This is a genomic window from Silvibacterium bohemicum, from assembly GCF_001006305.1.
In the GTDB taxonomy this organism is placed as follows: domain Bacteria; phylum Acidobacteriota; class Terriglobia; order Terriglobales; family Acidobacteriaceae; genus Silvibacterium; species Silvibacterium bohemicum.
In genome coordinates this window covers 115344-173014 of record NZ_LBHJ01000019.1, presented here as the reverse complement: position 1 = coordinate 173014, position 57671 = coordinate 115344, and the positions used below count along the sequence as shown (strand labels likewise).

Genomic DNA, 57671 nt, shown 5'->3' with positions numbered 1-57671 from the left:
GTTGAACCGCATTGGTGACCGCTTCCTGGCCGATACGAAACAGCGCATCCGTGACCGCCAGCGGCAGATTCGCATTCTTGCCCTCCACCTGCGTCTTGATGCGCAGGTCACCTCCGTCGCTCAGCCTCTCTGCCAGCTCTTTGAGCGCTGCAACAATGTCGGAGGCCTGCCGGTATTGGGGCCGCAGTGCGCTGATGGTGCGGCTCGCATCTCTGTGGCTCGCGTGAACCATATCGAGCGCGTTCTGAATATGCGTCCGTATGGCCCGTTCTCCGCGCTGCTCGATCTTCGCCGCCTGCAGCTGATAAGCGATTCCCGTAAAGCTCTGGGCGAGGGTGTCGTGCATCTCGAATGCAAGCTCTTCGCGCTCGCGCAGCAAAGATCGCGTGTGCCACGCCTGAATGCGATGCAGAATCCACTGGAAGCAGACGAACAGCGGGATGCAGCCGAGCACCAGCCACGCGATGCGATCGAGAGACCACCACGGCGGTCCGCTGACTACATCGACACGATCGGTGATCACGGTGAAGGGGTAGATGCCGTGCGTAAATTGATCCAGTGAAGTGGCTGTCCCTCGCAAGCGCAAGCGGCTGCCGGGTTCCAGGCGGGCGGGGTCGAGTCGGAAATCGAGCGAGCCAAGCGCGCGAAAGGTCTGGTCGCCATCCTGCAAAGTGAGTTCGTATCCGCCGGGCTGGGACTCGGTCGAGATGAGCGTGCCTTCGACTTCGACGAAGCGTCCGCGATAGGTGCCGCCGGTCAGTTGCGCAGCCGTTACCGCCAAAGGAGGAACCGGTGTATCGGACCAGAGCACGCGGATCTTCGCATCTTCAAGCTGGCTGCGGAAGCGCTCCGAAATGACCGTCCCTTGCGCCTCGACAACGTCGCCCAGCTTGAGCGATACGCGAGGATCGACGTTGAGGGCAATAAGCGATCCAGAATCGTCCTGGATATCGGCGAGTGGTGGAGTGGAGATGATCACGCCCTGAATCGTGACGTTCGAATGTCGTCCCGGCGACAACCGGAAATCGCCGATTGGCGTTACCCCCGGCTGTGTCTCATGCCTTCTGGCTTCTGCGCGCATCGATGTGGTGTAGAGCTCCGCGCTGGCCGGATCGGACGGCTCGGTAAGCAAGAGATCGTGCAGATTGATGCCGGCCTTCGACTGCTGCTCCATCTGCGTCAAGTCTTGCTCCGTGGCGCTTGAAACCTGGAGATTCCTCCACTTCGCACTGGTGAGGTAAGAGCGAAGTCCGAAGCTGCCGGATGCAATGCAGTCCGCATCGTCGACCAGCGAGGTCGTCGATGCGCCATCGGGTAAAGTGACTTCGAATCCTATCCTGCATCCGACGGCGACAACGTGCAGATGCAGCCATTGGTGAGGATCCGCGTTGGCAGGGAGCTTCGAATGGGCCATCGAGCGCCATCCGAAATCGGCGCGGCCCAGTTCAATCGACGAATCCATGGTGCGGACGCCGGCAAAATATCCGTGATACGCATCGACACCCTCCTCTTCTCCATGAGACCGGACGATGAGGCCCGCTTCGCCGAATGGCTCCGCGATCTGCAGATCGGCTTGCACCTGAAAGTCCTTCCAGTTGCCTGTGCGCGCGATCAGCTTTGCCCCTCGCTCCTCCGAGTTGTTTTGGATCTGCGCTGCGTTGGACGTCCAGGTGCCTCCCAGCGCGATCCACCTATCCGCGCGAGAAAAATAAGATCCCGCCAGCGTGCGCTGCCACTCCCGGTTGGCGTGCCAGTGCGCGGCCAGAACTCCGGCAAAGATCGATGCAGTCAAAAGAAAGAGACCCGCCGCCAGCCATACTTTCGCCCTGATACTACGAGCTGGTCTTTTCACCTCTGCTTCTTTCACCGTTGATCCCATCATTGTTTGTCGGTTCCCTGCTGCTCCCAGGAATAGTCGGCGAACTGCCACAGATGGCGGATGCCGGGGGAATCGACGGTCTCCCGGGTCATCAGCAGCGGAGCCACCAGTGTGAGCGGCGCAGTTTTTTCGCCGCGCATCTGTGCGTCGAGATTCGCCATGGCAGTCTGCCCGATGGTGCGCGTGTCCTGCACCACCACCGAGTCCACATCTCCCGATCGAAGCGGAAGCAGCGCGTCCTGGTCGAACCCGACAATCGGAACGGAAGAGTGCGGCACGCTGGCGGTTCGGGCATAGTATGCGCCGCGTGTCGCCGTCGCGGTCAACGCGACGATCGCGTCCACACGATCCGGCGCGTGAAGAATCTGCTGCGCAATCTGTTGCTGGTGGGCGACGACGGTGTCGCCAAAGCGCCTGTCGCTGATCTGCACATCAGGTGCGGCCTGGCTCAGCGCTTTCTCAAACGCCTCTTCGCGGGATACTCCGCTTTCGCTGCGTGGACTGATGCCGATGACGGCAATCGAGCCGTGGCCACGAAGGATGGAGGCCACTCTTGCTGCCGCCAGTTCTGCGCCTTTGGTTTCGTCGTTCGAGACATAGGAGAGAAATGGTCCGGCCGGTGGTCCGAGCTCGTCGTCGACCAGGACCACAGGAATGCGGCGGCGGACCAGATCGAGAACGGCACTGCGCGAGTCCAATGTTTCATCCGGCGCAAAAATGATTCCTCGATACTTGCCAGCCGCGCACGATTTCAATATGCCGAGCTGACGTTCGCTGTCACCCTCATCCGCGGGCGCGTTCCAATAAATCTGGATCTCCTTCGCCCGCGCCGTTTCCACTGCGCCCAGGTGCATTGGCTCCCAAAGCAGGGTTGCCGTGGTGCGCGGGATGATGGCGACAGCAGGCGATTGCTTGCGGCATGCGAGTGGAAGGGCCATCAGCACGGCGGCCAGAGACATCAGGATAGACTTCGAAATCTTCATCGGCGATTCTTTTCGGCTGCGGAATATGGTCGCATCCGAATAGGGCAGCGCTAGTTCTCCTTTAATCATTATCCCTGTACCTGCGGATACGTTTTTATTCCATCATCGGCGCCTTCAGACCCAGTACATCTGTACCATGCCAACCGTCCCCTTTTTTGAATAACGTTCGTGAGGCATAAGAAGATGACGCTTCTATGCCTTCACCGGTCTTCCACGAAGAAATCTGTTCGGAATAAGTGGAGTGCCATAGCGGTTGATTTGAGAGGACAGTAATGATGCAACAGAGTGAATCGAAGCGGTCCGAAGTCCGGACCTGGTCAGGAGCGGCTCACCCCAGCCGCAATGCAGCAGTTTCCTCCAGCACGGCTTTGTCGAAATTTTCGCTGCGCCGTGTCGCGTCGGCGTGCGCCGTGTGGGTGGTGCTGATCCTGATGACGGGGATGATCGCGGAGAGCAGCGGCTTTGCGCAGGTTCTTTACGGTACGCTCACCGGCAATGTGACCGACCCATCCGGAGCGGCCATCCCGGGAGCGACGGTAAAGGCTCTGAATGTCGCAACGGGAGTGGAGCGCGAAGCTACGAGCAACGCCGAGGGCATATATCTCTTCAACGATCTGATTCCCGGCACCTACCAGGTCACGGCCAGCGCATCCGGCTTTGCTCCGCTGCAGCAGGGCGGCATCGAACTGTTGCCCAACACGTCGCAGCGCGTGAACGTGCAACTCAAGGTGGGCTCAACCAGCCAGGAGGTAACCGTCACCACGGCTCCGCCGGTGCTGCAGACCCAGACCGCTGATGTGAACTACAACCTCTCCGAGCAGCAGGTCACGGATCTTCCCACGACCTCGTCGACGGGGCGCAACTTCGAGAGCCTCTATCGCCTGGTTCCCGGCTCGACTCCGCCGGCGGAACAGAATTCGGCGGGTTCGAATCCGCAGCGCTCGCAGGCCGTCAACGTCAACGGAATTTCCAACGCCACCAACACCACCAGGATCGATGGCGCTGTCGATGCCTATCCGTGGCTGCCCTATCTGGTCGCCTATCTGCCGCCGACGGACGGCATCTCGAGCATCAACGTCGTCACCGGAAGCTTCAATGCGGAGCAGGGTGCGGCCGGCGGCTCGGCCATCAACGTAACCATCAAAAGCGGCACCAACCAGTTCCACGGCAGCGCCTGGGAGTACAACTCCATCGCGCAGTTTAACGCCCAGGCCTGGCAGAATCGAACGGGCGTTCTCCAGAAGAACATTTACAACGAAATCGGCGGCGCAATCGGCGGCCCGATCCTCAAGAACAAGCTTTTCTTCTTCTTCGATTACGACCGCGTCTCGGTGGATAAATCCGTGAACGGAATCTTCTCGGTTCCGACGGCGGATATGCGAGCCGGCAACTTCGCGAACACCGGATCGCAGATTTTCGATCCTGCCACCGGCACCGCTACCGGCATAGGGAAGACCGCATTCGCCGGGGACATGGTTCCCGCCAACCGGATCGCTCCTGCTGCGGCCATCCTGCTGCAGAATCTGCCCCTGCCGAATACCGGCGGAGCCGGAGCCCTGGTCAACAATTACTTCGGCGCGGGCACCAACGCATTCGTGCGCTCGAACTACGATGCGAAGGTGACGTACGTGCCGACGCAGAACACCAGCTATTTCGGCCATTACAGCATCTCGCCCGATACCATCAGCGATCCCCAGGTCTTCGGACCCAATCCGGGCGGCGGCACATTTGACGGCGGCCAGCCCGGTACTGCGACGGGACGTATCCAGAACGTCGGCCTGGGCGCGACGCATGCGTTCTCCACCAACTTCACTATGGATGCCAATGCGGGCTACACACGGCAGGGACTCGGAGCCCAGGCCGGCGACATCGGGCTCGGCGACTACGGCGTAAATACCCTGAAGATCCCCGGGACCAACAACAACGGCCAGCAGCAGTACGGCGGCATCCCCGCGTTCTTCTTCACAACCTATGCCTCGCTGGGAAATGCCAACTCCGGCAGTCCCTTCACCTTCCGCGACAACCAGTACACCGGCAACGTAAACGCAACCTGGGTGCGTGGCACGCATTCGGTGCGCTTCGGTGGTGAGTATCTTCACGCAGCCATCAATCACTTCCAGCCCGGATCAGGCACGCAGACAACGGGGCGCGGGACCTTCGTATTCTCGGGCGGAGCGACTGCTCCTTCGGGAGGATCGCTGAGCGACGTCAATTCGTTCGCGGACTTCCTGCTCGGCCAGGCCGACAATTACCAGAAGAGCGTGCAGACCTTCGATCCAGAAGCGCTGCGCTACTCCACCTTCGCGTTCTATGGGCAGGACACCTACCAGGTCTCGCCTAAACTGACCCTCAACTACGGCCTTCGTTACGAGTACTACCCCTTGCCTGTGGGAGATCACTTCGGCACGGTGCGCTACGATCCCAGTGTTCTGTCGACCGTGACCGATTCACTCGGAACGCACACTGTAGGAACGGTGCTCATCGGCGGCGAAGGCGGCATCCCGCAACACGCATTTACCTCGAACGGCTGGGGAATGATCGTTCCGCGCCTGGGTCTTTCCTATAGCCTGGACGACAAGACCGTCATCCGCGCCGGCTACGGCATCACCACCGATCCCGATACTCTCAGAAATCTGCTTCAGTCATATCCGGCTGAAGTAGCGACCAACATCAACGGCGCCAACAGCTACATTCCGGCGACCAGCCTGAATGCCGGACTACAGAGCACAACGACCCAGGTCGGTATTCCTGCCCTGGCTCTGCCGAACATCACCCTCGGCGCGCTGCCCCTAGGCACGAATATTTCCACGGCGACGATTCCTAAAGATTTCCGCCGCGGATACATCCACAGCTACAACCTGGCGGTGCAGAGACAGTTCCCGTTCCAACTCGTTGCCAACGTCACCTATGTTGGAACGGAAGCGGTGCGGCAGCAGAGCGACGTCAACATCAACGCTGCTCCTCCGGGCGGTGGGACTGCGGGCCGGCTGTTGAATACGACATTCGGACCGAACACCAACAACACCGATATCAACTCGCTCCAGCCGTTTCGTGGCTCGAACTATAACGGTTTGCAGGCGCAGCTCACTCGCACCAGCGCGAAGCTCGGCTCCACGGGTCTCATTTACACCTTCTCGAAGTCCATGGACGCAGCCGATAACAGCGAAGCCAACGGCCTCGTTTTTGCCTATCCGACTTTCTGGAATCGCAATTGGGCTCTGGCCGGCTACGACCGCAAACACAACCTGGAATGGTGGACCATCTATTCGCTGCCTTTCGGCAAGGGGCAGATGTTTCTATCGAGCGGTCCTCTGGCATACATCGCCGGCGGATGGAAGCTCAGCACCGTCCTCAGCCGTGTGAGCGGTGCGCCGTTCAACGTGACCGCTTCGAGCGGCCTGTTGAATGCGCCCGGCAATACCCAGCTTGCAGATCGCAACTACAACGTCAAGGCGGTGCTTGGCAGCAATGTCAACGGCAACCGCCAGTATATCAACCCGAACGCATTCACCGACGTTTCGACGGCGACTGGAGTCACGACTCCGCGCTTCGGTGATTCCGGCCGTGACAGTGTGAGAGGTCCCGGATTGTTCGACCTCGATCTAAGCCTCAAGCGGACATTCCCGATCCACGACGCTGTGGGCTTCGATTTCGTAGCCGAGACCTTCGATGCGACCAACACGCCGCAGTTCGCCAACCCCTCCGCCAACATTGCTTCCGGCGGCTTCGGAGTCATTACCACCTCCAATGCCGACCGGACTTTGAGACTGAGCGGACGACTCACCTTCTAGCTAGCAAGGCGTACAGTAATCTACGGCGGAGGCGGTTTTCGGACCACTCCGCCATTTTTGTGAAGTGCAAACGTTAGGAGATCGCTCTTTGGCCTATAGGGTATTTCGAGCCATCTGCATTGCCTGTTTCCTGAGTGGCGCGCTGCTCGCCAGCGCGGCGGAGCTGCCCACCATCGCCAAGACCGCCACCGGCGGCCAGCTGCTGGTGCAGGGAAAGCCTTATCTGATCCTCGGTGGAGAGCTGGGCAACTCTTCGGCGGGAACCGCGGAGCAGGCCGACAGCATTCTTCCCAAGCTCGCGAGCATGCACCTGAACACCGTGCTCATGCCGGTGGCATGGGAGCAGATCGAGCCCACGGAAGGAAACTTCGACTTCAGCATTCTCGATCACTGGATCGACGTAGCGCGGGAGCAGCACCTGCACCTGGTCATTCTGTGGTTCGGCAGCTGGAAGAATGCCTTCTCCAACTACGCACCCGCATGGGTGAAGGCGGATAACAGAAGATTTCCGCGTGCGATCTCTGCCGACGGCGCACAGCTCGAAATACTTTCGACGCTGGGATCTGAAACTTTGAAATCCGACAGCCGTGCTTTCACCACTCTCATGAATCACGTCCGTGAGAAGGATCAGGATAAGCAAACGGTGCTGATGGTCCAGGCGGAAAACGAAGTGGGCTACCTCGGCCGGGGCCGTGATCGTTCCGCAGCCGCGAATCGCTTGTTTGAGAGCAATGTTCCCGCGGAGTTGATGCGGAGTCTCGAAGCCAATCGCGATTCATTTTCTCCCGAACTGCGCGCTCATTTCGATCCGCAGGGCCACACCTGGCAGGAGGTCTTCGGCGACTCCGCGGATGAAGTATTTATGGCCTGGAATTATGCCCGATATATTCAGATCGTCGCGACCGCCGGCAAAAAGGCCTATCCGCTGCTCATGTATGCGAACTGTCAGCTGCCCGCTCCCAGCGAGCGCGCCGGGGAGTATCCCAGCGGAGGACCTCATCCTTACTACCTTGAGGTTTACCGCGTCACAGCGCCGGTCCTCGACTTCTATTCTCCCGATATTTACTGGCCGAACTTCGCTTATTGGATCGATCGCTACAGGTTCAAAGGAAATCCCGTCTTCGTTCCCGAGGCTCGCCTCGAAGCTGCTCCCTACAATGCGTTCTATGCCTACGGAGAAGCCAAGGCCTTCGGTTTCTCGCCCTTCGGAGTCGACAGCCTGCAGAGTGGTTCTCAAGGCAAGACCGGGCCGAGTGTTGAGGAGGTCTTCGCAGCGCTGGAGAGCATGAGCGACATGCTCATCCCCGCACAGGCTGCCAACCGCACGCGTGGCCTTGTGCTTCACAGCGATAGCCCACGGCCGACGCAGACAGTCTCGCTCGGCGGTTATCTCTTCGAAGCCGCGCTCTCGCGATCCTGGCCGGCTAAGGCTCTGCTGGAAGACGATGGCGCCATGATGGTTGTAGAGGCGTCTCCGAATGAGTTCTACATCGCCGGTTCCGGGCTCACCGTTAACTTCTTTCGTGATCCCGACGTAGACAACAAGCAAAGCGGCATTGCAAGCATCGAGGAAGTCAATCGAGTGGCAGGGAACTGGACTGTTGCTCGCCGCTTGAATGGCGATCAATCGAACCAGGGGCGGCAGCTTGCCATGGCTCCTCATGAAGTTCATGTGTATCGCGTGAGGTTGTACGCCACAGATCGCGTTGCAGGTGAGCAATGATTGGCAGCGCCAAGCCGATTTCCCTATAGAGATCGGTGCGCTCTGCGGAATACGATGCGGCCGGGAACCGTCAATGTAACTTCGGTTCCCGAGTTCGGGGCGCTCACGATCGTGAGCTTGCCTCCGATGCGGGAGGCACGTTCGCGCATACCCTGCAGCCCGAAATGTCCTTCTTTTCCTACGGACGCGACAGCCGGGTCAATTCCGATGCCGTTGTCGTGGATACGCACAGAGAAATCCTGCGAGTAGCTCAGTTCCACGGTCAACTGGCTGGCCTCAGAATGCTTGCAGGCATTGCGAATAGCTTCATAGCCGATTCTGTAGACCTCATCACGGACGATGGGATGCATTTCCTTCGCAGGCGTAGGCGAGGAAAAAGTCACCGCAATGGATTTCAAGGTGCGACAGTCGTCGAGCGCCCGCCGGAAAGCCTCGGCAAGGTCGTTTCTTTCCGTAGTCGAAGTGCGCAGGGAATTCAGTGCGGCTCGGCTCTCCTGTGTCGCCTGTTCGAGCCAAACCGATAATTGTCCCAGGGCGCGGCGGGTTCGGGCCAGATCGCTCGACTCATCCAGGGCGTCGTCGGCAACCAACTTGCTTCCCTGGACAGTCTGCAGGAAGGTGTCGTGAAGATCTCGCGCGATGCGAGTGCGCTCGGCCAGCCGTTCGTCAAACCGGACGCCGATCGCTCTGGCTATCTGCTCCACCCGCAGGCGATAGAAGATCCAGACGGCACATATCCCAGCGGCAATCGACAAAAGCAAAAAGCATCTGGTCTGGTACCAGGCCGGCAGCACGACGAAATTCAGGTCGGCGCCGACATCGTTCCAGAGGCCGTCGCTGTTGCAGGCGATCACATGGAAGCGATACTTTCCGGGGCGAAGATCGCTGTAAAACGCCTGCCGCCGCGCCCCCGGTTCTTGCCAGTCCGTATCGTAGCCTATTAGTCTGTAGCGAAAACGCACCTTTTTCGGCGCGTCGAAGCTCAGTGCCGTGTAGTCGATCTCGATCTGTCGCGTGCGTGGAGGCAGGCGTAGTCCCTGCTGAACCGGATAGCTCGTTCGATCCGCAATCATCTCCTCCACATGCACCGGCGGCACAATGGTATTCAGCGCGAGATTATTGGGGTCCACCATTTGCACCACGACACTCGTGGCAAACCAGAGGCGCCCGTCGGGTGTAAGGGAGGCGCGTGGATGAAAGGATGCCATCGCCGGCCTCGCCCCGTCCTGGAAATCGTAGAGCCTGGCGTTCACGCGAGCATCCGGTGTTTTTCGCCACCTTTCGAACTCCACGGCGGCAATCTCAACCACTCCACACCGGGTGTAGAGCCATAGAGTTCCATGGGAATCCAGGACGAAGCTGAACACCCCTTCACACGGAAGCCCGTTGCTCGCAGTGAGAGTGTGGAACTTTCCATCCTTCCACATGAGGAGTCCAACTGATGTTGCGGCCAATACCGTGCCGTCCGGCTCGACCGAAACCTGGCGAACGGCGCTATTCGCCGAGGCGCCGGAGCGAAAGATCTCTAATCTGCCATTCCAGTACCGGGCCAGATCTCCACCGGTTATGCCCAGCCAGAAACCTCCTTCGGGATCGGGTGCAAGAGCCCCCGCTCCCACCCCGGGAGGCAGCGTGAATTCCTCGCTTACCTGGCGGTCGCGGATGCGAAGAAGCTGGGTGGGTCTTGTTAACCCCTCCACCCAGATGCTTCCGTCACGGTCTTCGGCCATTGCGAAGACCGCTCCCATCTGAGAGCCGTCGCTGCGTTTTATCGGATGGAAGGCGTGGTCTTCGTACACCTCAAGCTTGTCGTCCACCCCTAACCACAAACGCCCGGCGCGATCTTCAAGGAGCGAAGTCACCCTGACACCTGGCAGGCCCTGGCGTTGCCGGATGGAAGACAGATGATTGTTTCGCAGCAGATCCAGGCCGCCGAAATTTCCGATCCACACGTCTCCCTCGCGCGTAGCCAGCACCGATTCGACGGAATAATCGGTCAGCCCTTCGCGCGGCGAAAAACTGACAACACGCAGATTGCGGAAGCAATCGATCCCTTCCGGAGTTGCCACCCACATGTTGCCTTCTCGATCTTCATAGAAACCACTCACAGTGTTGCCGGAAAGGCCATCGACAGCGCCAAACCGATCTACCTTTCCGTTGTGAAGTCGATAGATGCCGTTGTTCAGCGTCGCGACCCAAAGCGCATTCTCCCGATCCCGGAGCAGGCTCATCACGCTCAGTGTCGAGCTATCCAGTTCCGGGGTGACAAAGGGCTTCCATCTGCCATGGATCAGCTGTTGCAAACCCACCCCCCTGCCGTGCCGGTCGATACCCACCCACATGCTGCCGTCTGCCCCGGTTGCCAGGGATGTAACGCCGCTGAGGCCTTTTGCCGTTTTCAATCCTTTAGGTACATAGAGAGTCGACGATCCAGGTCGCCAGCTGGCCGCGCCTTCGGCCGCGCCGATCCAGAGATTGCCTCCGCCATCTTCCACAAGTGGATTGGAGTAGGGAATTGGGACGCCGTCCGCCTTGCCGTAACAGTGAAGCCTGGGCCCTGTCACCTCACAGATGGGGCCGCCTTCGTCCCTCGATCGCGTGCGGGCTATCCAGATCGCATGCCTGTGATCTTCGATGATGGAATCGATACGGCCCAGGCCATTGGCGTAGTTGGTCAGGTTGCCGTCTTTCAGGCGGGCCAGGTTGCTGCCGGTTCCGATCCATAGGCTTCCGTCGCTTCCTCCCAGAAGAGAGTAGATACTGCTCGAGGGAAACAGATGTTGTCCGTTCGCCGGAGCCCATGGAACGAAGCGTACGCCATCGAAGCGCATCAATCCTGCATCGGTTCCGATCCACAGATATCCATCCGTGGTCTGGGTAATGGCGTTGGGACTGCCGGCAAACACTCCGTCCTGAATCCTCCAGGAAGTATGTCCGTATTGCGAAAGAGGTCTGCCTGGATCGAGGGCTAGAAGAGGATGAAGCGAGAAAAAAACTGAAAAGAAAAAAAGCGAAAGCAGCTTCAGCGTTCTCGTTTTTGCCGGCTCATTTGCGAAATATCTCCGCAGCGATCGTAAAAACAGACCCGCAGTACCTCCGGCGAACGCAGATGCGGGAACTGCCGCTGTCAAGAGACCCCTATCCTCAGGTGATAATGGCGAAAACAAGTATCGTGCCGCAACCCGCTCCAGTGTACGAGTGACGGGTTCACCGCGGTATGCCACTATCTGCAGGTGCGGTGCTGCAGTTCTCTACAGGTCGTCAGCCCGCCTCGGGTCTATCCAGCGGCTTGCATTGCAGAAATGTTAGTCGAGTGTGACGGAGCCGCCGCCCAGCTGCTGGTTGATCAGCTTCGCGATCAGCGGCTTCAGCGCAAGAGAATCCTTCGCCGAGACGAAGTCGCCGGCTGCATCCGACCAGTCCAGCTTGAAGCTGGTCGAGAGCGCCGAGATCCAGATCTGGCGAACAGGCGCGTTGGGAGTGATGACGAACTTCGCCGGAGGCTCCTCGAAGACGACATTCAGCACGCCATTCTGTTCTTCTGCTTCGAAGCCGCCGCCTTCCTCGGCCTCGATGAGGCTCTTCTTGAGGGATTCGATGGCGTGGTCGGCATTGCGGCGAAAGGTAAGTTCATCGAGCATGGCTTCAGTTTAGTGCTTTTCCTGCCGCAGGTCCCGTCGCCGTTCCAGATCGCTTTGTCGCAAGCGAAACTCAAATATGACGGAGATATTTCGGGACTCGACGATAGTGCTCATTCTGTAGTCGAATAAGAGCGTCGTCGAAGCTGCCAAAATTTTATCAATCAGCCATTTTTGCGAGGTTCCCGCGTGCCTGCCCGCTCTTCGAAATTCTTTCGCTCCTCCGCTGCTATTCTGCTTTCGCTTTGTGCCGCGCCGGTGGTGATGGCTCAGTTCTCGCCGGGATCGATGCCCGCATCCCACATCGATGCGCCTCTCAGCGACATTCCCCGCATGCCGGGAGATGGCGATGGCGCCTATAAGACCGGCCATTACCGCGATCTCTTCGCCGAACAGGGACATACCCCAGCGCAGACACAGGCCAAGATCGAGAAAGCCTTTCAGCAACTCTTCCATGGCGATGGCCAGGAGGAGCGGGTTTATTTCGAGACCGGAAGGAATGAGAACGGAACGCTCGCATACATCACCGACTGGGCCAACAACGACGCCCGCACCGAAGGCATGAGCTACGGCATGATGATCGCCGTCCAGATGAACAAGAAGCGAGAGTTCGACGCGCTCTGGAACTGGTCGAAGACCTACATGCTCATCAGTGATCCTAAAAATCCGTCGGTGGGATATTTTGCCTGGTCGATGAGCACCGACGGCTCGCCGCGGTCGACCGGTGCCGCGCCCGATGGTGAAGAGTACTACACCATGGCGCTTTATTTCGCGGCGCACCGCTGGGGCAATGGCACCGGCATCTACAACTATCAGGCGGAGGCGGACAAAATTCTGCGCGGCATGCGCCATCATCCGGTGGTTACAGAAACCGGTCCCTTCCGCATCCATCCCGACGATCCGCCGTTCGTCTATCCGGACCACCCCTGGCCCAGCCCCAATAACCGTGCAGCCGAGGCCAACGGCACCATGCCGCACTTCCCGCGCGGGCCGCGAACGCAGCGCCCCGAGACCATCGGCCCGATGGTTGAAGAAAATTACAACATGATTCGCTTCGTGCCCAATGAGCCCGGCGGTTTTACCGATGCCTCCTATCATCTGCCCGCCTTCTACGAACTCTGGGCGCGCTGGGGACCGCAGGAAGACCGAGAGTTCTGGGCCAAAGCCGCCGACGTCAGCCGCACCATGTTCGCTAAGGTGACCGGCCCAGAGACCGGCTTAACTCCCGAGCGCAATCACTTCGACATGACGCAGATCATCAGCCGCGACGGCACTCCCACATCGTTCGGATATGACTCCTGGCGCAGCGTGAGCAACTGGTCAGTCGATTATTCGTGGTGGAAGAAGGCTCCGCAGGAAACAGTGCTGAGCGATCGCATTCAGAAATTCCTATATGCCCAGGGTATCGGCAAGTTCGTGGACCGCTATACGCTCGACGGCAAGCCGCTCTCGGAGCGCCATTCCGTAGGCATGGTCTCGACCACCGCTGTGGGCAGCTTCGCGGCCACCGAGGGCCCGGTCTCCAAAGCATTCGTCGAGGAGCTATGGAATACCCCGGTGCCATCCGGTGAGCAGCGCTATTTCGACGGCATGCTCTACATGATGAGCATGCTTCATTGCAGCGGAAACTTCCGCATTATCGGGAAGTAGATTTGCCTGCCGATAGTTTCGGCTTGCCCGAGCCGCGCATCTGACCCGTGCTGATCGCCCGTGTCATCTCGGAAAGAATCGCATCCGAAAGCGATTCTTCAGGGACGATGCGGGCGACAGTTAACGCGCCGATCATCGCGCACATCGCCACCATGGCGTTGCGCGCCTTCACTTCCGGCTCCGCATCCGGCATCAGCGGCACGAGTAATCGAGTGAGCTTCAAGAAGCTTCCCGATGCAGCATCCCGTGTTTCCGCTCCCTGGCGGGCGAGTTCGCTTCCCATCATGGCCAGAGGGCAACTGTCGGCGGGTGAGTCCCGTTTGGCGCGAGACAGGTAGCTGCCTACAACGTCTTCGAGCGAGACTTTGCTTTTTGTCCGCCCCGCGATCGCCGACAGGGAGTTGGTCAGGGAGTTGGCAGCCTCAGCACAGGCCTCTGCCACGATCTGTTCCTTCGAGCCGAAGTGCTTGTAGAAGCCGCCGTGAGTGAGGCCGGCTGCCGCCATCAGGTCGGCCAGGCCCGTACCATCGATGCCGTTGCGACGAAATTCTGCCGCAGCACTCTTCAAGATGCGCTCCCGCGTGGCTGCTGCGTCCTGTCGTGATCTTCTCATTCCACTCCTGCTGCTTTCAGTGTTAGGTCATGGGTCCGTTTGAAGAGCACGGGCATCAGCCCGTACGTTGCGCTTCGAAGAGAGGAGGGCTTCAGCCCCAAAGGCAAGCTCGCCCACCACCCAGCGTTTTGGCCTCTTGACAAATTAGATGTTACTCGACATATTATTAGATGTCAATTGACATCTAAAGGAGATCGACAATGGCCGCAACCAAAATTCTTGTTACAGGTGCAACAGGTGCTACCGGTTCCGCAACCGTGAAAGAACTGCAGCAGCGGGGGTATGAAGTCCGGGCGCTGGCCCACCGCCAGGACGAGCGATCGGAGCGCCTGCAACAGGCCGGCGCAGAAGTCGTCTTCGGCGATCTGCTCGATTTCGAAGCAGTACGGTCGGCGCTCAAGGGAATTCAGCGCGCCTATTTCGTTTATCCAATCCGACCGGGACTCGTCCAGGCGACCGCACAATTTGCGCAGGCGGCTAAGGAGGTTGGAGTCGACGCGGTGGTGAATATGTCGCAGAAGTCAGCGCGAGAGGATTCACTGAGCAATTCTGCGCTGCAGCACTGGCTGGCCGAACGGGTCTTCGACTGGAGCGGGCTCAATGTCATTCACATCCGCCCCACCTATTTTGCCGAGTGGCTGCTCTATATGGCGCCGATGCTGAAGCAGGGCGATACCATCTACGGCCCATTCACGACGGGGCGGCACGCGCCCATCGCGGGAGAAGATCAGGGACGAGTCATCGCCGGTATTCTCTCCAACCCTGAGCCGCACCGGGGAAAGATTTATCCCCTCTACGGGCCGGTCGAGCATACTTACGCTGAGATAGCGGAGATCATGGGACGGGTGCTCGGCCGTACCGTCAGGTATCAGAATGTGCCGATCGAGAAGTTCGCCCAAATCACCGCGCAGGCTGCAGCAGACCGGCCGCAGCGGAATGACGCGGCGTCCATGTATGCCGAGACGGATCGGCTTACCAGCCGCGCAGGCAATGAGTATCTGATGCAGCACCTGGGAGAGGTGGCGATCGACCACACCAACGGACTCTTTGCCGGAACCAACAACTATGTCGAAGAGATCGGTGGAAGACCGCCGCTGAGCGTCGAGCAATTTCTGCTCAAACACAGGAGCTTCTTCAACTGAACGCTGGGGCATTCGGCCGGTTGAGGATTCGGTCGGCCGGCTCGGCAGAACATTTATCGAAGGTAAACAGATTGGCCGCCGCGGGGGCAATCTGTCTCGTGGAACGCTTTTTGCTTGAGGAGACCTGCTCGCCATGAATGGGAAATCGACGAGGCAGTTGTCGAGTGACTGTGGATGAGCGCGTTGGTTTCTTATCGCCAGTTGAGTTGTAACGGTTTCAGGGCACTCCTCATACCGTTCTCGAAATCCGCGGGCATATTGCTGTTCATTATCGAACAACCGAGTTCTAAGGATGGTCAGCTCTCTCTTTAGTGGATTCATCGTTTCAACGACTTAACTATCGACGAAGTGGCACCAGGCTTGCCTTTTGGAAGTCGAAGTCTTTTCGGGAGCCCTCAATGCATCTCCGCCAAACCCTGCGCAATCTCGCACGCACGTCCGGTTTTTCACTCACTGTGGTGCTGGTGATGGCCCTTGGCGTCGGCGCCACCGCGGCACTGTTCACGGTGGTGAACTCCGTGCTACTCAAACCGCTGCCATTGCCGGACTCGGATAGGCTGGTGCGCGCCTGGGAGGCAACCTCGGCCCCAGGTCATATCCATGTGCAGGTTGCCGGTGGAACCTGGGGCGTGTGGCGGGAACAGAACCACAGCTTCGAGCAGATGGCCATCGCCAACGAATGGCGGTTCAACATGGCTGGCGAGCGTGGCCAGCTTCCTGAGCATCTGGTTGTCGAATTTTCCACGTGGCAGGCGCTGCCGTTGCTTGGCGTGCAGCCTACGCTCGGGCGGCTCTTTACCAGCGCGGATGATGTCTACGGGGCAAATAAAACTGTCATTCTAAGCTGGAGCTTCTGGAAGCGCCGCTTCGCCGGCTCGCCGGGCATTTTAGGGCAGAAGATACTTCTCGATACGCAGCCCTACACCGTCATTGGTGTGTTGCCACAATGGTTCAGCTATCCCAGCCCGCGGACCCAGCTATGGGTCACACTCAATCCGCTTTTTTCTCCCACGGTACTGGCCTCGCACAGCAGTCATAATTTCGAGGTCATAGGCAAACTCAAGCCCGGCATCACACTGGCTGCGGCGCAGGACGATCTGAGCCGCATCTCCTACCTGCGGGCGCAGAGCCAGCCTCCGAATGACTTTATCGACCAATCTGCGCACGTCTCCGGTCTGCTCGATGCAGATACTTATCGGGTTCGCACGGTCCTGAACATCCTGTTCGCGGCAACCGGCTGCCTGCAACTGATCGCCTGTCTCAATATCGCAAACCTGCTCGTTGCCCGCTCGGCCTCGCGCCGCCGGGAACTGGCGATTCGCAGCGCCCTCGGGGGTTCACGTGGGCGACTATTGTTAGACCGCCTGATGGAAAGTATGGTTCTCTGCGTATTCGGGGGTGTATTCGGAATTCTCTTCGCACAGCTCGCGTTGCAGTGGCTGGTGAGCCGCAGGGATGACCTGCCCCGCGTCGAGAGCATCCATCTTGATGCCACAGCGCTCGGTTTTGCGCTGCTAGTAGCTCTGGCCTGCGGACTGCTCGCCGGGCTCGCGCCGGATTTTGCGGATCGTCATGACCAGCTGCTCTCGGCGCTGCAAGACCAGTCCCGCGCAGTAAGCGGCAGTCGCCGGAGCCTGCGGTTCCGCCGGGCTCTCCTGACCATCGAGGTCGCACTGACAGTGGTGCTGCTGATCGGTGCCGGACTATTCCTGCGAAGCTACCGAAACCTGCGCTCAACGGCGATCGGCGTCTCGAGCGCCCACACGCTTACGCTCAGCCTCAACATGCCTTACGCTCCGGAGTACCAAAAAGAGACAAAGCTGGTTTCCATCTATGAACAGATCCTCACACGGCTCCAGCGTCTGCCGGGTGTCCGCGCCGCAGGCTTCGCTTCCTCACTCCCTGGCCAGGGCGGCGGCTCCGACCAAGGCATGACCGTCGCCGAGATGCCACGCCCGCAAGGCTCCATGATCGATGTCGAGGTTCGCTTTGTCTCGCCGAATTACTTCCGCGATCTCGGCATTCCGCTACTGAGGGGTCGCACCTTTACCGGCGCAGACCGGCTCGCCCACGGGCAGCTCGCTATTGTGAGTCAATCCTTCGCACGTGAGTATCTCGGCTCCCGCGATCCCATCGGCCTGCACCTTCGCGACTCCAATACTGCACCCAACGGTATAACCAACGACAAGAATGAAGTCGTCGGCGTAGTTGGCGATGTTCACCTAACGTCCAGCGATCCCATTGTGCCGATTGTTTATTTCCCACTCTGGACGGGCGTCAGCAGCGATCCTTCGGTCTTCATCCGCACCGCGGGGGATCCGTTCGCGCTGGCGACGACCGTGCAGAAGCTGGTGGCCTCGGTCGATCCCTCGGTGGCGGTGACCGACATCCTTAGCTATGACGATCTGATCGGCAAAAATACCGCCGATGCCAACTTCAATGCGACGCTGCTCTCGGTCTTCGCTGGGCTCTCGCTGGTTTTGGCCTCGGTCGGGCTCTTCGGCGTGCTCTCCTTCCTCGTGACCATGCGCACCTCGGAGATCGGCATCCGCATGGCGCTGGGAGCGCACCGGCAACATGTGCTCCGCCTATTGCTGGCTGATGGCCTGCAGCCAGCGGTCGTTGGACTGATGCTGGGCATTGCTGCCTCAGCCGGGCTCACGCGGGTGCTCGCCTCGTTGCTCTACAGCACACAGCCGCTCGATCCGATAGTCTTCGCGCTGGTCTCGTTGGCGCTGATCATCGTCGCCGCGCTGGCCTGCCTGCTGCCGGCGTGGAAAGCATCGCGAATCGATCCGATGCAGGCATTACGAAATGAATGATCGACTATCCATAGGCAGAAGATCGATATGCCGACATATACCGTCCACAGGCAAGTGAGTTAGAAGCATGACACGACACAAAAGCAAAAGCCGTCCCCAACCGGGACGGCTTTTGTATCAGAGTTACTAACATCCTATTACGCTAGCGCTGGTTCCTTTACATCGATCTTGTCGTACCGGAAGTACGCCGCTTCGAGCGCCTTGTTGACATTGTTGATGTTCTCGACGCCCTGGGTGTTGAGCCACTCCTCAAAGGCCTTCGCTCCCTGCTTGGCATAGATGGCGATGCCGTCCTTCCACATAGCGCGGCCGCAGAGCATGCCGTTGAAGGTGGTGCCGCTTTCTCCGGCAAGCTCCAACGTTTCGACGAAGACCGGCTTGCTCACGCCGGCCGACAGATAGATGTATGGCTTGTGCGTGGACGCAGCCGGCTGCGCTTTGCGACACCTTGACCTTGGATCGCAGCGAGAGCATAGCGAACTCCGGACGCTGGACACGAAGCAAGGTTGGCAGGCTTTCATAACCGCATGCCACGAGGGTCGAGTCGTTCTTTCATTCTCTTCGGGGCAAAGCCGCAAGCGCTGTCCAATGCCAATCGAGTATCTCGCAGCCAGCTCTCCCCATCATCCGGCTCGCTCGGAGCTGAGAGAACGAATCTTTGGAAGCTCCTCACGATAATATGGTTTTGAAATCTCCCTTTTGAAAGGATTGTGCGTGAAGCTTCGTAAAAGTCTTGTCGTTGCCTCTCTTTTTGCTTCTCTGGCGGTCTCTGCCGCATGGTCACAGAACGGCGGCCTGGTCCAGACGGGCAGCGATATTCCGGCCAAATGGCAGAAGCCTGAAGCGGACTATGACTATGTCAAACGCGAGGTGATGATACCGATGCGCGATGGGGTTAAGCTTCACACCATCATCGTCGTTCCCAAGGGAGCGGACCATCTTCCCATGCTGCTTGAGCGCACTCCCTACGACGCGAACTTCTTTACGGAAAAAGACAGTCCACATCTGAGAGACATCGTGTGGGCGGCGAACCGCGAGTGGGTCGACGATGGCTACATCTTCGTGTATCAGGACATCCGCGGGAAGTATGGCTCCGAAGGCGACTATGTGATGACACGTCCCCCGATGGGTCCGATGAATCCAACGAAGACAGATGACACCACGGATGCCTGGGATACTGTCGATTGGCTCGTGAAGAACGTCTCGGAATCGAACCAGCGAGTCGGCATGATCGGCTCCTCATACGATGGGTGGACGGTGACGATGGCACTTCTCGGGCCGCATCCCGCCGTCAAGGTTGCCGCACCAGAAAGCCCGATGATCGACGGCTGGATGGGTGATGACTGGTTTCACTATGGCGCGTTCCGTCAGGTGAACCTCGACTATTTCACCGAACAGACAAGCAAGACTGGCAAGGGAGATTCAGGTCCGCGGTGGAGTGCGGACGATTATCAGAATTTCCTCGATGCCGGTTCAGCGGGTAATTGGGCCATTGAAAATGGCTTTCAGCAACTCAGTTTCTGGAACCGCTTATCAACGCATCCGGCATACGATGCCTTCTGGCAGGGACAAGCGCTCGACAAGATAACAGTTGCTCATCCGTCGACTGTCCCAACCATGTGGCTTCAGGGCCTGTGGGACCAGGAGGATATGTACGGTGCTATCCATACATGGGAGGCACTGAAAGCTAAAGGCATGATCGCCAACAATCATTTGGTGATGGGCCCCTGGTATCACAGCCAGGTCAACGGTGCTGCGGAGAATCTGGGGCCCCTTAAGTGGAAGGGTGACACCGCTGCTGATTTCCGCAGAAATGTTCTGATTCCTTTCTTCGATACTTATCTCAAGGATCGGAAGCCCGCCGAACCAACGCCGCAGGTGCTGATCTATAACCCGGCAGAGAACCATTGGGATAAGTTCTCTGACTGGCCAGGTGCAACGGAACAGCACCTCACTCCGCTCTATCTCCAATCGAATAATGGTCTGGCTTTTCGTGCAGCATCAGCAGGTGAGGATAGCTACGTCTCCGATCCAGCCAAGCCAGTACCGTTCATCGAGGTACCGTTACAGTTCAGCACGCATCCACGCTGGGCCACGTGGCTGGTCCAGGACCAGCGCTTTGTCTCCACTCGCACGGACGTGATCTCGTACCAAACGCCAATACTGACTGAACCCGTGCGCGTTGAGGGAGCGCCCTTTGCGGATATCTTTGCGAAGACGACCGGCACCGATGGGGACTTCATCGTCAAGATCATCGACGTGTACCCGCCGACAGTGGCCGAGCAGCCCGAGATGGGTGGTTATCAGCTACCGGTCAGCATGGATATCTTTCGCGGGAGGTATCGCAAGAGCTTCGCGGAGCCGAGCGCCATTCCTGCCGGAGAGGTCCAGGAATATAAGTTCCGCCTGCCCACGATGAACTACGTCTTCAAGCCTGGGCATCGGATTATGGTCCAGGTCCAATCGACGCTCTTTCCTCTGTACGATCGCAATCCGCAGTCTTACGTACCGAACATCTTCTTTGCACAACCTCAGGATTATCAGAAAGCTACAGTATCCATTGAGCATGGCTCGTCTGGCGCCAGCGCTGTCCTTCTGCCAGTCGTGCCTGCCAGCACGGCGATTCAGTAGCCGGACTGCAACCGATCGGCACGGTCTCGTGTCTCTTACTTGAGCTCAGATGGAAGAACATATCGAGTGAAGAGACACGAGCCCGGGAACTGCCAGGGTCAGAGCGCGTCATCACCTGAAGGCGATCACGAAATCGAGTGAGCGACCTCGCTCACGTCAAGGCCATAGCGAATTTACCAGTGTTATCTGAAATCTCGGCAGCAGCGAATGCGTCGATTTCGGATTCGGCATCGACAGCTCACGCACAGTGACTGCCTTTTCTACATTGAGCATTGATCATGTCGGCCTTCGACGTTAGTGGAGGAATGGAAGATCGCCGATACTGCCAAGTTTCAAAGGAACCGCACTCACGAATGCTTCCCCGTGATGAACGCCGATGAGCGAGCCGAAGAAACGGTCGCGAGATTCCAGCCCGAATAAGTAATCGTTCATCCCAAGCGGCAACACTCCGAAACCCTGGGCGGTTTTTGCAAACTGCGAAGCGTGTATCCGAAGGAGCTCGAGCTTACGAGCATAGATGCCGGAGATGTCGACAACCAGGCCAGGGTGTGTGAAGTTGTGCAGCAGGTAATACAGGTAAGCCGAGGGCTTGTGTGGCAGATTCGGGTCGTCCGACTTTCTTAGCGCGCAATAGACGGCGGCATTTCGGATGAGTTGGCCGGTCGCTGCGTGGTCAGGATGGCGGTCCTCCCAATAAGGCGCCAACACCAACTTCGGGCGCCACTTTCGGATAACACTCGCAATCTGTTTTCTGTTCTCGACGGAATCGACGACTCCGCAATCGGGCATGCCAAGGTTCTGGCGAAACCGGGCTCCCATCCCGGCGGCGGCGGCCTCTGCCTCTTTGTCGCGTTCTTCAGCAGTACCTCGCGATCCCATTTCGCCTCGAGTGAGATCTACAACGCCGAAGGAAATGCCAGCTGCCTTCAGTGTTAAGGCCGTGCCTCCGGCGCCCCATTCCACATCGTCAGGATGCGCACCGAAAAGGAGAATGTCTACCGATTCCTCGCTAGTGTGGAGTTGCTTCTGCTTATCCTCTGTCATCTCGTTTCGATATTACATCCCGGCCTCGGGAGAGCAATGCGCGGACAAATTGAAATGTCCTATCTCCAGCGATGCAGGCCATCGGAAATAACGGGTCAGCGAGTGAACTCCGGCAGTCTCGCGATCGATGTAGAAATATCGATCCGGCGAACCAAGATGTCTGTGTTAGTATTTCTCCCATTCATGCTCAGCGCGTTCGCAAACTCGCGTTATTGTTGTCGCCTCTGACATAACTGAGTCTGCTCCGCCATCTCCGTTGGCGGGGTGCTACCGCTCCCGAGTTAGCTCTTCAATACCAGTATGTAGTCGGACGTGTAGTCATATCCCCAGACACGAGCTGGTCTCAGCCCGCAGGCCAGCCTACATCCATAACCACGACCATGCCCGCCGTCCCCTGTTGTGACCTTCTTGGGTGCGGCGACTTGATGCATTTGTGAGGAGCGTTTATGCAAAGAAATAGAAGCAGGATGTACGCATTTCCGTTGCTTGTTTTGTTTTTGCTTATCGTCGGATCTTCGCTCGCACAGACCTTTCGCGGCAGCATTAACGGAACCATCACCGATCCATCCGGCGCGGTTGTTTCCCGCGTCAAGGTAACTGCCACTGACGTAGCCACCGCAACCGCCCACGACACCGTTTCGTCTGCCGCAGGCGAATTCTCATTCAATGATCTTCCGCTGAGTACCTACACGATCAAGTTGGAGGCCATAGGCTTCCAGGCCGCCGAAATCACCGGAGTACAAGTGCTGGCCGGCAAGATATATACGCTGCCCGTCAAGCTGACCGTTGCGCACCAGGCCTCCACGATAGAAGTTTCGGCCGATGCCATTTCGCTCGACACCACTACCGTGACGCAGACTACGACCCTCGATTCCAAGTCGCTGCAGGATGTGCCTCTCAACGGCCGCGACTTCACGCAGCTTTTCGGCACCTCGGCATCTTTTGCCGGCTACAACAACTCCGGCTCGGTCAACGGTACGCGCGGCAATCAGGTTAACTACACCATCGACGGCACGGACAACAACGATCTTTACCTGAACGTGGACGCGGTGAACCAGGGCGGCATCAGCGGCATTGCCGGCGTTATCTATCCCATCGACGCGCTCGACGAGTACTCGCTGCAGACAACGGGCAACAGCGAATCCGGCCGTAGTCCGGGTGGTAACCTGAATATTACGACCAAGTCCGGCTCCAATCACTTCCACGGCTCGGCTTATTACTTCAACCGCAACGAGGCGCTGGCCGTAACTTCGCCGTTTGTGGCTCCCGGAACTCCGGAGCAGCCGCTTCGCAATCAGAACTGGGGCGGTTCGCTCGGCGGCCCCATCTGGCAGGATCACACCTTCTTCTTTCTTACCTACGAAGAACAGAAGTTCATCATCGGAGAGCCCAATACTGTCACCGAGCCGTCACCGGCCTACCAGGCGCTGGCGCTCACCGAGTTGAACAAATACAACGTCCAGCCCAGCCAGGTTTCGCAGGCCGTCCTGAGAACGCTATGGGATCCCAGCGCCATTGCCAACCTTCCCGCTCAGCCGGGCAATTACTCCAGCACCGCGCCGCAAAGCGGCTACAGCCACAACATCGTAGCCAAGTTGGACCACAATTTCAGCGATAGAAGCCACATATCGGCGCGTTGGTATTTCGGCCAGGGCTATGCTCAGGCTCCCGACTGCGTCTTTGTCTGCTCCTACCTGCCGGAGTATTTCCAAAGTGTCCCCTCGCACATCCAGAACTACGATACGGTCTGGAATTACAGCCTCCACCCCAAGCTGGACAATCAGCTTGCCGCGGGCGTCAGCTACTTCACGCAGGCCTTTGCCGATGCGGAACACGGCCAGAACCCACTGACATTGGCCGGCCTCAACACGGGTGCGAGCTTGTCCGGCTCTCCGCAGATTGCCATCAACGGCTTCGACTCGATCGGCATCACGCCAACGTCGGGCCGCAACGACATCACCGGCCACATTTCGGACACAGTCTCCTGGATCGTAGGCAAGCACGAGTTGCGCTTTGGTCTTGAATATCGCCGCGCCTACATCGATCTTTACTACAACTGGGGCGGCCGGGGTGCTTTCAACTTCGGCACCGGAGGCGTGCTTGGCCCGTGGGCAAACGATACCTCTGTCACCGACTCCAACGTACTCAACCTTGCCGACTATCTCGCCGGTTACTCGTATCAGTCCACCATTACTCTCGGCACGCAGGAACGGTTCATCTACACTCACACCGGCACCGCTTTCACGGAGGACTCCTGGCAGATTACGCCGAAGTTGAACGTCAACCTCGGCCTTCGTTATGACTATCAGCAGCCCTTCTACACCAACGACTCCAACCTCTCCATCTTCGACCCCAGCAATGGCGGTCTCGTGGTAACCAACGCCGGTTCAAAAACTCCGGACTACATTTACCACAGCAACAAGCTTAACTTCTCGCCGCGCGTCGGAATCGCCTACCATGTGCTTAACAACACAGTCGTCCGCGCCAACTACGGCATCTACTTCGACCAGCCTGCAGGCCAAGCCTTCTTTGGCAATATCGGCATCCCCAATGGGGGCGCCGGAGGCGTCAACAACAATCCGGCCGGCATCCAGCCCAACGAGTCCATCGTTCTCGGTGCGCCGAATCCGCTGGCGCCGGTGTGGGCGCCCAACCAGGCAACGCCGATCTTTACGGCCAGCCAGGGTCTGCCTACGGGCAACAATGTGGTTTCCATCTACTCGGTCGACCGCAACTTCAAAACGCCGTATGCGCAGCTTTTTGGCTTGAACATTGAACAGAGCCTGGGTAAGGCGTGGGTGCTGAACGTCGGGTATGCAGGAACAGTCAGCCGCCACAACCTTGTTCTGCAGGACATCAACCAATCGGCATTGATCCCCGGAGAACAACTCGATCAAAGCAGCGCAACGGTGACGACCGGTTCGGGTTCCACCTTCACTGCGCAACAGGCCTCACGCCCATACTTCACGCAGTTTCCCAACTTCGGCATCATCAATCAGATCAACTCCGCCGCGTCGTCGAGTTTCAACGCATTGCAGTTGACCCTGCGCAGTAACACGTGGCATGGGTTTACCAGCCAGTTCGCCTATGCCTGGAGCCACAACCTCGACGACTCCAGCGTCTTCAACACGATCCCTCAAGACTCGGCCAACCTTGCCGGTGACTGGGGCAACGCAAACGCTGACATCCGAAATCACTTCGCCGCATATCTCAACTACGAGGTCCCTGCTCTGTCCTATGGACCGAAGGCTCTGACACACGGCTGGGAGGTCAACGGCATCCTCAAGTTCCAGAACGGCGAGCCAGTTAACGTTCTCACCGGTCAGGACAACAGCGGCACAGGCGAGAATGAGGACCGTGCCAGCATCACCGGACCGGCCCGCAACAGCGATCGCTCGGTGCAGCAGTCCTCTTATGCGCAATACCTTAACCCGAGCAGCTTCGCCGTACCGGCGAACGGCACCTACGGCAACCTGGGTCGCAACGAAGTCATCGGACCCGGCTTCAGAGACGTGGACCTTTCGCTGATCAAGAACATACCCCTCTACAAGGAGCGCGTTCGGGCGCAGTTCCGCGTAGAGATGTTCAATGTATTCAACCGCACCAACCTGGCGCAGCCGCTTGCAAACCTTGGCTACGGTCCGGAGTTTGGCTGGAGCACCTCAACCATCGGCGTCTCCTACGGAGCGCCCGGCATCGGCTCCGGCGAACCATACAACACTCAACTTGCGCTGAAGATACTTTTCTAAGAAAGCTGCGCAACGGAACCACGCAGGCCTGGCCGTCATGCAATCGACCGCAGATGGCCAGGCCGCGGTGGTATTCGGCATTCTCGACATGAATCCGATCGATGTTGCCCGGAATCTATTTACAAGTAGGTCGCGGGTGAGGTAGTCATGCACGCAAGTTCGCAGTATGACGTTCAGTCGGTTAATGTGAGTGGCGCCCTCAGAGATGTCGAGTTCGCTGGACAAACGATCAGGACGGGCTACTTCAAGCAACCAGTAGGCACGAATGTGTCAGTCTACCGGCTCGGCCTGGAGGGAGATGTTCAAGCCGATCGCACGGTACACGGCGGCGCGGACAAAGCCGTTTATTTCTATCCTCACGAGCACTACGCTGGTTGGGAGGTGCTTCTAGGGAGCGGTCCACTACCCGCAGGAAGCTTCGGGGAAAACATCACGACGAATGGCCTCACGGAAGAAGATGTCTGCATTGGCGACGTACTTCGAATCGGCAGCGCATTGTTGCAAGTGACTCAACCGAGGAGTCCTTGCTACAAGCTCCAAATCAAATTTCAACGTCCGGATATTGTCGCTCTCTTTGTCCGGCGTGGCCTTCCGGGCTGGTACGCCTCGGTATTGCGAGAAGGTAGCCTCGGGCCTGGAGATGTAATAGAGGTGGTTTCTCGCGCGCCTGAGAGGATCAGCGTAGCCGACATTTGGAAATACAGTTTCGGGATGGGAACGGACGCGGATATGCAGAGGCAGATGATGGAGTTGACGGCCCTTCCGATGTTCTGGAAACGGCGCATCGCTCAACTTCCAATCAATGAGTTCGCTTGAAGCGGAACATCAGCGATCAAGTATGAATTTCTGGGCGGATCGGCTGCACTCTTTGTAGTCGGCGTGGCCCTCATTATGCTGTCTCCGGCAAGAAAACAGTTCGGGCAAAGGTCGGCGATTGCTGTGGCGGGTGCTTTCTGAGTCATCGGCAGTCTGGAAGCAATTTTGTCGAATGACGATCGCGAGGCAATTCGCGATTGACAACAATCCCTCTCGCATCCAAACTCTCGTTATGCGAATGCCCGTCCTCTCTCTCGTACTACTGAGTGCAATGTTGTGCCCATCGTCCCGGGCGCAAGTGCCTGTTTTCCGGGTTACTCCCATCCAAAGCTCGATCCAATTCAATACGACATCTTCGAAGGCTCTGGCGGGCAATTTTGACAAATGGAACGCGACTCTTACGTTCGCGTCACGCGACCCTACGTCGGCCGTGTTGCAAGTCGAAATACAGACAGCGAGCGTGCATTCCAGGAGCAGCAAGAGCGATGAAGAACTGAAGAGCAAGGACCGGCTGAACACCGCGCAGCAACCGGTCATTTCGTTCAAGTCCAACAAAGTTGTCCAGACCGGGAAATCCACCTATGACCTCGTCGGCACCTTTACGATGCGCGGCGTTTCCAAGCCGGCAACACTGAATCTGACGATCGCCGATCAGGGTAACGGTTCGGGATACATTCAGGGAATCGTACCCTTCGGCCTTAAGGACTACGGGATGGCTAGCAGCACGAAGACCGATGAACGCGGTGAAGTCGATCTCAATCTCAAGGCAGAGCAGGTAAGCGGACCCGGATTGATTCGCAAAAGATTTGAGTAATGCGCGACCGCTTTTTTCTCTCCACCAGTCACACTGAAATCAGAGTCAAAAAGGCCCGGCTTATTGCAGCCGGGCCTTTGGTCAAGAAGATCTTTATCTGCGTAGCTTGATCTTTACCTGGGCACCGGAATCGCGGCGAGCTTGCTCGGTCTCATAATCCACATGATCTGATCGATGCCTTCTGCCGACGCATTCGTCGTCGCGAGCATAACGGGCTTGCCATCACGCCACATAAGAGCCGCTAGCCGCCCATTCGTTTCAACCCAGGCAAGCGTCATGTCGATCCAGAAATGGGACGCGAAAACAGCGATGAACTTCGCAAACCCGCTCGCGACCGGAGACTGGTGCACGCGCCGCCGTGCGTACCACACCGCCGCCGTCTGAATAGGACATCACATCTTCTGCGAAGAGACCTTCCAGGGTAGCCAGATCTCCTTTCCGGGCGGCATCGATAAATTTATTTTTGATAACCCATTTTCTTGTCACATTTCGAGCAGCTGTCTTGTCTTGGAAAACGAGGATAGGCGAGGCGGCATCCTCCCTACACTTATATGGCTGATTCTGATCGGCGTATCGAGAAACGTCTTGCCATGCCGGGGAACAGGTGATTAGATCCGAATGACCGGCCGGTGTCACAATCTTTATAAAGACAAACGAAATGAGGAGCAGAGGGATCATGCATCAATGCGCCGCATCCGTCCGAAATCACTGCCTGTCGCCCGCGCGAGCCCATGTTGCCATCGATGCGCCTCTTGGCCCCGCAATGTATGCTCGAATGTTTCCCGATTTGCCTTCCTTCCGCGCCGATGAGCAATTCCTGCACGCGCTCGGTCGTGCAGGAGGTATATGCGATTGCGGAGACGTCGGTGATACCTCCGAGTCTCTTGGAGATGCCGCAGCCGGTTGGCCTATCTTCGGCCAATTTGTAGCCCACGACATAACAGCTGACCGATCGATCCTGCAGTCGCAAACTCGAACGGAGGCTCTCCTCAACGCACGCAGCCCAAAGCTCAATCTTGAAAACCTTTACGGCGATGGACCGACGGGCCAACCCTTCCTTTACCAGCGTGACGATCCGGCGAAGTTCCTGCTCGGCCCGCAGGGAGCGGATCTTCAGCGGAACGTAGAGGGAACTGCGATTATTGGAGATCCGCGCAACGATTCGCACATGCTGATATCGCAGCTGCATCTCGCTATGCTGAAGGCTCATAATGCATTCGTCGATGAAGCTCGTGTCGCGGGGATGCCGAACGATAGCGCATTCATTGAAGCGGTCCGCCAGTTGCAATGGCATTATCAATGGATTGTTCTTCACGAGTTTTTGCCTTCACTTGTCGGATCAACACTTGCGGCTGAGGTGCTTCGCGATGGTCCGCAATGGTTTCGTCCCGATCATGGTGGATTCATACCACTTGAATTTGCCGATGCAGCTTACCGCTATGGACACTGTCAGATTCGCCATCGGTACCAATTGAATTCACAGACTGATCCTCTGCCGCTGTTTCCTGATCTGCTCGGCTTCCGTGCGGTACCGCATCAGCACATGGTCGACTGGAAGCTGTTTTTCGACGCACCAGAAAGGACGTCGGCCCAGCGCTCAAAGAAGATCGATGGGAAACTTGTGCGCCCGCTCATCGAGTTGCCGATAGCAGTCACCGGCGACGTCGAGATTGAGGATTATCATTCTTTGGCTGTCCGTGATCTGCAACGGGGACAGGGCGTGGGATTACCGTCCGGCGAAACTGTGGCTCGTCATCTTGGAATTGAACCGCTCACCGCGGAACAGGTGGGCATTGCTTCTGCGGGATGGAGTGGCGAAACTCCTCTGTGGTACTACATTCTCCGCGAAGCCGACATCTGCACAGGTGGTAATTATCTTGGTCCGGTAGGTGGCCGGATCGTTGCGGAGGTTTTGGTTGGGCTCATCGATGCGGACTCGACATCGTTTCGCTGCAGTGACCGGAATTGGCAACCTCACAAGACGCTGAGCGAGCTGCTTGCTTCTTAACGGTGACCAAAGACTGGTCGCCTAGCCTGACGAGACACACTCTCGAAAGATTCGTCGGTATTGCGCTGCGAGATCGATCGACGGCGCTCGGCTTTCTGGTCGTTTCGTTCAATCCAACCGTATCCTTCGATCCGCAATTTCCGTCGAGTGCGTCGTGCAAAGACTCATTCCTAGAGATGTCTGCGTGTTTACTGTGCGAAGAGACCATCTGCCCCGTGTTACACGATCATCACCACACTTCAACTTCTTGTGTGCGAATCGCTCATCGAGAATCAACAACTGCGCTTCCATTACACAAACAAAAAATCGCCATCAAAGACCCAAGCTCATCCGCAACACGTTGGCACGGCGATGAGCGGCTCTCTCTCGGCGGCTTCAAATGTCTCGTCCGAGGAAGTTCTGAAGAGCTGACGCTCTCCGGCGTCCCTCGACGCGAGAGTATTTCGCTTCTTCAGGTGAGGGCCGGGATGAGGCAAGTCTGCTGACGTTGGCGTACAGCGAGTACTCCGAAGGGATTCCCGAAGCGTCTTTCGGGCTTTGGCTAGGCGTGACATAACGGTTCCCATCGGGATCGACAATATCTCCGCAATCTCCCGGTAAGACAAATCTTCAACGTCGCACAGCAGAATGATTTCGCGGAACTTGGCGGGCAGCTGCTCGATTGCACATCGCACGGCGTCGATTTCCGAATAGCGGAGGAACAGAGATTCGGGAGTGGCGAAAATTGGAGGTATATCCTCCTCCGAGCTCAGCATCACGGTCATGCGCCGCTCGAGCTTTGTACATGAACCTAAAAACGTGTTCCTCAGGATCTGGAATATCCATGCCCGGAAATTGGTGCCAGGCTCAAACGATTTGAAGCCGCGTAGAGCCTTCAAATAAGTCTCTTGCACGAGATCCTCGGCATCGCTCTGGTTCTGCGCAAGCCAGCGCGCGAAGTGGTAAAGGGAGTCGAACAACGGCAAGGCCAATTCTTCGAATCCGACCGAGGAACAATCGTCCCGCGCGGGTGAAGGTCCAAGATGGACCATGCCCCGCGGGCTAAAGCCAATGAGTGTCAATTGTCTTCTCCCGAATCGCATCTCAACAATGACCGCTTGGACAGCAGGCATCCATTCACCCGACCTTTTCTCCTCATAGCCGGTTCATTGCCCGGCAAGTGCTTGATGGCGAAGGCGGTTATCTCTGCGGATATACTCGGCACAGGTGCGCAAACGCACGGAGGACGAAGATCTCTTCTCCTGCATTCGCGAAGCATGACCGGGCAAAATGCTAGACTTCGGGAAAAAACATCAATATGGAACCACTGCAGCAGACCTCCATCGTGCGATTCGGGACCTTTGAGGTTTCCCTGCAATCGGGCGAGTTGCGCAGAGCGGGTGTGAGAATCAGGGTCCAACAGCAGCCGCTTAAACTGCTGGAGGTTTTGCTGGAGCGCCCCGGGGAAGTCGTCACCAGGGAAGAGCTACGCAGCCGCGTGTGGCCCAACGAAAGTTTTGGCGACTCCGACCAGGCGGTGAACATCGGGATCGCGAAGCTTCGGAGCGCGCTTGGGGATTCCGCGGAGAATCCGCGATATATCGAGACTCTTCCCAAACGCGGTTATCGTTTCATTGCGGAGGTCTCTTTTGTCGACGCGAGCGGCCGCATACGACGGCCGGAACCCGCATCCGCGGGCTTGATGGGGACCGAGCCTGGGCATCCTTTCGAAGGCAACGGGGTCGGCGTTCCGCCTGTAATTGAGGATCTCCCTCAGCTCGAAGGCGCCGGAGTGGCCGTTTCGCCCAGCCCTTCGCCCGGATCTGGGTTGCGGCCAACCAATCGAGCCTTGATGGCGCTGGCGATTGCTTTAGCCTTGACGGTTCCCGCCGTCTCGTTTTTTCTTTCTCGCTATCACAGGCCCGCCGCCATCCGGTCTCTGGTGGTGCTTCCGCTAGAGAATCTTTCTGGCGATGCGGAACAGAATTACTTTTCCGATGGAATGACGGACGAGCTGATTACAGACCTGGCACAGATCAGCGCATTGCGGGTGATCTCCCGTACCTCGGCAATGGTCTACAAGGGTTCGCACAAGTCTCTGCCTGAAATCGCCCGGGAGCTGAATGTGGACGCGGTGGTGGAAGGCACGGTACTCCGTTCCGGCAACCAGGTCCGCATCACGGCCCAGCTGATCGACGCCTCCACGGACAAGCACATCTGGTCCCATAGCTACCGGGGTGAGTTGCGAGATACTCTCTCGTTGCAGGATCAGGTTGCAAGAGCCATTGCAGGGCAGGTTCAAGTCAATCTAACGCCACAAGAACATGCTGCGCTGACAAGCGTGACGGTTGTTGATCCGCAAGCTTACGAGTCTTATCTCAAAGGCAGATATTTTTGGAGCAAGCGAACAGCGGATGATTTAAAGGTTGCCCTTACTTATTTCAACCAGGCGATCGAAGAAGATCCTAACTATGCCAAGGCCTATTCCGGCTTAGCTGATACGTATGCGTTGCTGGGCGACTGGCAATATGCTGTGATGACGCCCAGGGAGGCCTACCCTAAAGCGAAGGCCGCAGCGCTCAATGCAATCAAATTGGACAACGCTCCCGGCGAAGCTCACACCTCGCTTGCATTTGTGCTGGATGGGTTCGACTGGGATTTGGACTCCGGCGGAAAGGAATTTCGGCGAGCTATCGAGCTCAACCCAGGGTACGCAACCGCTCACCATTGGTATGCCTGGCACCTGGCTCTGTTGGGACAATATGACGGGGCGATTGTGGAGATGAAAAAAGCAGAGAGCCTGGATCCGTTGTCTCTCATCATTAACTCAGATCTGGCAGAGCTGCTTGTCCTTGCACACTCTTATGACGCAGCCATAGAGCAAAGCCGAAAAACCATCGCATTGGACCCTAACTTTGCCATGGCACACAATCAACTGGCCCAGGCCTACATGCAGAAGCACATGTTCGACCAGGCGATCACAGAATTGCAAAAGGCGGTCGAACTTTCTGGAGACAGCCCGACATGCATCGCTAATCTTGCCCGGGCTTACAGTTTATCCGGCAGAACGAGCGATGCCATGAAGCTTCTAAACAAGCTGAAGAGTAGTTCAACGGCCACGTATTCCCATGCTTCTGAGATTGCCGCGATCTATGTGTCACTTGGAAATATGGATGAAGCGATGAATTGGCTCGAAAAGGGATACGCGGAACGATTCAACCCCGGCGTGCTGATACGGCCGGCGTTCGATCCTCTCCGCTCCGACCCGCGCTTCCAACATCTTGTGCAGCGCGTTGGTTTACCCAACTAAGCGGCCCAACCAGGTGGCCATCAGACAACTTGCCGGGGATTGAATGAGATGGGCCTGCCGCAATGAAGTCAAATTCGACTTCGGCCAATGTGGCAGGCCCAACGCTTTCTGCGAGTCATTCAGTAGAACCTTCCTAACAGAATGCCTGAAGCCAACTTGTTTCGGTTTCTGAAGGGTGCCCAGATCCAGCGTGCCCGTCTTTCACTGGCACAACTCAACACAAGCGCTCCAAAGTGATGAGATGCGGAGCGCCCGATCCATTTTCATAAGGCTTGCCATGGCATCCATCAGGCGACGAAATCGGTGCTGCAGTTTTTGCGGGCCTTTGCAGTACATCACTCGTATCACGTCGTTGTACTCGGCGGAGATCACAGGTTCGAGTCCGTAGATGGTTTTCAAGCCCAGGCGACACAGCATCAGGTACTGATTATCCTGGCTTCCGGCAGAAAACAATGCTACGGCATTTGTCGACTGCGATTGATTCACGAGCGCGAGAGCGAGCGCTCCGGCACTAGCGGCGAGTTGTAAACCGATGCCCGGCGCAAGTCCATTCTGCGCGCGGAGGACAGGGTCCACCACCCATCTTCCGATCTCGATGACATCGCCACGATTGGAGGCGAGTTTGACTAATGTTTCCTCGAAGGATTTATCTCCCAGCAGGTCTTCCGTTAAACACGGCGGGCTGTTCTCAGCCAGGGGGTAGACACGCACACAACCCGCAAGAGTGTCGCCGGCATATGCCAGTACATGCCATGAATAGAGATCTATCGGGTCAGCGTCTGTATAGCACCCATCGGCAGATTTAAACTTTGGCCGCTTGCCATTATCGAAGAGAGCGGCTCCACGAAGAGCTCTTACCTCGTCCAACCATTCTGCCGGCGAATCTTCCAATTCATTCATCGAACCCCGGATCGGGCAGCGTAATTGCCATGTCAGGAATTCGGAAGGCACTTCCGAGACGGCCTCGAGCGCCTGGCAATGAAGCTGAGCAAGCTCGACACAATCAGTGAGGAATTGCGCGTAGGCATCCAATGCTGCGCCGCCTGCTGCCACCAGGACTGGCATGCTTTCAGGAATCTGGTCGATGACTCTTGCCAGTTCCTGTGCATTGAACTTTGTATGACCGATATCGAGATCGATGTGCTCAGTCACAAAGCTTATGGAGGGAAGAATATCCGGTCCAAAGATTTCCAGACATCGAGCTACAAACAAGCCGCCGTAGCGAAGGGGAAGCTGCTCTATCTCGTACTCAATAGCAATCTGTGCGTAGGGTGTGTTCCCGACAATATTCTCCTCGTGCACCAGGCAGTAGTTTTTCGCTCCGCGGCTGGGTGCGACACGCAGCAGTTCATCGGCATCGACAGGGGGCTTATGCCGTAAGTTCCAGTGAGCTGCCAGAGAGCGAAGGTCGGCAATCATCATCAGGTGATGACCGGCTTCGGCTCGCGCATGTCGAAGCAATGCTTCGGCGAGTGCCGAAAAACCAAGGTCTGCGCAGCGTGCGGCCGCCCGGCGAATCCAGCTCTCTACCGGTTCTGTCATCTGAGCGCCGATTGCGCAGAAGTAGAGGAGAAAGGCTTCCAGCATTCGCGGATCGTTACCGGACCGAATGGCACTGAGGCCGATGCTCGTCTCAAACCGTTCTCGCGCAGGAGCGAGAAGCTGGTTGTACTTATCTAAAGAAAGTTTTGCATTCATATTTTGTTTTATCTCTTCTTGCGGTTTTGCATCTTTCCGCTCTGATATTCCGGATTCTTCAATTACCCGAATAGAGTGGGTAAGTGCTCGGGACATTGTTATTACCTCTGCATCAGAGAACTGGCGTAGTCCGCTTTTATTCTGGGCATTGGCAAAAAAATCTAAGACGAAGCGAAGCATCCACGAGCCTAACGAGGCGATTGTTCCGCTACTAAGGCGGACACGAGGAGGGCGAGATCAGAGGGATTTCCATCGCTCACGACGGTGAGATACAGGTCTTGAGTTTTCGCATACTGGATTGTGAATCCGGAGAGAGTTCTGCGGGCAACGGATGGAGTTCCAGCGAACGATCTCTGCGTGAGAAAGACCGATGCCTGGTGCCTGCCTACCGTGAAGACGAGCAACGCAGCAGGGTGCCCGTCGAGAAAGATGAGATCACCACCTTTGAGAGTAGTCCCGGAAGGAAATGCATCGGGTAGGTTGAAGCTGAATGGAAGCTTGCCGTCGAACCAGGGTTTTACGGTGTGACGATCGCTCGAGATGACTTCAGGCGGGGAGTCGCTAGAGAGCAAAGCCAAGTGTTGATCGAGCAGTTCCGCAGCGAGGCCGCTGGATTGGCGTACCTCTCGCCGGATGAGTAGAGATAATGCAAGGAGCAGGCATGCGGCAAGTGCGCCCCGTATCAATGACCGCGCTGTGTAAACGCGAGCAGGATTCTTCGGCGTTTCCGGGAGAAGTCGAGCTCGAAAGCGAGTGAGAACTTCTGGCGGAGGGGCGAAGCGTTTAAAGGCGCGCTTCGTGGCGCTCTTGAGCTGCATGGCAGAAATAACGCTGAGGGCACAGGAATGACACGACGCCAGATGCTGCTCAAGATCGTGTGCGTCGCGTGGTATCAACTCGCCATCGACTAAGGCGCTTACCTCTTCGTAACTCAGATGTTGATGGTCTTGAATCATAGCAACGACCCAACTTGCTGGCTCAGTTGCGCGTAAAGGGTTCTGCGAGCACGAGAGATTCGCGACATAACGGTGCCAATCGGTATGTCGAGAACGACAGCAATTTCTTTGTATTTGAGCTCCTCTATCTCGCAGAGCAATAGAACTTCGCGAAGCTGCGGGTGCAGGCGCTCCAACGCTTCGGTCAGTGCCGCATGATTGTCGAGTCGGAGGAGGTGGTCTTCCGGAGTCGGACTAGGATCGCTGACGTCGAAAAGATCGACATGGTCTTCCATGAAAACTGTGCGTGAGGTTGCAATGGCAGCGCGCGATGTCAGGAACGTATTGCGCAGGATACGGAAGATCCATGCTCTGAAATTGGTGCCGGATTGGAAGGAGTCGAAAGCGCGCAGTGCTTTGGAGATTGTCTCCTGCACGATGTCTTCAGCATCTTCCTGGTTTCGGCTGAGCCAGAATGCGTGGCTATAAAGCGACGGCAGCAGAGGTAGCGCAAGTTGTTCGAACAGCACGCTACCGTTACGGGCTGGCATTGTACAGATGTCCTCGATGCGACTTAGAGTCGTGAATGGAGATGAAACTTGCGCGGAGAGCAGAACCTTAGTACTTCTTCTCGCCTGCGTTTATCGCTACTGTCAGCCGGTTTTGAGCCGGCGCCAGTGTGCAGTTGACAGAGTGGGTGAAGGCACACGGAGGGTTGTACAGACGGTTCATGTTCAGCACTATCGTTCCTGGATGCCCCAAGCCGTGGCTAGGGTAAGCAGTGTGGAGATAGCGGCCACCTCCATACGTTGAGGCGCCGTTGGTACGATCGGCCAGCGGAAATTGCAGCGAAGTCTCGTCCCTATCCAGTGGCTCTACTCGAAACCTCTTGCCTTCAAGAACAAACTCCGCAACTCCCGGTACCGTGCTTTGATTGGAAATCCCCAGGATCGAGGCGTGCGTCTCCACACGAGGCGGAGTGTAGGGAATCCAACGAGCGTGAATGACATAGTTGGGGTCTGGGGGGAAATACTGCAAGCCGTGAAACTGCAGTTTGGCGGGCGCCTTGGAATCCCAGATGCTGAGTCCAAGCTTGTTGCCAGCCGCCAAGATATAGATCGTCACGGAGTCGTCTTTGATTGTGGATGGGTTGTCCGAGCTGGGAAAGGGGCGGAGGGTTTGCTCGCTCGCTTTCTGACCATCCATCTGCATGCCGCCCGGAAATCCGCTTGCGGAAGCTGTGAGGGTCACTTTCCCATGGTTGAGATGGAAGACACCAAGATGCGGTGAGCAGTGGTCCAAGCGAATCGTGTTATCGCTGGCCGATCCCACTGAGACTGAAGCGCCCTCAGTCAACCAGTCCAAGCCGACTACGGAGAGCCATCCACGGGGAGGGTCGCTTAAAAGACGCGAGGCGCGATGCTCTCGCCAGACCAATTCTTCTTTCGTCCAATTGCTATTCTGCTGGCTCCAGCCGAGGGGATGTAGAAAGAAATAGAAAAGAAGCAAGCAACGTGCTGCTCGCATCGATGATCGATTGCCGAAAATGTAAGCGCCTTGTTGCGGGGGTACTCGATCCGATGCGACGCCGCACACACCGGTGGAATCTTCCTCGGAGGGGATCATAGTTTGGAGAACTAAATTCCGGCAGTTTTATTCTTCGGTCAGATTGCACATTTCGTCGCGAATAAATCCGGCCCTCGCCAGTTATCAACGATGCAGGCAAGTAAATCGATGGGAGCTGGATATGAATCATTTTGAAGAAGACGAAGTAGTGCAGGACAACCAGGCGGAGCCTGCGAGTGACGGGATCGACCGGCGGAATTTTCTGGGATGCATGGCATGGGCGGGCACGGGTCTGCTCTGGACGATGGCCGGCGGCGTGCCAACGTCCAGGCTGCTGGCGCAGGCGGTCAAGTCTGGCGGCGCCGGTAAGGTCTCAGATTTTTCTTTTGTGCAGATCAGCGATAGTCATATTGGATTCAACAAGGGCGCAAACCCGGATGTTACGGGAACACTGCAGACGGCCATCGCCAAGATCGATGCGGCATCCTCAAGCGGGAAGGCTCCGGACTTCATGATTCACACCGGCGACATCACGCAGAACTCGAAGGCCTCGGAGTTCGACACGGCCTCGCAGGTGATCAAGAGCTCCAAGGTCTCGGAGGTGTTCTATGTCCCGGGAGAGCACGACTTCTCGCTCGACGATGGAGCGCTCTACAAGGAACGCTATGGCAAGGGAACGATGGGTAGTGGCTGGTACAGCTTTAACCACAAAGGCGTTCACTTTGTTGGATTGAACAACTGCGTGCAGGTAGATGCAATGGGTAACCTGGGTGCGGACCAGCTGGCCTGGCTGAAATCCGACCTTGCAGGATTGAGCGCCTCTACACCCCTTGTGGTGTTCGCTCATATTCCATTGTGGATGGTTTATGAGAAGTGGGGCTGGGGCACGGCCGATGGCGCGCAGGCGCTCTCACTCATGAAGCGCTTTGGATCGGTCACAGTGTTGAACGGTCATATCCATCAGGTGGTGCAGAAGGTGGAAGGCAACGTTGCGTTTCATACCGCAATGGCTACTGCATTTCCCCAGCCCGCACCCGGCACCGCTCCCAACCCCGGACCTATGGTCGTTCCAGCCGGCAAGCTGCAAAGCGTGATCGGAGTAACCAATGTCCAGGTGGTTCGCGGACACAGTCATCTTGCCGTGGTCGATCACTCGCTGGCGGAGGGCGTGTGAGATATTCAGCTGTAATCATTGTGCTGGCCGTAGCTATTGCTTTAATTGGGGGATTTTTTCATCCCTTTGGAGACCCCCGTGTCGAGCCTGTAAAGGGGCTCGACACGTTGCTGGTACAGGCCAATATGCCGGCAGACGCAAAGAAAATTCTGATCAACCACTGCGCCGACTGCCATTCGAATGAAACACGGTGGCCGGTGTATGCGCGCCTGGCGCCGGGATCGTGGCTTATTGAGCGGGATATCGTAAAGGCACGCGAAAGGATGAACCTTTCAATCTGGGATCAGATGCCTGCCGATATGCAGGAGGAATCGATCGGACAGATCATTCACGAAGCGAAGGCCAATGAGATGCCGCCGCTGCAATACCGGCTTCTTCACCCAAGTTCCGCTCTGACGACTCAAGAGGTGGCCACGCTCTCGAGTATGCAAAAAAGCGATGCAGCATCACAGTCAGGCGCAACCGGCACCGGCGATGCTGAACGGGGCAAGATGGTATTTGAAAAGCGATGCACAGGCTGCCATGCATTGCAGGGCAATCGAGAAGGGCCTCCACTGGGAGGTGTCTTCGGTAGGCGGGCGGGTAGCGTAGCCGGGTTCGACTACTCGACAGCTCTGAAAAGCTTTAACGTTACATGGAGCGAAGCGACGCTGGATAAATGGCTCAGCGATCCGGACACGATGGTGGCAGACAACAAGATGGACTTTCATCTTCCCAAGGCACAGGAGAGATCGGACATCATCGCCTACTTCAAACAACAGAAGTAGCCGAAGCGGCTGGAGCCGCCGCCATTTGCAGCGAACGGCACATTATTCTGTGGAACGATCGCGACGCTGGGTTTCGACGATTCCGGCGAAACCCTCAGGCGTCCTTATCGATAGGAGACTCTCAAAAGCGCGGGGCGATCACTCTGAGCGATCGTGCGTAAGCACAGGCGCCATGGTTTCAAATACCCCGTCGTTTCTGACCAGCTTGTGAAAGAGAATCGCTGCAACGTGCATCAGGATGACAGCGAAGAAGGCAAAGGCCAGGTAATAATGCGCATGCCACAGCAGCGTATGCAGGCCAGGGTTTACAGGCAGGATCGGTGGCAAATGGACACCGCCGAAGAGCACCACCGGGTAGGCAGCGGCGGACAGCATCGCCCAGCCGATGATGGGCATGGCAATCATCAGCGCGTACAAAATGACCTGCGACAGATGGGCCGCCAGCTTGATCGGCTCCGGCAGACCGGCGGGCAGCGCCGGAGCGCCGTAAATCAAGCGCAGCGTCAGGCGGATGAGCACCAGGACGAGAATGGCGATGCCGAGCGGCTTATGAATCTGGACCAGTGTCAAATATTTGGGAGTGACGGTCGAGACCATGCCGACACCGATGAACAGCATGGACAAAATGCAGATGGCCATAAGCCAATGAAGCAATCGCTGCGGCGCTGTAAAGCGTGTGCGGGCTGTTGTCATTGCTTTGCTCCTGCGTCGGTACGCGGATAATACGAGGATTCGGCCGTACGGCTGTTGTAGGACCGGGAATATGCCGCCGAGCGAGCAGCGGGGAATGGGTCATCCGACGTTGTAATTCCGGAAGGCAGAACCGTCGGGTCGAAATTGATGTCGCGGCACGGGCCATCGCGCTCCGGCTCGATCTGTTGCACGATGAGCGTACCGGCGTTGATGGTGCGACGATCCGCAGGCCACGCCTTGTTGGGATCCGCAGTGGGATCGCCAGGGTTTGCGACAGTGATCACGAGAGTCCAGCGTTGAGGGCTGGCGGAAACACGCTGAGTAATCTCCTGCTCAAGATAATCGGGGCCGCGTTTCGCCAGATCCCCAGGCGCGATAGGAACCGGTTGCGCCGCTGGAATCAGCGACCAGCGAATGGGATGCTTCGCGCCGGATTGGTCGACGAACAGAAAGGAGTCGAGGCTGTTGTAACGCTCTTCCGCATAGCTCGAGGTCCACGGCGCACTTTTGGCCCAACCGAGGAAGGTAAGAAACCCCGGATGGCCTGCAATGAACTCCTTCATCGCATCTGGGTCCTTGCTTGCGGAGGCGGTCAGAAGTCCGTAGAAGTCTTTCGGCGTGGAAGCCGGAAAGATCGGCGCATCAATCATGGCGCTGCGCCATTCCTGGCCGTCCGGCGTAGTGATGCTGATGCCGAGACCGCGGACACGCACCATGGCGTCCGCTGCATTGGGATCTGCGGTAGCAAGGTTGAAGCGTCCCACAACCGGATATTGACCGCGGACAAAAACCTGCGCCTTGGAGAGCGTCGAGCCATCCCCATTCGCGTTCAGTGTTCCGGTAAAGCAGATGCCTTTGGCGTGGTTGCGGCGATGGCCGAGCGCCGGTCCGCCGGGCGGCGCCAATCCCGCGACCAGCTTCTTAGGAGTCAGCCTGTGGGGGGAAAGCCATCCGGCAGTGTATGCGAAAGCAACGGCGGCTATGCCAACCACCGCGGCAATAACGACGAACGGCCCGAGCCGAAACGGTTTTGGTATTAGAGGGGACTGGTCCATTCAAACCTCGCTTCCTACAGATATTCGATCTTAAGCCGATGCCGTCACTGTGCGAGCGAAGACTCAGAGCGCACGTGACGATCAGCGCTTCGCATCAACCCTTGATTCTGGATCTTTTGAGTCGTCGACTGATGATAAGGATACAACTCATTTAGGAGCTTCACTTCATGATGCACCGAATGCAAATGGCAGATCCGGCGGCTTCATTGAATCATGGTCAACAATCGCCATCGTGAAGGTTTGCACGGAAGGCGTCGCATGCCACAAATACAAAGCCGTCCCAATCGGGACGGCTTTATATTGCGATTACTAACTTCTTCTTACGCCAGCGCCGGTTCCTTCACATCGATCTTGTCATACCAGGAGTGCGCGGCTTCGAGCGCCTTGTTGACGTTGTTGATATTCTCGACGCCCTGGGTGTTGAGCCATTCCTCGAAGGCCTTGGCGCCCTGCTTGGCGTAGATGGCGATGCCATCCTTCCAGGTGGCGCGGCCGCAGAGCACTCCGTTGAAGGTGGTGCCGCTCTCTCCGGCCAGCTCCAGGGTTTCGATGAAGACTGGATTGCTCACGCCGGCCGACAGATAGATGAACGGCTTGTGGGTGGAGGAGGCAGCGATGCGGAAGTGTTCGAGAGCCTCGGCGCGGGTGTAAGCCTGCTCGCCCTTGAAGGACTTGGTGCCGGAGACGAACTCCATCTGCACCGGCACTTCGACCTTGAGCACGTCGACGCCGTACTTCTCTTTGCCGAACTCTTCCATCGAGCCGGTCACGATATCCGGTTTGCGCCTGGCGTAGCCGATACCCTTCTCATCCTCGCCGTGCACGTCGTAGCCGACGAACTCGAGGAAGAAGGGAATATCGTGCGCGCGGCATTCGTCGCCGATGCGCTCGATCCAGGCATGCTTCAGGTCATTGACGTGCGACTTCTCGAAGGGCGTGTAGTAGAGCAGGATCTTGATGCAGTCCGCACCCGCTTCCTTCAGGCGGCGCACCGACCAGACATCGAGCAGGTCGGGCAGGCGGCCGGGGGTGGCGGCGTCGTAGCCGGTCTTCTCATAGGCCAGCAGCAGGCCTTTGCCGTTGCGCTTCTTCGAGGCGGGCAGGCCGAACTCGGGATCGAGCAGGATGGCCGAAGCATGCTTGGTGAGCACCTCGGTGACCAGCTCCTTGAACTCGATGAGCGCCGAGTCGGGAAGATCGGCGACGCCCTTTTCCTTGGCCAAAGATTTCTTCAAAGAACCGCGCTGGTCCATGGCCGCTGCTGCAATCACGCCGCGCTCATTGGACACGGCCTTCAACCCTTCCAGTTTTCCTGGGGTGATCTTCGATGGCATAATTTTTCTCCTGCTCTTGCGGTTTGAGATGTTCCGGGCTCCGGGCGGGGCCGAAAATTGTGTCGACCCATTCTAGAGCATTTTTCCTGTTCCGGAGACCTTGGGGAGATTCGATCCGCGCAGCTTTTCTCAATGTAAAAGCTGCGCGGACCGTCTCTCTTTGGCTCTCCGCCGGTCTCGTCTCCAGAATTCTTACTTCTCCAGGATTCTTACTTCGCCGGTGCGCGTTCCTGTTGTTCGCGCTTCAGCGCCTCCCGCTGTGCGTCGAGCAGCTGGCGAATGCCGGCCTCGGCCATATCCATCATCTCCAGCATGCGGGAGCGGGGAAAGGCGACGCGTTCGGCGGTGGCCTGCACTTCGACCAGGCCGCCGTCTTCGGTCATGACCACGTTCATATCGACCTCGGCCTGCGAGTCCTCTTCGTAGGCCAGATCGAGAAGCGCGGTGTCTTCGACGATGCCCACGCTGGTGGCCGCAACCAGCTGCTTCAGAGGAGAACTCTTCAGCGCGCCGGCCGCCAGCATGCGGTTGAAGGCGATGGCCAGCGCCGCGCAGGCTCCGGTGATGGCCGCCGTGCGCGTGCCTCCATCGGCCTGCAGCACGTCGCAGTCGAGAATGACGGTGCGCTCGCCCAGCGCCTGCATATCGACTACGGCGCGCAAGGAGCGGCCGATCAGCCGTTGAATCTCATGCGTGCGCCCGCCGACTTTGCCGCGCTCGGCCTCGCGGGGGCTGCGCGTGAGCGTGGCGCGCGGCAGCATGCCATACTCGGCCGTCACCCAGCCGCGTCCGCTGTTGCGCATCCACGCGGGAACGCCCTGCTCCACGGTCGCGTTGCACAGCACCCGGGTATTACCAACTTCGATCAGGATCGAGCCTTCGGCGGTGGCCACATAACCCGGCGTAAGCCGCACGGGACGAAGATCGGAAGGGGATCGCCCTTCACTGCGAAAGAACTTTTCATTGGTCTGCATCGCTGCTCATTGTACGAGGTCTTGCGGAGCGCGATCACGGAACACATCCTCGACCGGCAGTTCAGAAACGGGACTGAGCGTTCCAGATTGGGTCAAGGCCCGAAGATGCATCTTTCCATGGAGCTAGCTTCTGATCGTGGTCAAACCGAAACCTTCTCGTTTCATTTTGGAAAATACGGGGCGCCAACGCCGTTCCTCCCCTCATCGCTAAGACCGTCCATTCATTCGATATTGATCCTCCCCACACTTTGGCACTCGACGTGTAACAAGGAGAGGCGGAGCTGTAACGTGGACAAGGACCGGAGAAGAGCGGCTGCGGCAGGATCGGATTTCGCTTCGGGCATCGCACCTGAGTTCAGCGAAGGCAGCGTAGCCACTGACCGGAGATTACCTCCGGCACGTACTGAGTTTGTTAACTGCGCAATTTCCGTGCTGACGAAAACGGAAAAGGATGCATAGAATGCTTGCAACTATTCGAGACAAGCCAATGAACTCCCTCTGCGCGTACGTCCCCGAGCCCGCGGTACGTCTTCACGTCCTGGTTGTCGACCAGGACGAGACAGTGCGCTCCGCGTGCTGCGAAATTGCCTCCAGCCGCGGCTTCGCCGCCCATGGCGTCGCCACCATCGAGGCGGCGCGCAACCTGCTGCGCGGCAACAGCGTCGATATTTTGTTGATTGACCTGAAGGGCAATCCGGCGGGGGATCTCGAATTGCTGGAGGAGATCAGGCTCCTGCAGCCGGAGATGGCCATCGTCGCCATGACCGCCTTTGCGACTGTGACCTCGGCGGTCGAGGCCATGCGTACCGGCGCTACGGACTACCTGACCAAACCCTTCAATGTCGACGAGCTTGCAGCTATTCTGCGTCGGATTGCCGGGCAGCACAGCATCGACGCGGCCAGCCGCCGGCTGCGCGAGCGGCTGCGCGGACAGCGAGGGCTGGGAAACATCATCGGCAGCAGCCCGGAGATGGAACGGCTGTATCGCATCCTCTCCAAAGTGGCGCAGACCGCGCATCCGGTTTTGATTATCGGCGAGAGCGGCACCGGCAAAGAGCTGGTGGCACGGGCGATCCACGCGAATGGTCCTCATGCCGCCAAGCCGTTTCTCCCCGTGGATTGCGGATCGCTGGTGCCGACGCTGGTCGAGAGCGAGCTCTTCGGCTATGCGAAGGGCGCATTCACCGGGGCCAACCGCTCGAAAGATGGGCTGCTGGTTGCGGCAGAGGGAGGGACCGTCTTTCTCGACGAGATCGGCGAGCTGCCTCTCGATCTTCAGGCCAAGTTGCTGCGGGCGCTCCAGGAGAAGGAGATCCGGCCGGTCGGCGCCACGCATCGCATCCCCATCAATGTGCGCATTCTGGCCGCGACGAATCGCGACCTAGCCGGAATGGTCGAGCAGGGCCGCTTCCGCAAGGACCTTTATTACCGGCTCAACGTGGTGAGTCTCCGTATCCCGCCGCTGCGCGACCGGCACGAGGATGTTCCGCTGCTGGCCCAGCACTTTCTGGAGCGGTGCAACCAGCGGCGCGAAGTGCCCTGCGTCTTCAGTGATGACGCTCTGCGCATCATGACCGAATACGCCTGGCCGGGCAATGTCCGGGAGCTCGAAAATTCCATCGAGCGAGCCTGTGCTCTCACTACAGGTCCGGTGTTGCACATTGGCAATCTACCCACCTGCCTCCAGGACTTCCGCCTGCATGCCCATCGCGAGACCTCTCTAAGAGGGGACAGCGAAAGGCCGGCTGTTTCTCCGTCTCACGGGGTGACGCCTCTGGCGGAGGTCGAACGGACGGCGATTCTCCAGGCGCTGCACGAGCTTCATGGCGACAAGCTTGCCACCGCCAAGCTGCTCGGCATCGGCAAGACGACGCTCTACCGGAAGCTGAAGGAATACGGCGTGGGTGAGCCCGCGGCAGGGGATTGAGCAGGGGCTTGTTGGAACGAAGTTTGCCCACGTTGCTCCAAGCCGCATCATGAGTCTCGCAATCCGATCCGATGATGAGCCGCATCGATACGGCTTTCGAATGCCAAGGAAAGGAACAATATGCAGGGAATACTGATGATTACTGCGATTGCCGGCGCCGAAAACTGCGCCGCCATGCTCTCCAAACAATTCCAGATGCCGGTCGAAGTAGCCTCCAGCCGCAGGGAAGGGCTCGCCGCGTTGCGGCGCCAGGATTTCCTGCTGGCCATCCTCGACGAATCGCTGATCGAGGACGATCATCACGGAGCTGAGGCGCTGCTGCGGCACACCGGCCCCGCCACTCCGCTCGAAATCAACTTCGCTCTCTCCGGCTACGGACGCGTGGAGCGCTCGGTGCGGGCTGCGCTCGAACGGCGCCAGAGAGAGGGAGAGATCGCAGCGCGTACCGCTGTTGCCGCCATCCGGAGCGACATCAGGGAGGGCCTTGCCGGGCTGCTGCTCCATGCCGAGCTGGCCCACGCTGAGCCGGGAATCTCACCCTCGCTGGCGGCAAAATTGAAAACAGTAGTCGCGCTCGCGGGAAGCTTGCGCCAGAGTATCGCCGATATTCCGCCGGCCGATATTTCGAAGCGGAGCTTCGCGTAGCTCAGTGGATGGTTCGCGTCTTGCGCTGCATGTAATCCATCAGGAGGTATTCGCCGAGGTTTTGCGGGGTGGTGAAGTAAGCCTTACCGCGGCACATCTCCGACACCTTGTGGACGAAGCTGACCAGCCCCGGATCGGAGGCCAGCATGAACGTGTTGATCATGATGTTGGAGCGCTTGCAGCGGGCCACTTCTTCCAGCGTCTCGCTCACCACCAGAGGATCGAGGCCAAAGGCGTTTTTGTAGATGCGCCCATCTTCGAGGGTGAGCGCCGAGGGCTTGCCGTCGGTGATCATCACAATCTGTTTCATGTCCTTGCGCTGTGCCTTGAGCACGCGCTGCGCCACCCGCAGGCCTTCGCGGGTATTGGTGTAGAAGGGGCCGACCTTCACCCGCGCCAGCTGCGAGACAGGCATCTCTTCGGCGGAGTCGTGAAAGAGCACGAGGTTCAGCGAGTCGCCGGGATACTGCGTGCGAATCAGATGTGAGAGCGCCATGGCCACTTTCTTGGCCGGAGTGAAGCGGTCTTCGCCGTAGAGGATCATCGAATGCGAGCAGTCGAGCATCACCACCGTCGCGCAGGAGCTCTGGTATTCGCACTGGTGCACCTGCAGGTCGCGATATTCGATGTTCAATGGCAGCGACAGTCCTTCGCGGGCGATGGCCGAGGTCAGCGTGGCGGTCGCGTCCAGATTGAGCGTGTCGCCGAATTCATACTGGCGTGACCCGCCGCTGGTTTCGATGCCGGTGGCAAAATGCCGGGTGTCGTGGCGTCCGTAGTTCGATTTGCCCAGCGAGCCGAGCAGGTCGCGCAGTGTTTTATAGCCGAGAAAGTCGAGGCTCTTGTCGGTCACCTCGAAGCGCACCTGCTGCTGCGCGTCGCCCCGCTGTCCAGGGCTGCGGGAAATCTCGCCGGGATGCTCGGAGATGCTGCTGGAGATGAAGTTTTCCTGCTCCATGCGTTCGATCAGCTTTTCGATCAGATTGTCGAGCTTACCCTCCTCAGCCAGGGCGTCGACTGCCTCCTGCATGCGGTCATCGAGGAAGTCGCCCGACTCAAGAGCGCGGCGCAGGGCCTCGCGAAGGTCGTCGAGGGTGTGGTCCAGCTCCTGGAAATCGGCAAAGGGGTTCTGAAAGCCGGAATCCAGCAGGTAGTCGGAGAGCGCCTGAAGCAGGTCGTCCATGCTCATCTCCGACGCCAGGTCGCCGTTGTACTTGGTATACCGAACCCGCTTCATTCCGTGCCTCCATGCCCTTGACTCTGACCTACTCCGCAATCGCTGGACATAGAGTCCGCCTGGACGGCCAGACTCTAGTTCAGTCCCCCGCGCCGGGAGCGCCGCGTCTGCCACTCGTCGTATTCATTTTCGGCGCTGGGCCGCTCCTGCCGTGAGGGCTGCGCCTTCTTCTGCGCGACGAAGGCCCGCTCTTCGCTGCGGCTGAGGCGGCGATGCGCGCACATGCCTTCGAGCAGAAACTCCGCCGCGGCTACAATCTCCTCCGCCTTGCTCGATCCCTTGATGCCCAGCGGCGACAGCTTTTCGATCAGCCCCTGAATCTGGCGGAGTTCTTCGAGAGTGGATTTGGTCGGCTGGCTGTCTTCGACCCTGGTCGTGCCGCCCAGGTTGAACCACTGCTCGATCTGCTGGGTATTCGTCGCCGAGAAATACTTGTCGAAGATCTTGCCGATGGCGGTGCGCATCACTTCCTTGACGACGATATCCGCGCCGCGCATCTCGCCCTCGTATTCGAGCTCCAGCTTGCCGGTGATGCCGGGAAGCGCCGCGTAGAGATCGCCGACGCGGGGCAGCACCAGTGATTCGTCGTGCACCAGCGCGCGCCGCTCGGCATTCGAAACCACCAGCTCCATGGTCGAGATGGGCAGCCGCTGGCTCACGCCGCTGCGCTTGTCCACACGCTTGTCTTCACGCGCGGAAAAGGCCACCTGCTCGACGATCTCGCGCAGATATTGCGGAATCTCCAGCTGCGCGAGGCCGCGATCCGTCCACGCCTCCTGCGCGGTGATGGTCAGGCCTTCGTCGATGGTCTCCGCGTAGTGGGTGCGAATCTCCGATCCGATGCGGTCCTTGAGCGGAGTTACGATCTTGCCGCGCGCCGTGTAGTCCTCGGGGTTGGCGCTGAAGACCAGCGCGACATCCAGCTCCAGCCGGACCGGGTAACCCTTAATCTGCACATCGCCTTCCTGCATGATGTTGAAGAGCGCAACCTGAATCTTCCCGGCCAGGTCGGGCAGCTCGTTGATGGCGAAGATGCCGCGGTTGGCGCGGGGCAGCAGCCCGTAGTGCATGGTGAATTCGCTGGAGAGGTCTTCGCCGCCGCGCGCCGCCTTGATGGGATCGAGATCGCCGATCAGGTCGGCTACGGTCACGTCCGGCGTGGCCAGCTTTTCCACGTAACGCTCTTCGCGCGAGAGATAGGCGATCGGCGTGGCGTCGCCGTGCCGGGCGATCAGGTCGCGGCCCCACTTGCTGAGCGGCCGGTAGGGATTGTCGCGAATCTCGGAGCCGGCGAGGTAGGGCGTATGCGCGTCGAGCAGCGCTGTCAGCGAGCGCAGGATGCGGCTCTTGGCCTGGCCGCGCAAGCCCAGCAGAATGAAGTTCTGCTTCGACAGAACGGCGTTGACGATCTGCGGGACCACGGTGTCTTCATAGCCGATGATGCCGGGAAAGATGGTTTCGCGCGTCTTCAGACGTGCGATCAGGTTTTCGCGCAGCTCGTCTTTCACGGAACGCCCTTGCAGGCGCGCTTCGGAAAAATCCTTGCTCTTGCGAAGATCCCCCAGCGTTGTCGGCAGGCTTTGTGTCGCCATTTCAATCTCCGGGCAGTGATGCACTGCGGGTTATTTAGAAGATTTCTATTATCAGAGTAGACGATCCGGGGGACCGGTACGATTCACGCTAGCCGCGCTTCCGCTTGGCTCCGGCGAAAATCCGCGCCCCGCGGGGCCAGCATCACATGACGTGCCCGTTCTGGCCGGAGGCTTTGGCGGCGTATGCGCCCATGCGCAGCTTGGGAAGAATGGCCTGGTAAAAATCGAGCAGCCGGTGGGTGCGCTCAACATCGGAGCGCAGCCCGAGCAACTGCTGCTTGAAACCCAGATCGGCGGGCAGAGCCGAGGCCAGTTTAAAAGAGATCGGTTCGTCCAGGCTGAGGTGCAGGGTCTGCATTTCGATCCCCGCCAGCTCCAGTGTTTCGAAGTGCAGAGCCGCGCACGCCTCCCGCAGAGAACGCGGAGCCACATCGCCCTCGTCGTCGAAGAAGTCAACCTCGGCTTCGAGAAAGTCCCGGCTGTTTTCGAGCATCTGGATCTCGAATCGCGACTCGCCCTGGCAGAAAATATCCAGCCGGCCATCGTCATAGTGGTGAAGGACGCGAACGATCTGGGCGGTGCACCCGATCACGGCCAGGCCCTCCTGCTGGGCGCGCACCACCCCGAAACCGGTGCGATCCGCCATGCATTCCCCGATCATCTCCTTGTAGCGATCCTCGAAGATGTGCAGCGGCAGTCCGGTTCCTGGAAAGAGCACGACATCCAGCGGAAACAGGGAAATTCTCATGCCAAGCTATTATGCGCGTTCCGGCCGGCAAAAAACGGGCCTCCCAGCAGTGATTTTGATGTGCTCCCAAAACGATGTGGTGAAGCCGCACCGCGCTGCATCGAGCTCATTCTGAACGGTCTTTTAGAGCATTTTTCTATTGCTGTGCCCTTTTGGAAATTCGCTAAGTGCATCTCCTCGGTCTACATCTAAAGAAAAAATGCTCTAGTCGGCAAATTCGAGTTCATCCAGCATGGCCTGCATCTCACCCAGCGCATGCTGATTGCCGGTGCGGCGCGCCGAGGCGATGCCCTCGGTCAGACGCTGCTTCGCTTCCGGATTCCGACCGGCCTTGGCCAGCGTCTGCGCTGCCATAAAATAGCCGGCCGTGTAGTCGGGATGATCGGCCAGCAGCTGTCCGAATTCGTGCAGCGACCGCTCCGTCTCACCCTGCCCCGAATATTCCATGGCCAGGCCGTAGCGGGCAAAGGCGTTCTTGGGATCCTGAGCGAGGATCTCGTTCAACATTGCAACCTTATCCATGACTCTATTGTCTCGCGGGTTTCTTGTCTTGCGAAGCGGGGGGGATTTTGTTGCCGTTTTTTGCCGGCTGCCGCGCGCGATTGTCGCGATACAAGCTCAGCAATATCCTCGACATGCGGTACGACTGCGTCGTAGGAAGCTTGCAGTAATCAGGATGGAGAGTTTGGTTCCTGCGCTGGAACAGAAGTACGGACCGGCGCAGGAACTCGGAAGGATGCTTTCCACTTAGACCGCCTGAAGGGATTCGCTCACGACAACATCGGGATTTGCGTCGAAGCCTGGGAACAGCGCAGCGCCTTGGCGGTATGTTCAGAGGTGAGGATTATGGACTCCGCGTCTAAGAGCTTACCCCGATAGGCCCCGTCGAAGCCGAAGACCATCGAATAAAGCGCCTGCACAATATATCCGGCTGGAAATGGCGCCATAGCGGCGTTGTTAATGCACCGGATGATTCTCACTGTTGACAGCACTAGGTAAATAACCCGGGAGTTCTTGCACATGTTCGTCAACCCACAGCCACATATCTCACCGGCTTAGCCGCCGACCGAATCAATTTCTTGTTGACGAACTCGTGGATGCCAAGCTCGGAGAGCTCCCGTCCATAACCAGATCCCTTGACGCCCCCGAACGGCAGATCGGGCGCGGTCCAAAGTAGCTCGTTGATCGAAACCATACCAGCTTCAATTTCGAGAGCCAGCCGCTGTGCACGGTCAATGTTGCCGGTGTAGATGGTGCTGCCCAGACCAAAAGGCGTGTCGTTTGCCAAGGCGATGGCCTCAGCCTCGTCGCGAACCTTAAAAAGAAGAAATACTGGTCCAAAGAATTCCTGCATGTAAGCGGGATTGTTTCGGTCGATACCCGCAAGGATGCCTGGCTCAACATAGAAGCCCGGACGCTTGATCTTCACGCCTCCTTGTATGAGTGTGGCCCCGGCCGATACAGCGCGCTCAATCTGCTCCAGCAAGAGGTTCTGTGCTCTCTCCGATGACAGAGGTCCTATTGTCGTGGTGGCGTCGACAGGACTGCCTGCGACGAGCGACGACAGAGCCTTCCGAACTCCCTGCAGAAACTGATCGTAAGCAGCTTCAACAACGATGAAACGCTTCGCACAGGCGCAACCCTGGCCGATATTGATCATCCTGCTGAAAACTGCGGTAGAAACCGCCTGATCGATGTCCGCATCTTCAAGCACGATGAATGGGTCACTCCCACCTAGCTCCAGCGTCGAGCGTTTCATCATCTTGCCGGCCTGCTCAGCGATTGCCGATCCTGCGCGCTCACTGCCCGTGACGGCAACTCCCTGCACTCGTTTGTCCGCGATGACAAGCGATGCCTGCTCCTCTGTGAGCCGGAGATTCGTGTAAGTCCCGACGGCTGCACCTGCGTCAAGGAAAAGCTGGGCGAAGAGGTCAGCACACTGTGGGACAGAGGGCGAATGCTTCACGAGGACAGTGTTTCCGGCCATCAGGTTCGGCGCCGCGAAGCGTGCCAGCTGATAGTAAGGAAAATTCCAAGGCTCTATGCCGAAGATGACGCCGATGGGTTGGCTGAGGACGGTCGCGCCCCCGCTTGCCTGCTTCAGTTGTACTGGAGCAAGGAACCGCTCTGCGTTGTCTGCGTAGTAGGTGAGAATGTCGGCGCTGAGTAGAGTTTCGCCACGGCTGTGATCGATCAGCTTCCCCATCTCCAGAGTAATCATTGCCGCAAGCGGCTCGATACGCTGGCGCATCAAGTCAGCTACTTTGCGGAGAATGGCCGCCCGTTCTCCGAAGGTGGACAGCCGCCAGACGTGGTATGTGCTGTGAGCTTCTGCAATTGCTTTTTCTACTTCCGAAGCGGTGTGCGCTGGGAAGCTCGCAACGCGCACGCCCGTGGTGGGGTTTATTGTTTCGTAATTCATCAATCCTCTTCCGTTCGGGCAGGTTGAGGTAACTCACGAAGAGCCACTTGCTCGAACTGTTCCGAAGATAGAAGGGAGCGAAGGGTTGGATCTTCCAGCAGAATGCGGTCGTACTGGAATCCTGCTATGAATTGCGGCGGTACTCGCCAGGTGTTGTCTGAAGCTGCTTACGGAAGGCGTCAGTCATATGAGCCTGGCTTGAAAAGCCGCATGATAGTGCGACTTCCGCGATGGTGAGGTGCTCCCGCTTCAGAAGCTGCTGAGCACGGTGTAACCGTCTCGCAAGAACATACTGATGCGGCGTTTGCCCCACTGCCGATTGGAACATCCGAAGAAAATGAGATTTGCTGTATCCACTCTCCTGCGACAGCGCCTCCAACGTCAGAGAGTTTCCCAACTCGGCTTCGATTCGATTCTGCACCCGAATGAGAATATGCGGCGGTAGGCCGGAGGTGGTTGCGACGCCGGCCATCCTCGCAACCTCATCGGCGAGCACAAAGCGCACCCCGAGCGCGTGCGCTAGTGAGTCAACGTAGAGAGCGCCCGATGGGGCTCCTGTTTCCAATTCCTTGCTCAGCAACTGGAGGATGGCCTCGATAGAGGCATTGTGGACGCCGGATCGGAAGGAAGGAATTGTGGAATAGTTGCGGTCCATCTCCTCGGCGATTGAACCGATGAACTCCCTGTCCATCGCGCAATAAATGAAATCGGCAGGCGTAAACAGGGAGACTCTTGGAGCAGGTCCAGCGGGAACGAGAGTGATTGTCTCGGGTTTCTTTGTGAATGGGATAACCGTTCCATGCTCCAAGCGATGCTCACCTCTGGTCGGACCGGACTTGAGCTGGAAGATAACGTGCCTGCCTGGGGAGGAAGGCAGGACAGCATCGACGCCGCTATGAAACTCCCCTAAATATAGGCCCTTGCATCGAAGAGAGGCGCTCGATTTCAGCTTTGGAGTATTCGAGAGTTCCTCAACTTCAAGTCCGCGTTCGCTCTCGCCCATTGGCGCCCTCCTTGCTTGCTCAAAACCGACAGAACGCCGGAAATGAGGTAATTAAATTATAAATTTCGCAGATAGGAGTTTTGTACCAGCGATATGCAGTCGCCAAAGGCGAATTGACGGGTTGGGCGAGAGGAGTGGTGGCAAGTCGGTTTATAGGAAGTGATCGAGCAAAACGTCAGCCTGCAAAGACGGAGCTTTTGGTTAACTGACGATAACAAGCCAATGCTCTCATCAAGCAGTTCAGAACCGGTCTATATCTCCAGCAGGCAGCTGAAAATAGCTATCTGGCCGCTTTCCTTGAATCTCCGCTAGGTTCAGAGGGCCCAATCAATCTAAAACCTCCGCTTGCTCCGTCGGCATTTGCGTAAAATGCCGCAATTGCCGACACTGGAATTGACCCTCATCGACCATTGGGCAAACGCAACCGGGCGGCACGGACATTCGCCCGAAAAGCGGAAAGAGAGCACAAGCATGGACTTTCCCGGCCATTCGCTTCCGGTGCGCGGCGTTGCCGAGTCGCAATCGGAGATGACCGAACTGATTCTGCCGAACGACACCAATACGCTGGGTAATCTGCTCGGCGGCCGGCTGATGCACTTCATCGATCTGGTGGGAGCCATGGCTGCCTACCGCCACGCCCGCACCCACGTCGTCACCGCATCGATGGATCACATCGACTTCATCGCGCCGGTGCATGTGGGCGATCTGCTGATCCTGAAATCATCCCTCAACCGGGCCTTCAACACCTCGATGGAAGTAGGCGTGAAAGTCTGGGTGGAGAACACCATTGCCGGAATGCATCGTCACGTTGCCTCGGCTTACCTCACGTTCGTGGCTATCGATTCGCAGGGACGCCGCGTGCCAGTTCCGCAGCTTGCGCCTGAGTCGGAAGACGAAAAACGCCGCTTCGCCGATGCTGCACGCCGCCGCGAGCTGCGTCAGCGCGAACTGGAGCGCAAACGCGCCGCCAAGCCCGCGGAGGTCGAGGTGCAAGGCTCGGTTCGTCCGGGCAGAAACTGAAGCACGCGGAGAAATTTCGCGGTCATTGGGTTGCAGCGTGATGAATATCAGGACACGGCTTCAGATTCAGACGGCGCTGCAATCGGAATGGCCAGGTTTTGTATCGCGGCACGGCTTCAGCCATGCAGCAACTGGCAGTGGCTAAGTTTTGTATCAGGGCATGGCTTCAGCCATGCCGTTTCGCACACATAAAACACGCGGCTTTAGCCGCTGAGCAGCCTCAAAGCTCAATAAGAGAACAGGAGTAGCAGTATGGCACATGGACACGCACCACAACCTCCCGCACCGACTTCATTGCCGGGCGTGGCAAACATCGTAGCCGTTGGATCGGGCAAGGGCGGAGTCGGTAAGACCACGCTGTCGGTCAACCTGGCCGTCGCCCTGGCCAAGCTGGGCTTTCGCGTCGGGTTGATCGATGCCGACATCTACGGCCCCAACGTGCCACTGATGCTGGGCACGAGCAAACAGCCGCGCATCCTCGAAGGCAACCAGATCGAGCCCAACGTCGCGCATGGAGTGAAGGTGATCTCGATGGGATTCATCTCTCCCAGCGACAAGCCTATGGTCATGCGCGGACCCATGCTGCACCAGATCATCCGGCAGTTCCTGCAGCAGGTGCAATGGGGTGAGCTGGATTTCCTGCTCATTGACCTGCCTCCGGGAACAGGCGATGTGGTCATCTCGCTGGTGCAGACGGTTCCTTTGACCGGAGCCGTGGTGGTTTCGACTCCCTCCGATGTGGCGCTGCAGGATGCACGCAAGGCGTTGGAGATGTTCCACCAGGTCAACGTGGAGATTCTCGGCCTGGTCGAAAACATGAGTCACTTCACCTGCCCGCACTGCCATCAGGAGATCGACATCTTCTCGAAGGGCGGAACCGAGCGGACGGCAAAGCAGTTTGGATTGAATTTTTTCGGCTCGATCGAGCTCGATCCCGAGATCCGGCAGGGCGGCGACACCGGTCTGCCGATAGCACTGGCCGGTCCCGACTCTCCCAAGGCCGCACAGTTCTACGCCATCGCGAGGCAGGTTGCGGAGAAGGCCCAGGCGCAATCGGCCAAGGTCGAAGACATCTTCGAAATCAGTTAGCGGTATAGCGTTCCAATTTTCTATTTCCAAAAGATAAACCGCCGATGGGTAAATAATTAACCCATCGGCGGTTTATTTTTAACCCATCAAGGTCTTCGCCGGACCATGCGCCGATCCAACTCACGAAATACATCTCTAAATACAGGGTTTTGCGGAGCAAAAGATGCCGCTGCGGTTTGGCATCTCAGTTGCACTATCGACGGATGTACGGGCGATTAAATCCACCGATCAGAGAGCACAGATGTCCGATACCCAGATGCCATTTCCCCCCAGATCCAGCGCAGCCCCAGTCAAAAGATCCGGCCCCGCTAAGATCGTATCCATTTCTTCGAAGAAAATGAGCGCGCGGCCCTTGGGCGCGATGAAGCTGGTTCCCACCAAACCTTCTGCTGGCAATCGAATCGAGACCGGCCGCTCTCAACCGGGATCTAGCCAAAGCTAAATTCCGCAAATTTTGGATAATTGTGTTTCGTTGTTGCAGCGCTTACTCTGCCTTGTTCCCTCGTTGGAATACCGCACCAAACCCTTGCACTAAAATTTAGTCAGAGGACAGCGCGGCCCACATAGAGGCCGCCTTTCCATTTTCAATGCAGGTCGACACATGACTGCAGGCCGAATAGCGGAAGAGTGCTCGATGTTGTTGCTCTGGGTAGAGCCGCCAACTCAGCTCATGAAGCCCATATAAGCGTTCGATCCGAAATTGATGAAATTCGGAAATACTTCTTTGACCTGGCCATCCGAAAGCCCGAACCAGCGTGCGAGTGTTCCCGCATACTGCTCGACGCCTGTAGTCGGGATGAGCCGGCCCGCGCCCGTATCGTTGGCCTGATTCGACCCGATCACCGGATACTGACCGTACATATCCTGTCCATTGACCGCGCCGCCGACAACGAAGTGGTGGCTTCCCCAGCCGTGGTCAGTCCCATTGCTATTGGCCGTCAGAGTTCGGCCAAAGTCGGAAGTGGTAAAGGTTGTCACTTGATTGCCGAGACCTGCGGCGATCATCAGGCCGTCGAAATATTCGAGCGCCTGGCCGAGCTGCGTGAGCAGGCGTGCATGCTGTGGCGCCTGATTCTCGTGCATATCGAAGCCGTCGAGCTCCACATAAAAGATCTGCCTGCTGACGCCGAGGCCGCTTCTTCCTCCGATGACCCGTGCCACCGTTTGCAGCGACGCTGCGAGGCCATTGTTGGTCAGGACGTTGGTGATGGGATCGAGGTATTGCGGTGGGTTTGGCACGCCGCCAGCACCGGCGGGCAGCATCGAGCTGGAGAGGCTGGCCTGCGCGGCGATCGAGCGGTTAATCATCACGCCGTATTCCTTGGCGAAGAGATTGGTCTCGTCTGCGCTCAAGATGGAAGCGAGCGCATTTGATCCGGCCTGCTGTCCGAAGAGCGGCTGCGCGAGACCGGCGATCGGCACGGGGCCCGCCGGAGTTACATTCAGCTGATAAGAAGTTATGCCGGAGAGAAAGAGAGCAACTCCCGCGGTCGAGATACAGGTGAACGCCGGGCTCGCATTCGATGACGCGATCAGGTCGGCCATCGCGCCACCCCATCCGGTGTGGACGGCGCTGCCTCCCGTGGCCGAGATAGCCTGCCATGCGGCCGTCTGATCGAAGTGCGAATACAGCGAAGCCGGCAAAGGAGCAGATCCAGCGACGACCTGAGTTTTGCTGACGGGCTCGATGAGTGTGCCCGTGTTCGCAATAACCGCGGCGCGGCCAGCATTGAATAAATTCTGCACGCCAGTCAGATAAGGATTGAGCGCGAAGGTGCGGCCGGTCTGCGGTGTCTTCAGCACGATCGGCAGCAAGTCACTCTGGCTGTAGGCGAGGCCGGGCGCGCCGGAGCGTGCCGTCGTAAACGCGCTGAACGAATCGGGGTCGGTTGCGATTACCGTTCCGTGGCCATCGTTGCCGCCTTGCAAGAAGATGCAGACCAGAGCGCGGTAATCGGTAGGGCTGCTCTGCTGGGCCATGGCGGCAACCGAGTTCAGCTCAATGAGAAAAGGGCTGACCGAAAGCCCAGCCATCGATGCCATCGACGCGGTGCGAAGAAATTGACGCCGGGATAACTCATGCTTGTTCATCATCGTCTCCCTTTAAAACTGCGCCGCATAGGCCGGCGATGCCATGGTGAGATAAATTGCCGTCTGCACGCGGCTCAAGAGGGCGGCGTTGATCGCATTCTCATCTCCCGAAGGTATGGGGATGGAAGCGACGGCAGATAGAATCTGGCTGCGCAGTGTGCTGTCCATCTCTCCGGCCATCAACAGCAGATTGATGCGGTCGAGCAGCTGATCGGGAGTCGCAGCCAGGCCCATCTCAGTCGAGTAGTAAGAAAAGACGTCGGGACCGAAGTTATAGCCTGCGCCAATCGCACTCTGCATGTAGTTCAGATAGCCGACCACCGTCGACACATCCGTCATCTCCATTTCAGGCGCCGTTAATCCGGCCTGCTCGATGCTGGTGCCGGGAGGCACGTAGCCCGGAGCAAACCAGTTGAAGACAGTTGGCGAGCGCAGCGTCATCTCACCCAGCGCATAGATCGGATCTTCAGTAGTGCGCAGGTTGAACGATCCGGTTCGAGATTGCGCAGTAAATGCACGCGCCCACTCCGTGTAACGAACCATAGCCTCGCGCACCTTGCCATATTGAGGATTGCTGCTGGCCGCTGCCGAGCCTCGAGCTTCTTCATCGAGGAGAATCGCTTGAAGAACCGCCTGCATATCGCCGCGAACGCCCTGGCCGTCATCCTGAAATACCGCAGCAACACGGCTCACGTACGCGGGGCTGGGATTGCTCGTGACCAAATGCTGGATCAGCTGCCTGCAAAAGAAAGGCGGAAGGTTCGGATGATTGAAGAGCGTATCGAGCGCGACCTTCAGATCGCCCAGAGGATCGGCATTCGTGTTCGCCGGAATGGTGCCGCCGAGGAAATCTTTTTCATCCGTCGAATGGTGGTTGGGGAAGCTCTGCATCGGCAGGATATCTTCGCCGAATCCGGGCCCGACATAAACGCAGCAGTTCGACCATGCATTGTCGCTTTGGTCGCCGGGGATATTCCAGCTGAAACCCGTAAATACTTTCGCCAATCCCATGACATCTGTATTCGAGTAAGTCGGGATCGGCTGACCCGTGCCGTCGAGCTTCTGCGTGCCATCCGGATTGAGTTGATAGAGACCGATAGTGAAGAGCT

General features: G+C 57.9%; 42 protein-coding genes and 2 pseudogenes (2 of these 44 cut by a window edge). 18 read left to right on the top strand and 26 right to left on the bottom strand.

Annotation, left to right across the window (positions count from 1 at the left end):
* Together XX99_RS22235 and XX99_RS22230 are read right to left on the bottom strand one after the other, a co-directional pair.
* On the bottom strand, positions 1–1792 hold the 5' portion of the coding sequence (locus XX99_RS22235; RefSeq protein ID WP_184084985.1) for a sensor histidine kinase. The gene continues 272 nt to the left of window position 1, outside the view; only the first 1792 of its 2064 coding nucleotides appear in the window; its start codon is at positions 1790–1792; the stop codon falls past the left edge of the window.
* A gap of 86 nt (positions 1793–1878) precedes the next feature.
* Positions 1879–2862, bottom strand: a complete 984-nt coding sequence (locus XX99_RS22230) for a substrate-binding domain-containing protein (protein WP_184084988.1) — start codon at positions 2860–2862, stop codon at positions 1879–1881.
* A gap of 272 nt (positions 2863–3134) precedes the next feature.
* On the opposite strand from XX99_RS22230, the gene XX99_RS22225 reads away from it, so the two are divergent.
* Positions 3135–6653: a TonB-dependent receptor gene (locus tag XX99_RS22225; protein ID WP_050061611.1), complete on the top strand. Its 3519-nt coding sequence runs from the start codon at positions 3135–3137 to the stop codon at positions 6651–6653.
* 88 nt (positions 6654–6741) lie between these two features.
* Complete coding sequence (locus tag XX99_RS22220) at positions 6742–8376, top strand: GH35 family beta-galactosidase (RefSeq protein WP_050061610.1); 1635 nt, start codon at positions 6742–6744, stop codon at positions 8374–8376.
* A 23-nt stretch (positions 8377–8399) separates the two neighbouring features.
* Here the strand turns inward: XX99_RS22220 and XX99_RS22215 are convergent, their stop codons facing one another.
* Together XX99_RS22215 and cyaY are read right to left on the bottom strand one after the other, a co-directional pair.
* Positions 8400–11282 (bottom strand): sensor histidine kinase, encoded by a 2883-nt coding sequence (locus tag XX99_RS22215; RefSeq protein ID WP_156186152.1) that lies wholly within the window; start codon positions 11280–11282, stop codon positions 8400–8402.
* A 399-nt stretch (positions 11283–11681) separates the two neighbouring features.
* On the bottom strand, positions 11682–12017 hold the full coding sequence (cyaY, locus tag XX99_RS22210; RefSeq protein WP_050061608.1) for an iron donor protein CyaY: 336 nt from the start codon (positions 12015–12017) through the stop codon (positions 11682–11684).
* 186 nt (positions 12018–12203) lie between these two features.
* On the opposite strand from cyaY, the gene XX99_RS22205 reads away from it, so the two are divergent.
* Positions 12204–13664, top strand: a complete 1461-nt coding sequence (locus XX99_RS22205) for a glycosyl hydrolase family 8 (protein WP_156186151.1) — start codon at positions 12204–12206, stop codon at positions 13662–13664.
* Here the strand turns inward: XX99_RS22205 and XX99_RS22200 are convergent.
* Complete coding sequence (locus XX99_RS22200; protein ID WP_050061607.1) at positions 13651–14277, bottom strand: TetR/AcrR family transcriptional regulator; 627 nt, start codon at positions 14275–14277, stop codon at positions 13651–13653. The two genes, XX99_RS22205 and XX99_RS22200, sit on opposite strands and share 14 nt — an antisense overlap.
* A 200-nt stretch (positions 14278–14477) precedes the next feature.
* Here XX99_RS22200 and XX99_RS22195 point away from each other — a divergent pair, with 200 nt between their 5' ends.
* Both XX99_RS22195 and XX99_RS22190 read left to right on the top strand, forming a co-directional pair.
* A complete protein-coding gene (locus tag XX99_RS22195) occupies positions 14478–15419 on the top strand; it encodes an NmrA family NAD(P)-binding protein (RefSeq protein ID WP_050061606.1) in 942 nt (313 codons plus the stop codon).
* 398 nt (positions 15420–15817) lie between these two features.
* Entirely contained in the window at positions 15818–18241 is a 2424-nt protein-coding gene (locus XX99_RS22190) for an ABC transporter permease (protein ID WP_050061605.1), read from the top strand.
* Between the two features lie 137 nt (positions 18242–18378).
* Here the strand turns inward: XX99_RS22190 and XX99_RS22185 are convergent, their stop codons facing one another.
* Complete coding sequence (locus XX99_RS22185; protein WP_050061604.1) at positions 18379–18627, bottom strand: hypothetical protein; 249 nt, start codon at positions 18625–18627, stop codon at positions 18379–18381.
* A gap of 328 nt (positions 18628–18955) precedes the next feature.
* Between XX99_RS22185 and XX99_RS22180 the strand changes: the two genes are divergently transcribed.
* On the top strand, positions 18956–20872 hold the full coding sequence (locus tag XX99_RS22180) for a CocE/NonD family hydrolase (RefSeq protein WP_050061603.1): 1917 nt from the start codon (positions 18956–18958) through the stop codon (positions 20870–20872).
* 294 nt (positions 20873–21166) lie between these two features.
* Here XX99_RS22180 and bshB1 read toward each other — a convergent pair whose 3' ends face one another.
* A complete protein-coding gene (gene bshB1 / locus XX99_RS22175; protein ID WP_050061602.1) occupies positions 21167–21916 on the bottom strand; it encodes a bacillithiol biosynthesis deacetylase BshB1 in 750 nt (249 codons plus the stop codon).
* Between the two features lie 446 nt (positions 21917–22362).
* Here bshB1 and XX99_RS22170 point away from each other — a divergent pair, with 446 nt between their 5' ends.
* The 3 genes from XX99_RS22170 to XX99_RS22160 all read left to right on the top strand — a co-directional run bounded on the left by XX99_RS22170 (position 22363) and on the right by XX99_RS22160 (position 27295).
* A complete protein-coding gene (locus XX99_RS22170) occupies positions 22363–25665 on the top strand; it encodes a TonB-dependent receptor (RefSeq protein ID WP_082125836.1) in 3303 nt (1100 codons plus the stop codon).
* A 147-nt stretch (positions 25666–25812) separates the two neighbouring features.
* The gene (locus tag XX99_RS22165) at positions 25813–26481 is read left to right on the top strand and encodes an MOSC domain-containing protein (RefSeq protein ID WP_050061600.1); all 669 of its coding nucleotides are present in this window, start codon (positions 25813–25815) and stop codon (positions 26479–26481) included.
* Between the two features lie 298 nt (positions 26482–26779).
* Entirely contained in the window at positions 26780–27295 is a 516-nt protein-coding gene (locus tag XX99_RS22160; protein ID WP_050061599.1) for a YceI family protein, read from the top strand.
* Between the two features lie 113 nt (positions 27296–27408).
* Here the strand turns inward: XX99_RS22160 and XX99_RS26915 are convergent, their stop codons facing one another.
* Complete coding sequence (locus tag XX99_RS26915) at positions 27409–27645, bottom strand: hypothetical protein (RefSeq protein WP_197081932.1); 237 nt, start codon at positions 27643–27645, stop codon at positions 27409–27411.
* A 308-nt stretch (positions 27646–27953) separates the two neighbouring features.
* Between XX99_RS26915 and XX99_RS22150 the strand changes: the two genes are divergently transcribed.
* Positions 27954–29303, top strand: coding sequence for a peroxidase family protein (locus tag XX99_RS22150; protein WP_082125834.1), 1350 nt, complete (start codon positions 27954–27956; stop codon positions 29301–29303).
* A 326-nt stretch (positions 29304–29629) separates the two neighbouring features.
* On the opposite strand, the gene XX99_RS22145 is transcribed toward XX99_RS22150, so the two are convergent.
* A complete protein-coding gene (locus XX99_RS22145) occupies positions 29630–30334 on the bottom strand; it encodes a sigma-70 family RNA polymerase sigma factor (protein ID WP_082125888.1) in 705 nt (234 codons plus the stop codon).
* Positions 30335–30600: 266 nt separating this feature from the next.
* On the opposite strand from XX99_RS22145, the pseudogene XX99_RS28210 reads away from it, so the two are divergent.
* Positions 30601–30903: pseudogene (locus XX99_RS28210) on the top strand (winged helix-turn-helix domain-containing protein); the annotation flags it as partial.
* A gap of 231 nt (positions 30904–31134) precedes the next feature.
* Positions 31135–32592, top strand: a complete 1458-nt coding sequence (locus XX99_RS22140) for a tetratricopeptide repeat protein (RefSeq protein ID WP_231581576.1) — start codon at positions 31135–31137, stop codon at positions 32590–32592.
* A gap of 201 nt (positions 32593–32793) precedes the next feature.
* Here the strand turns inward: XX99_RS22140 and XX99_RS22135 are convergent, their stop codons facing one another.
* The 5 genes and pseudogenes from XX99_RS22135 to XX99_RS27845 all read right to left on the bottom strand — a co-directional run bounded on the left by XX99_RS22135 (position 32794) and on the right by XX99_RS27845 (position 36476).
* Entirely contained in the window at positions 32794–34470 is a 1677-nt protein-coding gene (locus tag XX99_RS22135) for a GNAT family N-acyltransferase (protein WP_082125833.1), read from the bottom strand.
* Positions 34471–34478: 8 nt separating this feature from the next.
* Complete coding sequence (locus XX99_RS28205; protein WP_231581578.1) at positions 34479–34868, bottom strand: hypothetical protein; 390 nt, start codon at positions 34866–34868, stop codon at positions 34479–34481.
* Between the two features lie 270 nt (positions 34869–35138).
* A pseudogene (locus XX99_RS28200) lies at positions 35139–35246 on the bottom strand (zf-HC2 domain-containing protein); the annotation flags it as partial.
* Positions 35243–35776: a sigma-70 family RNA polymerase sigma factor gene (locus XX99_RS22125; RefSeq protein ID WP_050061593.1), complete on the bottom strand. Its 534-nt coding sequence runs from the start codon at positions 35774–35776 to the stop codon at positions 35243–35245. The pseudogene XX99_RS28200 and the gene XX99_RS22125, both read right to left, overlap by 4 nt.
* Positions 35777–35843: 67 nt before the next feature.
* Positions 35844–36476: a DUF1684 domain-containing protein gene (locus XX99_RS27845; protein WP_184084991.1), complete on the bottom strand. Its 633-nt coding sequence runs from the start codon at positions 36474–36476 to the stop codon at positions 35844–35846.
* Between the two features lie 496 nt (positions 36477–36972).
* Between XX99_RS27845 and XX99_RS22115 the strand changes: the two genes are divergently transcribed.
* Both XX99_RS22115 and XX99_RS22110 read left to right on the top strand, forming a co-directional pair.
* Positions 36973–37965 carry a metallophosphoesterase family protein gene (locus tag XX99_RS22115; RefSeq protein WP_050061591.1) on the top strand — a complete coding sequence of 331 codons (993 nt, stop codon included), beginning with the start codon at positions 36973–36975 and terminating at the stop codon, positions 37963–37965.
* Entirely contained in the window at positions 37962–38732 is a 771-nt protein-coding gene (locus XX99_RS22110) for a heme-binding domain-containing protein (protein ID WP_050061590.1), read from the top strand. Before XX99_RS22115 ends, XX99_RS22110 begins: the two co-directional genes overlap by 4 nt.
* 138 nt (positions 38733–38870) lie before the next feature.
* Here the strand turns inward: XX99_RS22110 and XX99_RS22105 are convergent, their stop codons facing one another.
* The 4 genes from XX99_RS22105 to rph all read right to left on the bottom strand — a co-directional run bounded on the left by XX99_RS22105 (position 38871) and on the right by rph (position 42788).
* Positions 38871–39425, bottom strand: coding sequence for a cytochrome b (locus XX99_RS22105; RefSeq protein WP_050061589.1), 555 nt, complete (start codon positions 39423–39425; stop codon positions 38871–38873).
* On the bottom strand, positions 39422–40480 hold the full coding sequence (locus XX99_RS22100) for a catalase family peroxidase (protein WP_050061588.1): 1059 nt from the start codon (positions 40478–40480) through the stop codon (positions 39422–39424). Before XX99_RS22100 ends, XX99_RS22105 begins: the two co-directional genes overlap by 4 nt.
* A 320-nt stretch (positions 40481–40800) precedes the next feature.
* A complete protein-coding gene (locus tag XX99_RS22095; protein ID WP_050061587.1) occupies positions 40801–41814 on the bottom strand; it encodes a tagatose 1,6-diphosphate aldolase in 1014 nt (337 codons plus the stop codon).
* Between the two features lie 209 nt (positions 41815–42023).
* Positions 42024–42788 carry a ribonuclease PH gene (gene rph, locus XX99_RS22090; RefSeq protein WP_050061586.1) on the bottom strand — a complete coding sequence of 255 codons (765 nt, stop codon included), beginning with the start codon at positions 42786–42788 and terminating at the stop codon, positions 42024–42026.
* A 460-nt stretch (positions 42789–43248) separates the two neighbouring features.
* Here rph and XX99_RS22080 point away from each other — a divergent pair, with 460 nt between their 5' ends.
* Entirely contained in the window at positions 43249–44715 is a 1467-nt protein-coding gene (locus tag XX99_RS22080; protein WP_231581560.1) for a sigma-54-dependent transcriptional regulator, read from the top strand.
* 120 nt (positions 44716–44835) lie between these two features.
* The gene (locus XX99_RS22075) at positions 44836–45360 is read left to right on the top strand and encodes a hypothetical protein (RefSeq protein WP_050061584.1); all 525 of its coding nucleotides are present in this window, start codon (positions 44836–44838) and stop codon (positions 45358–45360) included.
* Position 45361: 1 nt separating this feature from the next.
* On the opposite strand, the gene XX99_RS22070 is transcribed toward XX99_RS22075, so the two are convergent.
* The 6 genes from XX99_RS22070 to XX99_RS22040 all read right to left on the bottom strand — a co-directional run bounded on the left by XX99_RS22070 (position 45362) and on the right by XX99_RS22040 (position 52362).
* Positions 45362–46597: a vWA domain-containing protein gene (locus XX99_RS22070; RefSeq protein WP_050061583.1), complete on the bottom strand. Its 1236-nt coding sequence runs from the start codon at positions 46595–46597 to the stop codon at positions 45362–45364.
* Between the two features lie 74 nt (positions 46598–46671).
* Positions 46672–48189 carry a sigma 54-interacting transcriptional regulator gene (locus XX99_RS22065; protein ID WP_050061582.1) on the bottom strand — a complete coding sequence of 506 codons (1518 nt, stop codon included), beginning with the start codon at positions 48187–48189 and terminating at the stop codon, positions 46672–46674.
* A gap of 142 nt (positions 48190–48331) precedes the next feature.
* Complete coding sequence (locus XX99_RS22060) at positions 48332–48937, bottom strand: LON peptidase substrate-binding domain-containing protein (RefSeq protein ID WP_050061581.1); 606 nt, start codon at positions 48935–48937, stop codon at positions 48332–48334.
* A gap of 204 nt (positions 48938–49141) precedes the next feature.
* Positions 49142–49459: a tetratricopeptide repeat protein gene (locus XX99_RS22055; RefSeq protein ID WP_050061580.1), complete on the bottom strand. Its 318-nt coding sequence runs from the start codon at positions 49457–49459 to the stop codon at positions 49142–49144.
* 505 nt (positions 49460–49964) lie between these two features.
* A complete protein-coding gene (locus XX99_RS22045; RefSeq protein WP_050061578.1) occupies positions 49965–51359 on the bottom strand; it encodes an NAD-dependent succinate-semialdehyde dehydrogenase in 1395 nt (464 codons plus the stop codon).
* Between the two features lie 124 nt (positions 51360–51483).
* On the bottom strand, positions 51484–52362 hold the full coding sequence (locus XX99_RS22040) for a helix-turn-helix domain-containing protein (protein WP_050061577.1): 879 nt from the start codon (positions 52360–52362) through the stop codon (positions 51484–51486).
* Positions 52363–52833: 471 nt separating this feature from the next.
* Here XX99_RS22040 and XX99_RS22035 point away from each other — a divergent pair, with 471 nt between their 5' ends.
* Together XX99_RS22035 and XX99_RS22030 are read left to right on the top strand one after the other, a co-directional pair.
* Positions 52834–53382 (top strand): acyl-CoA thioesterase, encoded by a 549-nt coding sequence (locus tag XX99_RS22035; protein ID WP_050061786.1) that lies wholly within the window; start codon positions 52834–52836, stop codon positions 53380–53382.
* Between the two features lie 252 nt (positions 53383–53634).
* Positions 53635–54471, top strand: coding sequence for an Mrp/NBP35 family ATP-binding protein (locus XX99_RS22030; RefSeq protein ID WP_050061576.1), 837 nt, complete (start codon positions 53635–53637; stop codon positions 54469–54471).
* 663 nt (positions 54472–55134) lie between these two features.
* On the opposite strand, the gene XX99_RS22025 is transcribed toward XX99_RS22030, so the two are convergent.
* Together XX99_RS22025 and XX99_RS27840 are read right to left on the bottom strand one after the other, a co-directional pair.
* Positions 55135–56565 (bottom strand): DUF1501 domain-containing protein, encoded by a 1431-nt coding sequence (locus XX99_RS22025; protein ID WP_197081931.1) that lies wholly within the window; start codon positions 56563–56565, stop codon positions 55135–55137.
* 9 nt (positions 56566–56574) lie between these two features.
* Positions 56575–57671, bottom strand: partial view of a DUF1800 family protein gene (locus XX99_RS27840; RefSeq protein WP_197081930.1) — the 3' portion only. It continues 1747 nt past the right edge of the window; the window shows 1097 of its 2844 coding nt (coding positions 1748–2844); the start codon falls outside the window, past its right edge — the gene reads right to left on this strand; the stop codon is at positions 56575–56577.

Coding starts and splice junctions, on each gene's coding strand:
- rph (WP_050061586.1), bottom strand. CDS start 42,788: ATGCAGACCAATGAAAAGTTCTTTCGCAGTGAAGGGCGATCCCCTTCC.
- XX99_RS22225 (WP_050061611.1), top strand. CDS start 3,135: ATGATGCAACAGAGTGAATCGAAGCGGTCCGAAGTCCGGACCTGGTCA.
- XX99_RS22060 (WP_050061581.1), bottom strand. CDS start 48,937: ATGAGAATTTCCCTGTTTCCGCTGGATGTCGTGCTCTTTCCAGGAACC.
- XX99_RS22165 (WP_050061600.1), top strand. CDS start 25,813: ATGCACGCAAGTTCGCAGTATGACGTTCAGTCGGTTAATGTGAGTGGC.
- XX99_RS22105 (WP_050061589.1), bottom strand. CDS start 39,425: ATGACAACAGCCCGCACACGCTTTACAGCGCCGCAGCGATTGCTTCAT.
- XX99_RS22115 (WP_050061591.1), top strand. CDS start 36,973: ATGAATCATTTTGAAGAAGACGAAGTAGTGCAGGACAACCAGGCGGAG.
- XX99_RS22140 (WP_231581576.1), top strand. CDS start 31,135: ATGGCGCTGGCGATTGCTTTAGCCTTGACGGTTCCCGCCGTCTCGTTT.
- XX99_RS22095 (WP_050061587.1), bottom strand. CDS start 41,814: ATGCCATCGAAGATCACCCCAGGAAAACTGGAAGGGTTGAAGGCCGTG.
- bshB1 (WP_050061602.1), bottom strand. CDS start 21,916: ATGACAGAGGATAAGCAGAAGCAACTCCACACTAGCGAGGAATCGGTA.
- XX99_RS22070 (WP_050061583.1), bottom strand. CDS start 46,597: ATGAAGCGGGTTCGGTATACCAAGTACAACGGCGACCTGGCGTCGGAG.
- XX99_RS22190 (WP_050061605.1), top strand. CDS start 15,818: ATGCATCTCCGCCAAACCCTGCGCAATCTCGCACGCACGTCCGGTTTT.
- XX99_RS22200 (WP_050061607.1), bottom strand. CDS start 14,277: ATGAGAAGATCACGACAGGACGCAGCAGCCACGCGGGAGCGCATCTTG.
- XX99_RS22170 (WP_082125836.1), top strand. CDS start 22,363: ATGCAAAGAAATAGAAGCAGGATGTACGCATTTCCGTTGCTTGTTTTG.
- XX99_RS22040 (WP_050061577.1), bottom strand. CDS start 52,362: ATGGGCGAGAGCGAACGCGGACTTGAAGTTGAGGAACTCTCGAATACT.
- cyaY (WP_050061608.1), bottom strand. CDS start 12,017: ATGCTCGATGAACTTACCTTTCGCCGCAATGCCGACCACGCCATCGAA.
- XX99_RS22145 (WP_082125888.1), bottom strand. CDS start 30,334: ATGGTCCATCTTGGACCTTCACCCGCGCGGGACGATTGTTCCTCGGTC.
- XX99_RS22230 (WP_184084988.1), bottom strand. CDS start 2,862: ATGAAGATTTCGAAGTCTATCCTGATGTCTCTGGCCGCCGTGCTGATG.
- XX99_RS22125 (WP_050061593.1), bottom strand. CDS start 35,776: ATGCCAGCCCGTAACGGTAGCGTGCTGTTCGAACAACTTGCGCTACCT.
- XX99_RS22195 (WP_050061606.1), top strand. CDS start 14,478: ATGGCCGCAACCAAAATTCTTGTTACAGGTGCAACAGGTGCTACCGGT.
- XX99_RS22035 (WP_050061786.1), top strand. CDS start 52,834: ATGGACTTTCCCGGCCATTCGCTTCCGGTGCGCGGCGTTGCCGAGTCG.
- XX99_RS22080 (WP_231581560.1), top strand. CDS start 43,249: ATGCTTGCAACTATTCGAGACAAGCCAATGAACTCCCTCTGCGCGTAC.
- XX99_RS22065 (WP_050061582.1), bottom strand. CDS start 48,189: ATGGCGACACAAAGCCTGCCGACAACGCTGGGGGATCTTCGCAAGAGC.
- XX99_RS22150 (WP_082125834.1), top strand. CDS start 27,954: ATGAGGAGCAGAGGGATCATGCATCAATGCGCCGCATCCGTCCGAAAT.
- XX99_RS22135 (WP_082125833.1), bottom strand. CDS start 34,470: ATGCTTCGCTTCGTCTTAGATTTTTTTGCCAATGCCCAGAATAAAAGC.
- XX99_RS22045 (WP_050061578.1), bottom strand. CDS start 51,359: ATGAATTACGAAACAATAAACCCCACCACGGGCGTGCGCGTTGCGAGC.
- XX99_RS22075 (WP_050061584.1), top strand. CDS start 44,836: ATGCAGGGAATACTGATGATTACTGCGATTGCCGGCGCCGAAAACTGC.
- XX99_RS22030 (WP_050061576.1), top strand. CDS start 53,635: ATGGCACATGGACACGCACCACAACCTCCCGCACCGACTTCATTGCCG.
- XX99_RS22025 (WP_197081931.1), bottom strand. CDS start 56,565: ATGATGAACAAGCATGAGTTATCCCGGCGTCAATTTCTTCGCACCGCG.
- XX99_RS22055 (WP_050061580.1), bottom strand. CDS start 49,459: ATGGATAAGGTTGCAATGTTGAACGAGATCCTCGCTCAGGATCCCAAG.
- XX99_RS22100 (WP_050061588.1), bottom strand. CDS start 40,480: ATGGACCAGTCCCCTCTAATACCAAAACCGTTTCGGCTCGGGCCGTTC.